Source organism: Pseudoalteromonas sp. DY56-GL79 (assembly GCF_041414765.1).
GTDB lineage: Bacteria > Pseudomonadota > Gammaproteobacteria > Enterobacterales > Alteromonadaceae > Pseudoalteromonas > Pseudoalteromonas piscicida.
The window spans coordinates 57672-115342 of sequence record NZ_JANHZS010000007.1 but is presented as its reverse complement, the minus strand read 5'-3'; the positions used below and the strand labels follow the sequence as shown (position 1 = coordinate 115342).

Annotated in this window: 56 protein-coding genes and 1 riboswitch (2 of these 57 cut by a window edge); of the genes, 40 read left to right on the top strand and 16 right to left on the bottom strand. The window is 42.7% G+C overall.

All coding sequences use genetic code 11. The annotated features are described in order from the left end of the window. Both NO992_RS06930 and NO992_RS06925 read left to right on the top strand, forming a co-directional pair. A protein-coding gene (locus tag NO992_RS06930; RefSeq protein ID WP_371375499.1) for a transposase crosses the window boundary here: on the top strand, positions 1 to 258 show its end. 714 nt of this gene lie to the left of the window's left edge; 258 of the gene's 972 nt are visible here — the last part of the coding sequence; its start codon lies off the left edge, out of view; it ends in the stop codon at positions 256 to 258. A gap of 358 nt (positions 259 to 616) precedes the next feature. Next, positions 617 to 2356 (top strand): alpha/beta hydrolase family protein, encoded by a 1740-nt coding sequence (locus NO992_RS06925; protein WP_371375496.1) that lies wholly within the window; start codon positions 617 to 619, stop codon positions 2354 to 2356. A gap of 343 nt (positions 2357 to 2699) precedes the next feature. On the opposite strand, the gene NO992_RS06920 is transcribed toward NO992_RS06925, so the two are convergent. The 4 genes from NO992_RS06920 to NO992_RS06905 form a co-directional block, all read right to left on the bottom strand. Next, entirely contained in the window at positions 2700 to 3251 is a 552-nt protein-coding gene (locus NO992_RS06920; protein ID WP_010371911.1) for a DUF4136 domain-containing protein, read from the bottom strand. A 107-nt stretch (positions 3252 to 3358) separates the two neighbouring features. Continuing rightward, entirely contained in the window at positions 3359 to 6136 is a 2778-nt protein-coding gene (locus NO992_RS06915; protein ID WP_088530842.1) for an ATPase, read from the bottom strand. Beyond that, positions 6133 to 6681 carry a hypothetical protein gene (locus NO992_RS06910; RefSeq protein ID WP_010371906.1) on the bottom strand — a complete coding sequence of 183 codons (549 nt, stop codon included), beginning with the start codon at positions 6679 to 6681 and terminating at the stop codon, positions 6133 to 6135. Before NO992_RS06910 ends, NO992_RS06915 begins: the two co-directional genes overlap by 4 nt. A gap of 4 nt (positions 6682 to 6685) precedes the next feature. Beyond that, on the bottom strand, positions 6686 to 7930 hold the full coding sequence (locus tag NO992_RS06905; RefSeq protein ID WP_010604512.1) for a hypothetical protein: 1245 nt from the start codon (positions 7928 to 7930) through the stop codon (positions 6686 to 6688). Positions 7931 to 8086: 156 nt separating this feature from the next. On the opposite strand from NO992_RS06905, the gene nhaD reads away from it, so the two are divergent. The 4 genes from nhaD (at position 8087) to NO992_RS06885 (ending at position 13143) form a co-directional block, all read left to right on the top strand. Continuing rightward, on the top strand, positions 8087 to 9334 hold the full coding sequence (gene nhaD, locus NO992_RS06900) for a sodium:proton antiporter NhaD (RefSeq protein ID WP_010371900.1): 1248 nt from the start codon (positions 8087 to 8089) through the stop codon (positions 9332 to 9334). Positions 9335 to 9479: 145 nt separating this feature from the next. Next, positions 9480 to 9650: riboswitch (Lysine riboswitch) on the top strand. Between the two features lie 88 nt (positions 9651 to 9738). Next, positions 9739 to 11085, top strand: a complete 1347-nt coding sequence (lysC, locus tag NO992_RS06895; protein ID WP_017219273.1) for a lysine-sensitive aspartokinase 3 — start codon at positions 9739 to 9741, stop codon at positions 11083 to 11085. A 122-nt stretch (positions 11086 to 11207) separates the two neighbouring features. Further along, entirely contained in the window at positions 11208 to 11738 is a 531-nt protein-coding gene (locus tag NO992_RS06890) for a DUF924 family protein (RefSeq protein WP_371375491.1), read from the top strand. Between the two features lie 79 nt (positions 11739 to 11817). Further along, a complete protein-coding gene (locus tag NO992_RS06885) occupies positions 11818 to 13143 on the top strand; it encodes a sodium-dependent transporter (protein WP_371375488.1) in 1326 nt (441 codons plus the stop codon). Positions 13144 to 13204: 61 nt separating this feature from the next. Here NO992_RS06885 and NO992_RS06880 read toward each other — a convergent pair whose 3' ends face one another. After that, on the bottom strand, positions 13205 to 14005 hold the full coding sequence (locus tag NO992_RS06880) for a DUF2989 domain-containing protein (protein ID WP_371375485.1): 801 nt from the start codon (positions 14003 to 14005) through the stop codon (positions 13205 to 13207). 188 nt (positions 14006 to 14193) lie between these two features. Between NO992_RS06880 and NO992_RS06875 the strand changes: the two genes are divergently transcribed. The 7 genes from NO992_RS06875 to NO992_RS06845 all read left to right on the top strand — a co-directional run bounded on the left by NO992_RS06875 (position 14194) and on the right by NO992_RS06845 (position 23012). Next, positions 14194 to 15639: a glyceraldehyde-3-phosphate dehydrogenase gene (locus NO992_RS06875; RefSeq protein WP_017219277.1), complete on the top strand. Its 1446-nt coding sequence runs from the start codon at positions 14194 to 14196 to the stop codon at positions 15637 to 15639. 245 nt (positions 15640 to 15884) lie between these two features. Further along, on the top strand, positions 15885 to 17012 hold the full coding sequence (locus tag NO992_RS06870; protein WP_253104571.1) for a M14-type cytosolic carboxypeptidase: 1128 nt from the start codon (positions 15885 to 15887) through the stop codon (positions 17010 to 17012). A gap of 149 nt (positions 17013 to 17161) precedes the next feature. After that, complete coding sequence (locus NO992_RS06865) at positions 17162 to 18832, top strand: sodium:alanine symporter family protein (protein ID WP_017219279.1); 1671 nt, start codon at positions 17162 to 17164, stop codon at positions 18830 to 18832. Positions 18833 to 18940: 108 nt separating this feature from the next. After that, positions 18941 to 19267 (top strand): hypothetical protein, encoded by a 327-nt coding sequence (locus NO992_RS06860; RefSeq protein WP_017219280.1) that lies wholly within the window; start codon positions 18941 to 18943, stop codon positions 19265 to 19267. Between the two features lie 2 nt (positions 19268 to 19269). Next, positions 19270 to 19551, top strand: coding sequence for a YeaC family protein (locus NO992_RS06855; RefSeq protein ID WP_010371878.1), 282 nt, complete (start codon positions 19270 to 19272; stop codon positions 19549 to 19551). Next, positions 19541 to 22225 carry a DUF349 domain-containing protein gene (locus tag NO992_RS06850; RefSeq protein ID WP_371375477.1) on the top strand — a complete coding sequence of 895 codons (2685 nt, stop codon included), beginning with the start codon at positions 19541 to 19543 and terminating at the stop codon, positions 22223 to 22225. The genes NO992_RS06855 and NO992_RS06850 overlap by 11 nt, the downstream gene beginning before the upstream one ends. Before the next feature lie 187 nt (positions 22226 to 22412). Next, complete coding sequence (locus NO992_RS06845) at positions 22413 to 23012, top strand: hypothetical protein (RefSeq protein ID WP_371375474.1); 600 nt, start codon at positions 22413 to 22415, stop codon at positions 23010 to 23012. Positions 23013 to 23055: 43 nt separating this feature from the next. Here NO992_RS06845 and NO992_RS06840 read toward each other — a convergent pair whose 3' ends face one another. Continuing rightward, positions 23056 to 23718 (bottom strand): FMN-dependent NADH-azoreductase, encoded by a 663-nt coding sequence (locus NO992_RS06840; protein ID WP_371375471.1) that lies wholly within the window; start codon positions 23716 to 23718, stop codon positions 23056 to 23058. 107 nt (positions 23719 to 23825) lie between these two features. Here NO992_RS06840 and NO992_RS06835 point away from each other — a divergent pair, with 107 nt between their 5' ends. The 3 genes from NO992_RS06835 to NO992_RS06825 all read left to right on the top strand — a co-directional run bounded on the left by NO992_RS06835 (position 23826) and on the right by NO992_RS06825 (position 27273). Next, complete coding sequence (locus NO992_RS06835; protein WP_371375468.1) at positions 23826 to 24713, top strand: LysR family transcriptional regulator; 888 nt, start codon at positions 23826 to 23828, stop codon at positions 24711 to 24713. Positions 24714 to 24824: 111 nt separating this feature from the next. Further along, the gene (locus NO992_RS06830; RefSeq protein WP_371375588.1) at positions 24825 to 25628 is read left to right on the top strand and encodes a PhnD/SsuA/transferrin family substrate-binding protein; all 804 of its coding nucleotides are present in this window, start codon (positions 24825 to 24827) and stop codon (positions 25626 to 25628) included. Between the two features lie 31 nt (positions 25629 to 25659). Further along, positions 25660 to 27273, top strand: a complete 1614-nt coding sequence (locus NO992_RS06825; RefSeq protein ID WP_371375465.1) for a sensor histidine kinase — start codon at positions 25660 to 25662, stop codon at positions 27271 to 27273. 95 nt (positions 27274 to 27368) lie between these two features. Here NO992_RS06825 and NO992_RS06820 read toward each other — a convergent pair whose 3' ends face one another. Continuing rightward, positions 27369 to 27740, bottom strand: a complete 372-nt coding sequence (locus NO992_RS06820) for a VOC family protein (RefSeq protein ID WP_253104582.1) — start codon at positions 27738 to 27740, stop codon at positions 27369 to 27371. Positions 27741 to 27970: 230 nt separating this feature from the next. On the opposite strand from NO992_RS06820, the gene NO992_RS06815 reads away from it, so the two are divergent. Then, positions 27971 to 28276: an NIPSNAP family protein gene (locus NO992_RS06815; protein ID WP_371375462.1), complete on the top strand. Its 306-nt coding sequence runs from the start codon at positions 27971 to 27973 to the stop codon at positions 28274 to 28276. Between the two features lie 27 nt (positions 28277 to 28303). Then, positions 28304 to 28819, top strand: a complete 516-nt coding sequence (locus NO992_RS06810) for a GNAT family N-acetyltransferase (RefSeq protein ID WP_371375459.1) — start codon at positions 28304 to 28306, stop codon at positions 28817 to 28819. Between the two features lie 49 nt (positions 28820 to 28868). Here the strand turns inward: NO992_RS06810 and NO992_RS06805 are convergent, their stop codons facing one another. Then, complete coding sequence (locus NO992_RS06805) at positions 28869 to 29768, bottom strand: DMT family transporter (protein ID WP_371375456.1); 900 nt, start codon at positions 29766 to 29768, stop codon at positions 28869 to 28871. 116 nt (positions 29769 to 29884) lie between these two features. Between NO992_RS06805 and NO992_RS06800 the strand changes: the two genes are divergently transcribed. From NO992_RS06800 to NO992_RS06790, 3 genes are all read left to right on the top strand, one after another. Next, positions 29885 to 30367 (top strand): MarR family winged helix-turn-helix transcriptional regulator, encoded by a 483-nt coding sequence (locus NO992_RS06800; protein ID WP_371375585.1) that lies wholly within the window; start codon positions 29885 to 29887, stop codon positions 30365 to 30367. A 1481-nt stretch (positions 30368 to 31848) separates the two neighbouring features. Next, on the top strand, positions 31849 to 32109 hold the full coding sequence (locus NO992_RS06795) for a hypothetical protein (protein ID WP_371375453.1): 261 nt from the start codon (positions 31849 to 31851) through the stop codon (positions 32107 to 32109). Then, a complete protein-coding gene (locus NO992_RS06790; protein WP_371375582.1) occupies positions 32100 to 32462 on the top strand; it encodes a DUF642 domain-containing protein in 363 nt (120 codons plus the stop codon). The genes NO992_RS06795 and NO992_RS06790 overlap by 10 nt, the downstream gene beginning before the upstream one ends. A gap of 163 nt (positions 32463 to 32625) precedes the next feature. Here NO992_RS06790 and speB read toward each other — a convergent pair whose 3' ends face one another. Further along, positions 32626 to 33546, bottom strand: coding sequence for an agmatinase (speB, locus tag NO992_RS06785; protein WP_010604538.1), 921 nt, complete (start codon positions 33544 to 33546; stop codon positions 32626 to 32628). A 3-nt stretch (positions 33547 to 33549) separates the two neighbouring features. Next, complete coding sequence (gene speA / locus NO992_RS06780) at positions 33550 to 35463, bottom strand: biosynthetic arginine decarboxylase (protein WP_371375450.1); 1914 nt, start codon at positions 35461 to 35463, stop codon at positions 33550 to 33552. A gap of 632 nt (positions 35464 to 36095) precedes the next feature. Between speA and NO992_RS06775 the strand changes: the two genes are divergently transcribed. The 7 genes from NO992_RS06775 to NO992_RS06745 all read left to right on the top strand — a co-directional run bounded on the left by NO992_RS06775 (position 36096) and on the right by NO992_RS06745 (position 42179). Next, positions 36096 to 36938: an alpha/beta fold hydrolase gene (locus NO992_RS06775; protein WP_239420802.1), complete on the top strand. Its 843-nt coding sequence runs from the start codon at positions 36096 to 36098 to the stop codon at positions 36936 to 36938. Positions 36939 to 37000: 62 nt separating this feature from the next. Continuing rightward, complete coding sequence (locus NO992_RS06770) at positions 37001 to 37390, top strand: hypothetical protein (protein WP_371375447.1); 390 nt, start codon at positions 37001 to 37003, stop codon at positions 37388 to 37390. A 3-nt stretch (positions 37391 to 37393) separates the two neighbouring features. Beyond that, entirely contained in the window at positions 37394 to 38038 is a 645-nt protein-coding gene (locus NO992_RS06765) for a DUF6058 family natural product biosynthesis protein (RefSeq protein ID WP_371375444.1), read from the top strand. Between the two features lie 121 nt (positions 38039 to 38159). Continuing rightward, on the top strand, positions 38160 to 39290 hold the full coding sequence (locus tag NO992_RS06760; protein ID WP_371375441.1) for a DJ-1/PfpI family protein: 1131 nt from the start codon (positions 38160 to 38162) through the stop codon (positions 39288 to 39290). 19 nt (positions 39291 to 39309) lie between these two features. After that, positions 39310 to 40194 carry an alpha/beta hydrolase gene (locus NO992_RS06755; protein WP_371375438.1) on the top strand — a complete coding sequence of 295 codons (885 nt, stop codon included), beginning with the start codon at positions 39310 to 39312 and terminating at the stop codon, positions 40192 to 40194. Further along, entirely contained in the window at positions 40194 to 40895 is a 702-nt protein-coding gene (locus NO992_RS06750) for a response regulator transcription factor (RefSeq protein ID WP_371375435.1), read from the top strand. Before NO992_RS06755 ends, NO992_RS06750 begins: the two co-directional genes overlap by 1 nt. Positions 40896 to 40916: 21 nt before the next feature. After that, positions 40917 to 42179 (top strand): sensor histidine kinase, encoded by a 1263-nt coding sequence (locus NO992_RS06745; protein WP_371375432.1) that lies wholly within the window; start codon positions 40917 to 40919, stop codon positions 42177 to 42179. 81 nt (positions 42180 to 42260) lie between these two features. On the opposite strand, the gene NO992_RS06740 is transcribed toward NO992_RS06745, so the two are convergent. Continuing rightward, the gene (locus NO992_RS06740) at positions 42261 to 42956 is read right to left on the bottom strand and encodes a hypothetical protein (RefSeq protein WP_371375430.1); all 696 of its coding nucleotides are present in this window, start codon (positions 42954 to 42956) and stop codon (positions 42261 to 42263) included. A gap of 241 nt (positions 42957 to 43197) precedes the next feature. Between NO992_RS06740 and NO992_RS06735 the strand changes: the two genes are divergently transcribed. Then, positions 43198 to 44049 carry a GNAT family N-acetyltransferase gene (locus NO992_RS06735; protein ID WP_371375427.1) on the top strand — a complete coding sequence of 284 codons (852 nt, stop codon included), beginning with the start codon at positions 43198 to 43200 and terminating at the stop codon, positions 44047 to 44049. A 6-nt stretch (positions 44050 to 44055) separates the two neighbouring features. Here NO992_RS06735 and NO992_RS06730 read toward each other — a convergent pair whose 3' ends face one another. After that, positions 44056 to 44952: a LysR family transcriptional regulator gene (locus NO992_RS06730; RefSeq protein WP_371375424.1), complete on the bottom strand. Its 897-nt coding sequence runs from the start codon at positions 44950 to 44952 to the stop codon at positions 44056 to 44058. A gap of 109 nt (positions 44953 to 45061) precedes the next feature. Here NO992_RS06730 and NO992_RS06725 point away from each other — a divergent pair, with 109 nt between their 5' ends. Next, entirely contained in the window at positions 45062 to 45817 is a 756-nt protein-coding gene (locus NO992_RS06725) for an SDR family oxidoreductase (RefSeq protein ID WP_371375421.1), read from the top strand. 24 nt (positions 45818 to 45841) lie between these two features. On the opposite strand, the gene NO992_RS06720 is transcribed toward NO992_RS06725, so the two are convergent. Further along, positions 45842 to 47401: an ATP-binding protein gene (locus tag NO992_RS06720; RefSeq protein ID WP_371375418.1), complete on the bottom strand. Its 1560-nt coding sequence runs from the start codon at positions 47399 to 47401 to the stop codon at positions 45842 to 45844. Between the two features lie 158 nt (positions 47402 to 47559). On the opposite strand from NO992_RS06720, the gene NO992_RS06715 reads away from it, so the two are divergent. The 6 genes from NO992_RS06715 to NO992_RS06690 all read left to right on the top strand — a co-directional run bounded on the left by NO992_RS06715 (position 47560) and on the right by NO992_RS06690 (position 53552). Then, the gene (locus NO992_RS06715; RefSeq protein WP_010371797.1) at positions 47560 to 47940 is read left to right on the top strand and encodes a BlaI/MecI/CopY family transcriptional regulator; all 381 of its coding nucleotides are present in this window, start codon (positions 47560 to 47562) and stop codon (positions 47938 to 47940) included. 3 nt (positions 47941 to 47943) lie between these two features. After that, the gene (locus NO992_RS06710) at positions 47944 to 49272 is read left to right on the top strand and encodes a peptidoglycan DD-metalloendopeptidase family protein (protein WP_371375415.1); all 1329 of its coding nucleotides are present in this window, start codon (positions 47944 to 47946) and stop codon (positions 49270 to 49272) included. A gap of 1 nt (position 49273) precedes the next feature. Then, the gene (locus NO992_RS06705) at positions 49274 to 50617 is read left to right on the top strand and encodes a peptidoglycan DD-metalloendopeptidase family protein (RefSeq protein ID WP_371375412.1); all 1344 of its coding nucleotides are present in this window, start codon (positions 49274 to 49276) and stop codon (positions 50615 to 50617) included. Beyond that, positions 50610 to 51833 (top strand): DUF418 domain-containing protein, encoded by a 1224-nt coding sequence (locus tag NO992_RS06700; RefSeq protein WP_371375410.1) that lies wholly within the window; start codon positions 50610 to 50612, stop codon positions 51831 to 51833. The genes NO992_RS06705 and NO992_RS06700 overlap by 8 nt, the downstream gene beginning before the upstream one ends. Before the next feature lie 88 nt (positions 51834 to 51921). Continuing rightward, positions 51922 to 52506 carry a GNAT family N-acetyltransferase gene (locus NO992_RS06695; protein WP_253104629.1) on the top strand — a complete coding sequence of 195 codons (585 nt, stop codon included), beginning with the start codon at positions 51922 to 51924 and terminating at the stop codon, positions 52504 to 52506. Positions 52507 to 52619: 113 nt separating this feature from the next. Further along, a complete protein-coding gene (locus NO992_RS06690; protein WP_371375406.1) occupies positions 52620 to 53552 on the top strand; it encodes a class I SAM-dependent methyltransferase in 933 nt (310 codons plus the stop codon). A 266-nt stretch (positions 53553 to 53818) separates the two neighbouring features. Here the strand turns inward: NO992_RS06690 and NO992_RS06685 are convergent, their stop codons facing one another. Together NO992_RS06685 and NO992_RS06680 are read right to left on the bottom strand one after the other, a co-directional pair. Then, the gene (locus NO992_RS06685; protein WP_371375403.1) at positions 53819 to 54568 is read right to left on the bottom strand and encodes a helix-turn-helix domain-containing protein; all 750 of its coding nucleotides are present in this window, start codon (positions 54566 to 54568) and stop codon (positions 53819 to 53821) included. Continuing rightward, positions 54546 to 55007 (bottom strand): carboxymuconolactone decarboxylase family protein, encoded by a 462-nt coding sequence (locus NO992_RS06680; protein ID WP_371375400.1) that lies wholly within the window; start codon positions 55005 to 55007, stop codon positions 54546 to 54548. The genes NO992_RS06685 and NO992_RS06680 overlap by 23 nt, the downstream gene beginning before the upstream one ends. 133 nt (positions 55008 to 55140) lie before the next feature. Between NO992_RS06680 and NO992_RS06675 the strand changes: the two genes are divergently transcribed. From NO992_RS06675 to NO992_RS06665, 3 genes are all read left to right on the top strand, one after another. Next, the gene (locus NO992_RS06675) at positions 55141 to 56148 is read left to right on the top strand and encodes a phytanoyl-CoA dioxygenase family protein (RefSeq protein ID WP_371375397.1); all 1008 of its coding nucleotides are present in this window, start codon (positions 55141 to 55143) and stop codon (positions 56146 to 56148) included. A gap of 115 nt (positions 56149 to 56263) precedes the next feature. Further along, complete coding sequence (locus tag NO992_RS06670; RefSeq protein ID WP_010371763.1) at positions 56264 to 56734, top strand: DUF3291 domain-containing protein; 471 nt, start codon at positions 56264 to 56266, stop codon at positions 56732 to 56734. Between the two features lie 118 nt (positions 56735 to 56852). Further along, a complete protein-coding gene (locus NO992_RS06665) occupies positions 56853 to 57071 on the top strand; it encodes a DUF6500 family protein (RefSeq protein ID WP_010371761.1) in 219 nt (72 codons plus the stop codon). 50 nt (positions 57072 to 57121) lie between these two features. Here NO992_RS06665 and NO992_RS06660 read toward each other — a convergent pair whose 3' ends face one another. Beyond that, the gene (locus tag NO992_RS06660) at positions 57122 to 57307 is read right to left on the bottom strand and encodes a hypothetical protein (protein ID WP_010604566.1); all 186 of its coding nucleotides are present in this window, start codon (positions 57305 to 57307) and stop codon (positions 57122 to 57124) included. A gap of 146 nt (positions 57308 to 57453) precedes the next feature. On the opposite strand from NO992_RS06660, the gene NO992_RS06655 reads away from it, so the two are divergent. Continuing rightward, a protein-coding gene (locus NO992_RS06655; protein WP_371375393.1) for a PhzF family phenazine biosynthesis protein crosses the window boundary here: on the top strand, positions 57454 to 57671 show its beginning. 580 nt of this gene lie beyond the right edge of the window; 218 of the gene's 798 nt are visible here — the first part of the coding sequence; it begins with the start codon at positions 57454 to 57456; the stop codon falls past the right edge of the window.

Sequence of the window (57671 nt, the reverse complement as noted above, 5' to 3'; positions counted from 1 at the left end):
GAACTCAAATCCTATATTGAATTAGTTGAACTCACAGGCCAATGTATTCGAGCCGACAAGCGAGGCTATATCTTTGAGTCTCAACCCATTCTTACTCGATTAAATATAGAACCGGAGAACTGGATAAAGCTTACTACGCAATTTTCTCGGGTATTTCATGGTGCAGTGGGCCGAGAACGGACAATAACCGCTTACTGTGAAACATTGCGAAAACGACGACGGACAAACCTAACAAACTGCGAGCGCTTGTTGGCTTAGCAAACTCACATTCTCAATTTTAGAATTTCTTACTTCCGTATTTACAGCGCTTTGTCGTGCGCGATAACTCAGTTTTGGTGTAGAGATATGCTTGGGCGACAAGAATTGGCCTATCTAATAACGTTTTTGTACCTAGCGATTAAAGTATTTTTATACTTTTTTACTTTACTTCCTCAGCTTGGATGCGAGTAGTGGTGCTAGTAGTGGTGGGTATCACTTGTTTTAACAACTGATTTAAACCTTTATTGAGTTACTTGCGTCTCAAGGAGCATAATTATAAAAAATTGTATTTTTTAATAGCAAGATCGATTTGCTATACAATACCACGTGCTAAATTTTGACATTAGGGACAATTTTGATGCTTACTCGTTTTTCGTACTTTTGTACCATTTTATCCATAGTTACCACCTCATTTTCGACATTAGCTTCAGATGTTTTAGATTGTGTTATTGAGAGTTATAGTCAGCCAAATAGCCCGTTTACGGGTTTACCTAATCCTGCCGAACAGGGCGAACATAAATACACAGTGATGAACTATGGCGAACGACCATTTTTATTTGCTATATCAAAACCTGATGTAATTGCTCCAAATGTGAGCTTACCTAGCTTTCTTTCCGACTATTCTCGTAACCAAGGATATGAGGACAATGCCTACCACAAATTTAAAAGTAGTAATTTACCTTTGGAGGCTAAAGTTTGGCTTCCGTTGGGAGCCCAACCACTACCGTTAGTATTATTAGTCCATGGAAATTCTGCCCCGGGGTTTGATTATCTAGGTGAATTGCTCGCCAGCCGAGGTCACTTTGTTGTGCAAGTAAATCAAACTTATTTGAATGATTTATTGGGAGAAAATGGTGCCCGTGGTTGGATACTACTTGAACATATTAAGCTGCTGCAAAAATGGAATGCTGAGCAAGGTCACGCTTTTTATAACAAAATAGATTTAGAGAATATCGCTTTAATAGGGATGTCTAGAGGAGGGGAGGCTGTTGCTTTAGCTGCATCATTTAATCAATGGAAGACCTTACCAAATAGTAGTGAATCAACAGAGTTTGGTTTTAACATTAAATCCATTGTCGCTTTAGCCCCAATGGACGGGCAATATCAACATGCTGATGGTAGAAACATCCTGAAAAATGTTAACTATTTAGTGTTACAAGGAGGTCATGATGCGGATGTTTATCAGTTTCTTGGTAGCCAACAATGGCATCGAACTCACTTCGATGATGATAAAAACTACTTAAAGCAGTCCATTTATATCTATCGTGCTAACCATATAAACTTTAATCAAGATATGTCTGATGATTTCCATTGGGGAAGCAGCAAAGATTTTTATTCTAAGCTATTAACACCCAAACAACAGGAGAATTTAACTAAAGTGTATGTTTCTGCTTTTTTGGAAGCTACATTGGCGAACGCAAAAGAGTATCGAAAAATTTTTAGACAACCTGTGGCTGGTGAGTTTGGTCTTCCTGACGATATTTATATCAGTCGCCATATGGCATCTGATTTCAAAGTTATAGAAGATTTTGAAAATGTAGCTAAAAAGGAAAGTACCGTTAAAGTCCTATCCGATAAAACGTTAACAGAAGTGCCAATCAATATAGACTCAGAGCGCCTAAGAAACGGAACTAAAACTTCTAATAATGTATTAAAGGTTCAACTTAAGAAACAAGTTGAAACACGGTTGAGCATTAAGCTTTCAGAAGCTGAGTTGTTACATAAAAATCACAAAGGAAAATCCTACCTAAGTTTCTCACTGGCTCGCGCTGATTCAGGAGAAAGCGAAGGGTGTGGAGCATACAATTTGTTATCTGATACGAGGGTAGAGCTACTTGATAAGTCTGGTGTAGTATTTAAAAAAAGTATTGGCGTATCTGGCAGTGTCTCCCCTTTATTAATTTCTGACTTCTCTGAATTGGAAAAAGGTGATATGAAATATGCGCCGACAGAGCCAGTATTGCAAACCTTTACGCTCCCTATTGAATTGAATAAGACAATCAGTGCCGAAAGCGAATTAGAGCTTGTCTTGATTTTTGCACCGAAGCGAGATGTATCTATCATCGTGGATGATATTGGGATAACTAGTTCTATATAGCCCATCAGCTTTCTTTTAAAGAAGCTAGTCATTAGCGCATTAGGAAAGTTAGTTTGCCTTAAGATGAGGCATAAAATCGTTCTTAACGGCGGCTATTGGCACTGGGTCGACATTCGGTTCTAAATTGTTTTTGTCCCAATACAAGTTGAGTGAGCATCCGTTATCGCAATTGGATTTAAGATATGAAATTGCTGTTGGACAGCTGAGTTTGGCACTTACATTTGCTTAAGCCCTAACAATCAAGCTTGACAGATAAAGTTAAGGCTTATGCATCTTAAGACTGTTCACCTTCAAAATAAAGATGAAGAATTCGGATCAAGCCAAGGCTTGATCCGGTTTTCGCTTAGTGTTGTGGCTGTGGTGGGAAGTTAGCCAGCAACTCCGAAATGGTTTTGTTAATTGACGCTGTTCTTTGGTCTGGTGATTGGTTGCTACGTAAGCGACCTTCTTTTGCTCCGCGCCAAACTAGCTGGTTAGACGCTTTGTCTATCATATCGAGTACAAGCGTGCCCACTTCATATTCACGTGTTGTGGTCTGTGTTTGCCAGCCAATACCCCAGTAATTCCAACGCGCACCATAAGTGGTGTGAAGCGAGTCAGATTCAATTTTTGTATCAACTGATGCGTGATAGTTAACCAGTAAGTCGGCCGATTGCGGATCGGTGAGGGTGAAACCTTGTTTGCTCATTTCGTTTTGAATTGCACTGCGGATCCGCTTTTCCATTAAGTCATTAACTTGGTATTCACGACCATTATTTTTTAGGTCCGCTTCGGGTGACCAAGCATAGGTTTTATAGTTAGCGAATTGTACAGACTTATCATAATCCCAATCAGGGGTTTTGGCGCAGGCCGCTAACATCAGCACCAAAGTGGCGATAACAATATTCTTAAACATGTGTCTTTACTCCTTAGTCGGATGTTTGCTCTACCTTAACGTGTTAAGGCGTTAAATGGTAGAGACAAGCATCCTTTAATAATTGTGTCTAAGACATTAACTTGGGATTAATGTTCCACTTCTATCCAGTCTTTTTCATCCACCCAGTTTTGGCTACCTTGTGCAACACTACGGATCGGCACCAAGTAGTCACAGCTGATCTGTGGTTTCACCGATGCAAAAATTGGCACAAACCCAAAGCTTAGTGCGGTTTCGATAATAGCCTTTTGGTTTTGTGGGTCGATATCCGCGGCTTCATCGATGTAAATTGGGATACGATACATTGCTTGCTCTTGATCAGATAGCAGATAGCGAATAAATAGCATGCCACATAAAAGCTTGATGGTGATCCGCGTACCGTTTGAACCGGCCGAGTCAATTTTATCAAAGTGCTCAGTGTCACCTGCGCGGTTGACCACTTCAAAGCGAATATCAAAGAGATCGGTTAACGTCAATCCCGCTTTGTCACTTGCTAGTTTGATGATGTGATCTTTCGCCTCATTAACAGATTTCTCTGAGCTAGGCTGCTCGCTGAGTAGGTCTAAACTTTCGCCTTTTTCATATAAATCTGAAGTGCTAATAATGGTATCTATGCTATCAACTAGCATCTTACGAGGGATGACATTGATTTTGAATGCCTGCAAGTTAGAGATACGATGCTGGCTTATGCCTTTGTTAAAACTGTTCATCTCTCGGCGTAAGCGGTCTAAGTCTTGACGCAGTCCTTTAATGGTTGCGGCCACTTCGGTGAGCGCCACTCGCGCTTGTTTATCGACGGCATCTCGTTCGTTATCTAAGTTATGATACGCACTGATCAGCTTTTGGTACTTAATAGTAACGTCTGACTCGTTTTCAAACTTAGTGATCCCAGCATTGTAGATATGCAAGTAGGTATTACGCACATTAACGTCTAAGTTTCTAAGCTCATTACAATCTTTATTAAACTGGTGGATCACTTCAGAGAGGTTATCAAAATCTAGGTTAATTTCGATTTCGTACGGTGCCAGCTTACCCGAGTATAGGTCTAGTGTGTGGTCGATACGTTCTGACTTCACTTGCTTTAGGCGGTCGGCTTGGCGCACCAATAAGTCTTGCTTGCTTTTAATGATAGAGCGGCGGTCTGAAATCGAACCAGCATTACGTTGAATATCATGCAAATATTCATCAACTTGCTCTCGTTCCATCTCCAGTTGCTCTTTTAGTGCTTGTTGAGCATCAACAGATTGCAACATGGTTTGATATTGCTCAAAGCGCTTCATGGCCGCTTCGGTAGCCATGAGTTCATCATAAAGCGCATCACGCTCTTTTTGCTTTTCAGCGACGTTAGCTGCTACTTCACGCTGCTGCTTTAAGTCGCTAAGTGATTGTTGTAGTGACTCCAGCTGTGCTTGCAGTTGGGCTTTGTTCTCACCGCTTTGCATTTGCACGGGACTTAGTTTTTTCAACTTAACGGTAGCGCCTGGTACTTTAAGCTCACCACCTTGAACTGACTTAGATAACGACTCCAAAAATGCGCCAAAGGCATCTTCGTCGGTGATATCAATTTCACCTTGAGAAGTGGTTGAAAACGATAACAAATCTGGATTCAAGATCCGTGAGATCTCTTCCACTTCTTTTAAAGAAAGATCTTCACGCATACGAGTAAACAGGTTGAACTCAAGGTTCTTGAGTTGCAGTTTTAAACTCTTAATCTGCTTTTGTGTTTCGTTGATGCGAAAATCAAGGGTATGGAGACTTTGCCCCTGTGCACTATTAATAGAGAAGGAAAGTTGCTCATATTCCTTTTTCAATAGCGTTAAATTGGTTTTAAGCGTTGCATGATTAGTCAGTTCAAATTCACGTTTTAACGCGTGGAAATCAGTAAACCATTGCTCGATTTGGGTTTGCTTACGCTCGATATCGCGAGACTGTTGGACGTACAGCTGCTGCTTAGACTCAAATTCGCGCTTTTCGGCTTCTATGTCTTCTAGCTGTGTTGCTAATTCCGCAATTTGCTCGTTGTGATAGTTATCATATTCAACCAAAGCTAAATCGAGTTTCGGGGCGTAAGCCGCTAATTTACCTTTTAATACTGCCTCATTTTCAAGCATTTTCTCAAGGGCTGAAATTGGCTCTTGCATCGATTCCAGCGCATTCAGCTCACGGCGTGCACGGTTTACCTTATCAAAAGCGCGACGCCAGACTTCATAAAAGTCGACTTTCGAGTTCGACATATGGCGTTCGAACACCTTGAGCATAAAGCGCTTTACGTCTTGCGCGCCGAGTTTATGCAGATTCAGAATACGACGGAATATTTCTTTGTATACAGGCGCATCTTGGACATTATTCAGTGGGATCATCTTCAGGTTGATATCACCATCAAATGGTGTGGCGCCGCCTGTGAGTAGGGCATTAAGCTCTTGTGCTTTTAGCTCTACAGGTTTGAGTTGCTTTTCCTGTAAGTGATTAAATAGCTTAGTGTACTTGATGATACTTTTACCTTGGGTGTAATCATCAAGATTCAGTTTGCCTTGATAGCAAAAAAACTGGTGTGCGTAACCGGCGATTTTACCCAGTCCTGCAACGCCAATGACCACATCGCCGTGGGGGAGGTTGGCTTCCAGCAAAATATAGGATTGATCAGAAGAGAAGTAGAACTTACGCGTTTCTTCTAAATCGTGACCATCCCATTCAGTCAGTCTTAAATCGTTGATAAGTGGAAATTGCAGCGCATTGATCACCGAGCTTTTACCAGTGTTATTTGGAGCGCAGATAGACGCGCTTTTATCCAGAGGAATGACACACTTAGCGTATCCGGCGGTGTTTAATAATGCTAGTTTACTTAAGCCGTACAACTGCTCGCTCATAGCTCGTCCTCAATATCATATTGTTCTTCGTTTACTTCCATTAGCGCGTCAATGTAGCGATAAATCGGTGCAAGTAGCATAAAGCCTTGCTCAACCTCACGGGCTAGACCCAGTCTCACCATACGTAAAAACACGTCTTTTCTGAGATCTGAGCCCGAAAAAATCTCTAGCTGGTCAAAAAGATGCTTATTGAGCTGCACTATGGTTTGCATTAGCTCTAGATCGCAGCTTTCATCAAATAGTACGCGAAGCGGATCTTTACCTTGGTTGGCATAGTGTTCAATCAAAATATAAATAGTTAGGGCAATCGCACGGGAAATTTTCCCCATATTTGGCGTGCTTTCATCGCTTGCCAAATAATAAAAGCCACGGGCATCGTGCTGTAAATCATGGCCTAAGGCTGAAAATAGTGCTTGATAGCTATCAATTTGCTGATCTAATTCTTGCCAAAGGGTAGTGTCTTGCTCACTGATATGATACCCGCTCACCAATTTTTTATTAATGGCTTGGAGTTCATTGAGCATGTCTAAGTTAATTGTCGTCATAATGCTAATCTTGTTTTGCTTTGGCACTAAATGGATATAAAGAGAAGGTATGCGATGCGATAGTGATCTTACTCTTTTGTTGTTCTTGGCTAAGTGCCAAGTCAGATTCGTTGATCAGCTTTTGATAAAGAAACAGCATTTCGTCTGCTTCAAGATCTGGGTAGCTATCGCTTAAAAAGCCCAATAGTGCCTGGCGCTTTTTACCGGTTTGTTGAAATCTCGTTTTTACCGAGTTGTAATCTGGAATGTTAGGACTTTGATAAGCAGGCACATCGTCGTGATCGGGCAGCTGATATTCTTCATGCTCAAACTCAACGAGACTTGCCATATAAGCGACCATGTGACGCTTTTGTCCGAGGTTAAAACGTTGAATGTCTGACACAAATTCTGGTTGAACTGGTGAGAGTAAGCGGTCAACGCCGCGCTTTCTAATTTGTCCAAGGACTTTGGAGGCTTGGCGTGTAATGAGTGTATTACGGCGTAGCTCTTCTCTTAACGGCATTAGGAGATCGGCACTGCGGCTTAAACTTTCTCTACCAATGAGGTGCATATCTAAAATACGTGTTCTGAGCTGCTCCAGCATACGTTTGTCTGCAGCGCCACGGCCTAATTGTTCAATCTCGTCAATTTGCTCACTGACCTGAAGCTCTATTTGATCAAAGCAGCGTTGGAAAGGGCCATGAATATCGACCATTTCCAGCATCGGTTCGATATATTCGTCAAACGCTTCCAATACGGCTTTATATCTCATGCCAAGAGAAAGCGTTGAGGTGTCAGATTTGGCTTGTTCAACCAAGTTCATGATAGCGCTTTCGTTATGTTCGAACAGCTTAACAATTTTACGAACGCGTTCGTCCATAATGCGGCTAAAACGGCGTAGCTCAGAGTAGTCAGCCTCTTCACCAGCTTGTGCGATGCGATTACCTAATCTTTCTAAGTCTTTTACCAGCACAGTGATCTCTTCTGCTAAACCAAGGCTCTCTTCTTGTAAAAGAAAGCTGGCGAAGTCAGCGATTGCACGGTTGATTTCTAACTGTGAAGATTTAGCTAAAGGGATAATAATTTCTTGTTGGAGTAATCGATTGGTTTCTTTATAAATTCGTTCACTCGACCAGCTAGGGTTTTTCTGTTTTAGGATGTTTTGTACATCTTTTAGACTGAAATCTGCGAGCTTAAATCGTTTAAAAAGTAGCTCGAGTACGCTCCAGTGTTCATTTATCGTATTTAATAATTTTTTTGCTGGGATCATAACTTTCCAGTGTGTAGTAGTTAAGTTACATCACTACTTCATCAATTTGTCACAAAATGTTTATCGTACGTAGCATGGGGACTGTGATGGTGCTAGAATCCGCCGCGAAAACGAACCCACCCCTTGTTACATTTAATTACAGGTTGTTTACGCATTATGGTCACGCCCATTATTCTAACCCTGATCGCCATCGCTTTTATACTCATCGTTATAGAAGATATTATTCACGTAAACAAGGCCAAAACAACGCTTTTTTTTGGTACTTTATGTTGGATTATCGCCTTTATCTCTCCAATTCATGGTCAAAGCCCAGAAATTGTACAAATTGAGCTAGACCATAACATTTTGGAAATCGCGACGCTTTGGTTGTTCTTAATGGCTGCAATGACATTTGTTGCCTACTTGAACTCAAAAGGGTTTATCCAAAATATTGTTCACCGGATCATGCCAACCCATATTAGCGAACGCAAGCTAATGTTTTTGGTCGGTGCGTTTGCATTCGTATTTTCGTCAATATCGGATAACATCACCGCGACGCTTATTTCATTAGCTGTAGTCATGTCTTTGAAATTAGACCCGAAAAAGCTAATTAGATATGCGACGTTAATCATCTTTAGTGTTAACTCCGGTGGGGTATCATTGATCACCGGTGATGTAACCACCTTGATGATATTTCTAGCCGATAAAGTGACTATCCCTGATCTGCTTTTACTAATCGCTCCCTCTATTTTTAGCGTATTTATCTTAGCTGCGATGCTGTCAATCGGCATGAATGATAAGATCACCTTTGAAAAGGCTGAATTACGCAGAATTGAAAAGACCGATATCACCATTGCGCTCATCTTCTTATCAACCATTTTTGCCACGTTATTCTTAAGCGTGCAATACCATGTACCGCCGATGTTAACCTTCTTATTTGGCTTGTCTTTGATGTTCTTAATGGCGCAATTCTTGATGCGCAAGAAGGACGTAAATAAGAAAATCATCGACTATATCCGTGAAATTGAATACGACACTTTATTGTTCTTTGTGGGTGTGCTGTTATTAGTTGGTGCGTTGAAAGAAGTCGGTGTATTGTCTAAGTTTACCGATTTATATCTGCATCTTGCGCCGGAATACGCAAACTACTTGGTCGGTTTAATGAGTGCGGCGGTAGATAACGTGCCTTTGACGGCTGCGCTATTAAAAGCAGACATTACGATGACTCCAGCGCAATGGCTAACCTTTACTTATGCGACTGGCGTTGGTGGCTCTATGCTCATTATTGGCTCTGCAGCGGGGATCATTGCAATGAGTAAGGTTAAAGCTTTAACCTTCTCAAGCTATCTTAAAATGAGTATCTACCTGCTTATCGCATATACCATTGGATATAGTGGCGCGTATTTCGCGGGTCAGCTTATTTAAGACCAATGGATTTAATTTTTTACCGCTTTGGGATAAGTTTTTCATAAATAACTTGACACCTAGACGGCTAAAAGATAATTTTCTTACATCGCCCGCATTTATTGCGGGCTTTTATTTTGCTTTTATTCAGATTAACAAAGGCAAAATAAACAGAAGAGGCGCGATGCTTAGGTAGTTAGTGTGAGGTGACGAGACCAATGATCACTAGTGAGGGAAGTATTCGCCGAGGAGAAAAGTTGCTCGTCGCAACGATTCTTCGGTTTACGAGGCTGAATCCTCGGAACTGTCACCGTATTGGTGGAGAGCTTCTGGCAAAGGTCATTTCAAGCGTTCGTCTTTCTAGAAATCCCATGCCGAGTTCTCCTTATAAAATTTGACTGTGCCAACAGTCGAGAGGAGAGAAAATGAATTCGCAGTATGTTGTAGCCAAATTTGGCGGTACCAGTGTCGCTGACTTTGAAGCTATGTCTCGTTGTGCTCACATTGTTCGTGACAACCCAAATGTTCGAGTGGTCGTTGTTAGTGCATGTGCTGGCGTAACCAATCACCTTGTAACGCTAACCCAACAAAAGGAAGATGAAGCCGGGCGCAAAGCAGTTGTTGCAGCGGTTGAAAACATACAGCAAGCGATTATCGACCAAGTGTCTTTGGATGCTGATCTTGCTGAGGGTTACAAGCAAACGTTCAGTGAATTTGAAAGCCTTGCGAGTTTACCTGCACTTAGCAGACAGCAATGCGATGAAATGCTGAGCTTTGGCGAACGTTTTTCTTCTTATTTGTTTACCCAAATATTACGTAATAACCAGGTTCAGGCGTCGCGCTTTGATGTACGTAAAGTGCTTAAAACAGATAATCAATTTGGTAAAGCGAATCCAAATGTCGCAGCTACGCGTGAAGCTGCGCAAACTAATTTGGTCGCGCTACTTGGCGACACAGTACAGGTGACACAAGGGTTTATTGGTAGTGACCAATACGGCCAGACGACTACGCTTGGTCGTGGTGGTTCTGACTATAGTGCTGCATTGTTAGCTGAGGCAATTGACGCGTCAAGTGTGCATATTTGGACCGATGTCGTTGGTATTTTCAGTACCGATCCGCGTTTGTGTGTAAAGGCTAGACCAATTCCTCGTTTGAGTTTTGATGAAGCGGCAGAAATGGCGACATTTGGTGCCAAGGTGTTACATCCCGCAACCATATTGCCAGCGAGTCGTAAAGGTATTTCAGTATTTGTTGGTTCAAGTCGTGATCCGCAAGCGGGTGGCACTTGGATTGAAAAAGAGAAAACGGCGCAAGCAGGCATTCGTGCAGTGACACAACGTAAAAACCAAATACTATTGACGTTAAAGAGCCCTGAAATGCTTCTTGCTAGCGGCTTTTTGGCTCGTATCTTCACCATTTTAAGCAATTACAATATATCGGTTGACTTGGTAACGACTTCGGAAATTAGTGTTGCGCTTACGCTGGATAATGCGCCGAATGCTTCTCGACCAGAGTTAGAACAAGCTTGTTTGGATGAACTTGGCGAGTTTTGTCATGTGACCGTTGAAAATAATCTTACTTTGGTGGCCATGATAGGTTCTGAGATCCAATTGAAGAAGTGCCAACTTAACCTGATGGATGTGTTGTCAGAGTTTAATATTCGATTGATATGCCATGGTGCGAGCAAGCACAATCTGTGCTTTTTAGTTGAGCAGCAGGAGTCAGATCAGGTTGTGCAATCAATTCATGCTAAATTACTAGAGGTTGCGTAAGTGAATTTATTGTTTTTTAGTAACTAATAAAAAAGTTGCATTATTGAATAATGGATGGCACTTTGTTTATAACGGTTAGGGTCTGCTGACCATCAAGTTTGTTTTTCCCTAGGAGTGCCATCATGAATTATAAAGACGTCTACGAATTCTGGTTTGTTGAATGCACTGAATCAGACTGGTGGAAGAAGTCTGCGGACTTTGATCGCATTATAAAAAATCGCTTCGGTATTTTGCACCAAATGGCGCACCAAGGTGAGCTTTCGAGTTGGAGAGCAACACCACTTGGCGCGCTGTGCGAAATCATTATATTAGATCAGTTTTCACGCAATATATTCAGAGACACTCCAGAGGCGTTTGCCTGTGATCCTTTGGCGCTAAGCCTCACCCAACACGCTATCGAAAAAGACTATCACCGCCAGCTCAATGATACTGAATTGATGTTTTTATACCTACCCATGATGCATAGCGAAAGTCGCATCATCCACCGTGCCGCTGACCATTATTTTCGCGACCTGCCTAATTATGATTTTGAAGTCGCGCATAAAAAAATTATCGATAGATTTGGCCGTTATCCCCATCGAAACGAAATACTCAATCGCGATTCAACAGAAGAGGAAATGGACTTTCTAGAGACGCCCAACTCGAGTTTCTGAGGCACGGCTAGAACCTCTCGCATTTTCAGCGGAAGTACGTATAATCGGCCGTCTACAAAAATAATGATTGATTACAGACATGGCTCATACGCGCGATGGATTTCAAAGCCGACTTGGCTTTGTGTTAGCAGCAGCTGGTGCGGCTGTTGGACTTGGTAATATTTGGGGATTTCCCACACAAGCTGCAAACCACGGTGGCGGTGCATTTTTACTGGTTTATTTTGCGGTGATTTTTTTACTCGCATTACCTGCACTTTACACAGAATTGTATTTAGGCCATCAGGCACAAGCAAACCCAGTTAAAGCACTTAAGACAGCTTGGCGTGAAGGTAATCCGAAAATAGGAGCCGCTGCGGGGTATGTCGGCCTTGCTGGTGCTATTGTGATGCTCAGCTTTTACTCCATTGTGGCTGGGTGGATGCTGTCTCATGCACTTGATCCTCTTGCGCAAATGGCTGAACTAGATGCTGCACATCAGTTTCTTAGCGGTGACTCGATGCTGAGAAACTTTATCTTTACGCCACTGATGTTAATTTTGACTGCGAGCATTATTCTCAAAGGCGTAAAATCAGGCATAGAAGCTTGGTCGCGCCGACTTATGCCTTTGTTACTGGTATTACTGCTTTGCCTTATTGGCTATATGGCAACATTAGACGGCGCAGCAGAAGGATTTAGAACGTATTTAGTTCCAGACTTTTCAAAAATTAGCGATCCTGACTTGATCATCGCGGCGATGGGGCAGGCGTTCTTTTCGTTGTCGTTAGGTGTGGGCTGCATGATGATTTATGGCTCGTACTTAAAACCGAACGAAAATCTACCTAAGCTTACGTTTAGTGTTGCAATGCTAGACACCAGTGTCGCATTTTTGGCCGGTTTACTTATTATCCCTGCAATATTCGTTGCGCAGCAAAATGGTGTTCAAGTATTTCAAGACGGCAAATTAATCGGTGAAGGCCGGCTGATTTTTGCCATTTTACCTGAGCTATTTGCCAATATGGGGGAAATGGGATTATTAGTTAGCCTGACTTTCTTTGTGCTTATGTCTATTGCGTCGGTAACTTCTACCATTTCTTCAACAGAAATTCCGGTATCTTTCTTGGTGGAAAATCACGGCTTTAAACGTAAACAAGCGACTTGGTTGGTTACGCTAGTTATTTTATTAGCATCGAGCACGATTATTCTAAACTTTGAATGGTTGTTCGAACTGGTGATCAGTCTATTCACGCAATATCAGCTACCATTGATGGGACTGTTCTACTTTATTACTGTTGGCTGGGTTTGGAAGCGCGGTAATCAGCTCCACTTAGAATCCCGTGGTGTACATTACTGGTTTGCTCAGTACGTTAGATTTGTTTGCCCAGTCTTGATGACAGCAGTGTTTATTAACGTAGCACTGGCAAAGTAGTGATCATTTATTTTCAAAACTGGGAAGCATAGGCTTCCCGGTTTTATTTTGATAACAAGGCTCAGAAATCACGTGGGGAAACAAACTCCCCAGCTTGAATGCTCTCGTAAGTTCGTTGCGCCAATGAATCTAAGTTGGCTAAGTCTTTTCCCATTGCAGCCAGTTGGTTTGTCACTGGCATAATATCGATATCTTCAACCCCAGAAAGTTGAGCCACTCTGGCAAAAGTATACGCGTGCTTATACTTTTCGTGTTTGTAGAAGATGCTGACTAAAGATGAATAGACTTCTGGGTTAGGAGTATGACCACTTTTATTTAGTTCTAGTACACGGTAGAGAATATCAACGGTTTTATCATCATCTACTTTGGCGTAAAACTCTGCAAGGAAAAGCTGAATTTCGGGATCGTTTTGAACTCTAGGGTCATCCTGCATGTTCAGTAGTTTGTTCATTGCTGTGCGATCATTGTTACGAGACCAATGATAGTAAAGCAGGCCTGGATGGTTAGTGCCTTTTGTTTCATTGTAAATACGTGTCATTTCTTTTAATGCAGTGAGATGACCTTCCACTCGTGAAGTGGTTTTTTCCTTTAACTTGATGTGCTCAATTTTGGCGGCGCGAGAAACACATTGGTTGTAGCTTTCTAAATTCTGCAACAAGTCATATTTGTTTTCGTCCGTCGGTGACTTGTATTCGTAGTAGCGCGCATAGATAAGCGACGCACGTTCGTCTTTACAGTGACTGTCTTTATTTAAGTCTTCACAAAAACCAGGCGTTTCACTACACACTTGGTTCAAGGTTAGGGTGTCGTCGCAACCAGCAAGTAGTAACGCTGCAAAAACTAGCGACTTTTTAAACGCCATAGTTTGACCTCAATGATTTTTTATAATTATAGGGGGTTACGCCCGAATAAACAGGGTAGAGCTAATAGTTTACTAGTTTAACGCAATGAATTGTTCGGTAACAGTGGAGAATCACGGCAGTTTAAATTAGAATAGCCGTGCCCATTCGGGCTATCCGTTCAAAGAAAATTGTTTATTAGGCAGAAAAAATGACCTTATCTCACGAGCAAGAATATCAAAACAGCTGGCAAGAGCGTCAAGATTATGCAGAAAGCATGCAACCCCTAATCGGTCGTCTATACCGTAACAAAGGCGTTGAAATCTCTGTATACGGTCGTCCTCTTGTAAGCGCAAGCACCATTGATGTTATCAAAGCACACAAAACAGTAGCACGCTTTGAAGAGCGCAAACTACGTCTTCGTGAAAGCTTTCCATTCTTAGAAGTGATCAGCAAAATGGAATTAGCACCAGGTCGTGTTGACCTTGGTAAGCTAGCTTATGCCTACATTTATAAAAATGCAGGTGAAGGCCGCTCAATCGAAGAGTTTTTAAATGCAGAACTTGCAGAATTACTAAACCAAGGCGCACGTCCAGAACCACGTGACGTTGTTCTTTATGGTTTTGGTCGCATTGGCCGTTTATTAGCACGCCTACTTATCGAACGTGGCGGCTCTCACGCTGATTTACGCCTACGTGCAATCGTTGTTCGCGGTGGCCGCGATGGTGATCTTGAGAAACGTGCAAGTTTATTGCGCCGTGACTCAATTCATGGTCCTTTCAATGGTTCAATCACAGTAGACCATGAAAAAGGTGCGATTAAAGCAAACGGTAACTACATTCAAGTTATCTACGCAAACTCACCTGAAGAAGTGGATTACACAAAATACGGTATTGAAAACGCACTTATCGTAGATAATACAGGTGTTTGGAAAGACGAAGATGGCTTAGGTAAACACCTTAAGTCAATTGGTGCGTCTAAAGTGCTACTTACAGCACCTGCTAAAGGCGACATCAAAAACATCGTTTATGGTGTTAACAACTCAGACATTCAATCTGAAGACAAGATTGTTTCTGCAGCAAGCTGTACAACTAACGCAATCACCCCAGTATTAAAAGCACTTAACGACAAGTTTGGTATTAAAAACGGTCACGTTGAAACGGTTCACTCTTACACCAATGACCAAAACTTGATCGACAACTACCACAAAGCTGAGCGTCGTGGTCGTAGTGCAGCATTGAACATGGTTATTACTTCAACAGGTGCTGCGAAAGCGGTTGCTAAAGCACTGCCAGAGCTTGCTGGTAAACTAACTGGTAACGCAATCCGTGTACCAACACCAAACGTATCAATGGCAATTCTTAACCTAAATCTAGGTAAAGAAACAACTGCTGAAGAGCTAAATGAATTCCTTCGTGAGTCTTCACTTTACTCTGAACTGCGTGACCAGATTGACTACACCGCATCAACAGAAATCGTGTCTACTGACCTTGTTGGTAGCCGTTATGCCGGTGTGGTTGACTCAAAAGCAACCATCGTTGATGGCGACCGTGTAGTACTTTACGTATGGTACGATAACGAGTTTGGTTACAGCTGTCAGGTTGTACGTGTAATGCAAGACATGGCGGAAGTAAAATTCCCGAGCCTACCTCGCTAACACGAAATTTACGATAAAAAGCCAGCACCAGCTGGCTTTTTTAGTTTTTGAAATAAGTTCGTTGTGGTAGGCTTGCAAAGATAGGTCAGCTACAATTAGCTAACAAAAAGTTACACCTCAACTTTGTGCAAAGGCAGGCACAGTATTACCTCTCTTTGAGGTTTAATATAATTCTCGACTGAAGCATAGTTGAGTATGGTAACAGTGTATTTACACAGCAGTTTTTAACTTATTTAGGGAAACCTATGCGCATTACGAGTAATTTCGATAGTGGTAATATCAAGGTGGTAAAAGCAGAATCACCTGCAGATATTCAACTAGAAATCAATAAAGACAATGAGTCTGACTTTTTTCAATGGTTTCACTTTAGACTTGAGTCTACGCCTTTTTTAGAGCACAAAATTCATATCAACCAACTACTAAACTCAGCCTACCCAGAAGGTTGGGATGATTATCATGCGGTTGCATCTTATGATCGTCAAACTTGGTTCCGTGTGCCAACCCGTTATGAGAATGGTACATTAACTATCGATTTTGAGCCTGAATGTGCTCACACCTACTTTGCTTATTTTGCGCCTTATAGTTATGAGCGCCATTTAGACCTAGTCTACTGGGCTCAAGCCCATGATGCGTGCGTTGTAGAGACGCTAGGTCAAACGCTTGATGGCCGTGATATGAGCTTACTCACTATTGGTGAGCCGTCAGATGAGAAGAAAAAGATTTGGATCACGGCGCGCCAGCACCCTGGTGAAACGATGGCAGAATGGTTTGTTGAAGGTCTACTTCACAAACTATTGGATGACGAAGATCCACATGCCGCTGCACTGTTATCGAAAGCGGTATTTTATGTCGTGCCAAATATGAATCCGGACGGCAGCGTTCGTGGTCATCTGCGTACAAATGCAAAAGGCGTTAACCTTAACCGTGAATGGCAAACGCCAACACTTGAGAACTCACCTGAAGTTTATTATGTATTAAATAAAATGCATGAAACTGGGCTGGATATGTACCTCGATATTCATGGTGATGAAGCACTACCGTATAACTTCGTTGCGGGTAGTGAAGGTATTCCGAGCTATGATGAGCGTCTACAGCGTTTGGAAGACTCTTTCAAGGCGGCACTGTTAACTATCACACCTGAGTTCCAAGATGAATTTGGTTACGATAAAGATGCACCGGGTGAAGCAAACCTCACCGTTGCTTCGTGTGCTGTCGGTGAAGCGTTCAAAGCGTTGGCTTATACCGTTGAAATGCCGTTTAAGGACAATGCAAATTTGCCAGATCCTTACTTCGGTTGGTCAGACCGACGTTCATATCAGTTTGGTCAAGACACCTTAGCTGCAATCTTAAATGTGGTTGATGACTTAAGATAAGCTTAAAGACGGGTAATCACCATATTGATTACCCGTTTATTTTTGTGCGTTTAAAAGAACAACAAAATAATATTTAAAGCAAATTAATATTAAAAAATAAGGTAGAACACCTCAACAGGGTGTAATAACAACAATAAAGGGGAATATTCGTGGATGCGTTAGGCAGCTTATTAGATAGCTTAGATGGAATGTTAGGTGGTTCACCTTGGTTCCCGTATGTTCTGTTAGGGGTAGGTTTGTTTTTTACAATCTACTTGAAATTTCCACAGATCAGATATTTCAAACATGCGTGTAAAGTCGTTACTGGTAAATATGATAAAAAAGGCCTAGAAGGCGATACCACACACTTCCAAGCACTCGCAACGGCACTTTCTGGCACAGTTGGTACTGGTAATATTGGTGGGGTGGCGCTGGCAATTTCAATCGGTGGGCCAGCAGCATTATTTTGGATGTGGATGACTGCCTTTTTTGGTATGACAACCAAGTTTGTGGAAGTCACACTATCGCATAAATACCGTGTACAAACAGATGATGGCACCATGGCCGGTGGTCCAATGTACTATATGGATCGTCGCCTAAACATGAAATGGTTAGCGGTATTATTTGCAATTGCTACTGTGATTAGCTCATTTGGTACAGGTAGCTTGCCGCAGATCAACAACATTGCTCAAGGCATGGAAGCGACCTTTGGTTTTGCACCGATGGCAACCGGTGCTGTGCTTTCAGTTTTGCTTGCGCTTGTAATACTTGGTGGTATTAAGCGCATTGCTGCTATCACTTCTCGCGTCGTGCCATTAATGGCTGCGATTTATATTCTTGGTTCTTTTGCCGTTATCTTCTACAACGTTGAGAATATCGTTCCTTCTTTCCTTTCTGTATTTACAGATGCTTTCACGGGTTCTGCGGCAGCGGGTGGTTTCTTAGGGGCTTCTTTTGCTTATGCATTTAACCGTGGGGTGAACCGAGGTCTGTTTTCTAACGAAGCGGGTCAAGGTTCAGCACCAATCGCGCACGCCTCGGCAAAAGCCGATGAACCAGTGTCTGAAGGTATGGTTTCCATTCTTGAACCGTTTATTGACACAATCATTATCTGTACCTTGACGGGATTGGTTATTTTGTCATCGGGTGTGTGGACCGAAAAGTTCGAAACCCATTTTGAGCGCTCATCTATGGTTATCTTAGACGGTAAATATGACGAATCGAATCAACAAGACCGAGATGCATTGTACGCCTACTTGAATGGTAAAAAAGAGCATACTGTCAAACCTTTCAATGGTGAGATTGAAGTCGTACAGGGTAAAGCGGTAACAGAAAACTTTACCGTGATCCATTCGCGTTCTATTGGTGAGCAAGTACGTTTTGGTATTACAGAGCGTCACAAGTACACGGGTACCGTCGAAGTGAAAGACGGCTTGCCAACAGACAATAGCATCAGCGTGATTGGTTACTCTTTAGTGCATTCGGCGGAGCTGACGACCAAAGCGTTTACCCGAGGTTATTTAGGTGAAAATGGTAAATACATCGTTTCGATTGGTTTGTTGTTATTCGCGTTTTCTACGGCAATTGCATGGTCATACTATGGCGACCGAGCGATGATTTATCTTCTTGGTAGTCGTTCGGTCATGCCGTATCGCGTATTCTATGTTGCAGGTTTCTTCTGGGCGTCGTTTGCTGATACGACACTGGTGTGGAAGTTGGCTGCAGTGGCCATCGTGGTGATGACGTTACCTAACTTATTTGGTATTTTACTACTCAGAAAAGAAATGAAATCTTCGGTTAAAGAATACTGGGAAGATTTCAACAAAGAACACAAACAGTGAGCGAATTTTAATTAAAATTATCTTGTCATTTAAGGACAAGAGTTCGCAAAGGTAGTAGAATAGGGCGCCTCACAGGTGCCCTTTTTTGTATTATGGAGAAGTAACACGATGGCAATAGCACAGTGCCCAAGCTGCGGTAAATCTATTTCCTCCAAACATAAGTCCTGCCCGCATTGTGAAACCAATTTAGCAGACTTTTCTCAAGAAGACAGAGAGAGAGCGGCCTCTAGAAATCGTGTAAAACGTCAGCAATCTGTAATGAATTACTCGTTTATTGCACTGATCCTAGTACTAGGTGGATTCTTATATATCTATTGGCAGCAGCCTGACCCTAACTCGTTTGAAATGATCGCAAGCAAAAGCGCTATAGGCATTGGTGCGGTTTGGTACTTAATTAATCGAGTCATCCTCGTTATTTTGAAAAAGAAAAAGTAGTAATGAATGTAGATAGCTTAGTTCAAAATATTACCCCAGAAGTATTCGAGCGTTTGCAATACGGTGCGTCAACCGGAAAGTGGCCTGATGGTACGCCACTAAGTGATGCGCAAAAAGAGCAAACCGTGCAGTTGGTCATGCTATATCAAGCAAAAGTAGCTAAGTCCAATGAGCAGTTCACCATCAACGAAAAAGGTGAAATGGTGCAAAAATCCAAACGCGAATTACAACAAGAATTCAAAGCCGACAATGAAATAGCTAGGTTCAGTGAAAATGATCTTTAAACACCTTTTTACACCGAAATGGAAACACCCTAAGGTTGACGTTCGCTCACAAGCAGTGGACAAGTTAGATTTAAGCAAAGACGCAACTTTACTACATACGCTAGCACTTGAGGACGAGTCTGCGCAGATCAGAAAAAAGGTACTTACTAAGGTAAATGACCTTGGTCTTTGGTGGAAAGTTTATAAGCAAGATAGCGAGTTAAAAGAGCTTGCTGAGCAGAAAATTTCGAGTGCGGTCATTAATCAAGACACCACACTGCAGAGCAACATTCGTGAAGAATACATTGAACGCTATGCGCCAGCTAAAACGCTTGAGAAAGTTGCATTAATTGAAACCGATTTAACGAACAAAGTTAAACTGCTTAAGCGCCTTGCGAATGCCACGTTAATCGAAAAATCCTTCAAAGAAGGTGATGAAGCACTTCAGATCGCTATGTTGGAACTGATTGCACAGCATTCACTTGAAAAAAGTGTCCTAAAAGCCGCTAAAGGTGAAGCGCTGACTTCTCTTAATGGATCACTGGAGCAGCAGCGATTAGCAAAAGAAATGCCTACTCAAGTTGCTGAGCAAACGCGAGTTGTGCTTGCCAAGTTAAACGCGCTAAGAGATAAGCAAAACTATGAAACGGTGAACGCGCAAGCACAGCAGTTATTTGCACAGTGGCAAAGCATTGAGCTTAAGTGGTTAGATGCTGAAACAGTAACTGCACTAGATGCAAAGTATCAACAAGTAGCAGATAAATTAAACCGTCATCTCAATGAGTTACAAGTTAAACATCAAGCGCAGCAAGCTGAGTTAATGCAAAAGCAAAATGAAGCCCTAGAGGTCGCTGAATTAACTGCTGAACTTGAGGCTATTGAAAAATCGGTCGAAGTTGCATGTAAAACACTAGACTTAGCCCCACACGATGCACTAGTTAAGCGTAGTGAAGTATTAAAAGGCAAAGTGTCTGCACCTCAATATGTCACTGTTGAAGCGCTTGGCGAGTTCACAAGAAAACTGCGAAATATTGAGCGTGATCTTGCCGATTTACCCGCACTTATTGCTGCAAGTGAAACCTTCAATAATGCCTTAGCAGAGTTGAAGGCAGTTGAAGTACCAACTTCATTAGAAGCGCTTGATACCCAAGTGCAAGCACAAAAAGACCGCTATGTTACAGCGCGTAAAGCGTTAGATTCACTGCCTAAGGTATTGCATAAATCAGCAAAAGCTGAGCTATCAGATGCAAGCCAAGCGTTTATGACAGCTATCGAGCCGCTGAAAAATGAGCAAGAAAAGGCACTCAAAATCGCGAAGAAGAAAGCACGCGATGTTCAACGATTAATTGATCAGGGTCGATTTAACGTGGCATTTGGTGTTTTTAATGGCTTTATTGAGCAGTTTGAGTTGCTTACGCCAAGCTACAAAAAGCAGCTTGAAAACCAGCATGAAAGCTTGTCTCAAGCATTAAAAGATCTTAAAGATTGGCAAAAGTATGCAGCTACACCTAAACGTGAAGAATTGCTTACGGAGCTTGATATCAAACTGGCAGAGGAGTCGGTTGACCCTGTTAAGCGTGCTGAGGAAGTAAAATTACTTAGAACACGTTGGAACGAACTTGGTCATGTTGAAACGGAACAGGAAAAAGCGCAAGCAGCTCAATTTGATGAAAAAATCGAATTATTGTTTGTACCTTGTCGCGCTTACTTTGCGGAGCAAGAAGTACAGCGTGAGCAGGCAAAAATAGCGCGTGAAGCGGTGATTGAAGAAGTGAAAGCACTTGTTAGTACTTTGGATAAAGAGGGTATTGATTGGCGAGAAGTGGAAGCACAATTTAACCGCCTAGCCAAAGTGTGGAAAAATGCTGGCAATGTGGATGCCAAAGTCTATCAAAAGCTGAATTCGATTTACCGTGAGCACCATCAAGCGGTTTACGAGAAACTTAAAGCCTTCCATCAAGCCAATGCCGTTGAAAAGGCTAAGTTAGTTGAGACTGCACAGCAGCAGCTAGAAGCTGAAGATTTAGCTGCAGCTTGTGACTTACTGAAATCATTGCAAAAACAGTGGCAGCAAATTGGTTTTGCTGGTGCCAAACAAGAACATACTCTGTGGAAAGCATTTCGTGCCCATAATGATGCCGTGTTTGAAAAGCGCAGCGCACAATATGCCGAGCAAAAAGCACAGGAGAAGTCGCAGGAAGCCGAGCAGCGTCAGTTGCTTGCAGAGTTCGACAACAAGGTCATTGAAGCGGTCACTCAAAATGAACTGGCTGCCATTCGCGATGAACTCAATACGTTTATTGTAGTGCCAGGACTGAAGCAAGAAAAGAATCGTTTATTGTCACAAGTGAAGTCGAAATTAGATGATCTATTTTCTTCACAGCGTCGTGAAAAGTTCAATGAACTGGTGGAAGCGGTAGACACTGACGGTGATATTCCTAGCTCTTGGCAAGGTAATAATAAAACCTCGCTAAACGCCGCCCAGTTGCTATTGAGACTTGAGATTTTGACGAATCAGTCATCACCGGAAGCATTGCAAAGCGAGAGAATGTCTGAGCAAGTTGCGATGCTAGATGCAAAACTGCAAGGTGAAGAAAGTAGTCTTGAGACTTACCTTATCAGTTATCTAGCTGAGGCTGACAAAGCTGATTTAGCGACGTCAAAAGGCAGGCTACTTGCGGTTTTGAACGCTTAGCCATGCACTTTGAGCCTACTCAGGATACTCTGAGTAGGCTTCCATCGATGTAAACTCTATCCGCCTCTAACATCTTGAGCTCGGTTTGAATGCTAAAGTTAAGTGAAATCTGCTTAGTGGCTCTAGGTAGTTACACCACTTTGTCTTAATACTTTGCTCTAGTAACCAATAATAAGAAGAAAAAATAATGACCAACAAACGTTATCAGTACCCACTCGCGCTTGCGTTTACTTTAAACTTAGTCGGATGCTCTGTGGGTAACCTCAACGCCACTCATGGTGAAGACTTAAGCCATTTTGCTGGAAATATTGATGTGGCAAGTGGTCAAAAAGCTGGGAACTTATCCCTACAAAATGGCAATATTACGCTAGCTGAAGGGGCCAAAGTCAAATCTGCAGAAGTGACTAACGGTAATATTCAGCTTGATAAGTATAGTGAAGCACAGTCGGTTAATGTTGAGAATGGCAACATTATGCTGATGGAAAAAGCGCGCGTGTATGGGAGCATTCAAGTTACCAATGGTAATATTGAGGTTGGTGAGTCGGTGCTAATTGAAGGAAATGTCATCAACGCGAGCGGAGATATTACAGTTGCCAGCGGCGCTACCATTTTAGGTGATGTGATTTATCGTCAGGCAGGATATATTGCTTCTAAGCTTGGGAATGACATACCAACGCTTACAATTAGTGATGGTGCAAAGATTGTTGGCACTATCCAGCTTTATCGTCCTATTCATATTGAACCTAAACATCTACAAAGTCAGATCACTTATCACTATAAACAGTAAGCTGCGTGAGAGTAGGGAGAGCGCAATACGCTCACTTATGCTCTTACTTAGCACTAAGTATTTGTGCTAGTTTGTGCACATCATCAATAGCACGTTGTTTTGAGTGCTTATGCCTGTCGTCGCCAAATTCTTGATACTCAGATGCGATTTCATAAAATGCTTCAGCACCTAAATATGGAGCCAACTGCTCGATATGGCTACTTAGGTGATTCAAATGATATTGTGACTCACCTTTTTTAAATGCAAATTCTCCCCAAGATGCCAGTAATACGAGAGTTTTACCCGATAAAATTGGCTCAAGTGGTTTATCACCTCGCGCTAAATCAAAGCTGAAGGTTTTATTTACTCGGATCACCATATCAAACCATGCCTTTAGCACAGCAGGCATGCCGTAGTTATACATAGGGCTTGCGATCACGATAATATCCGCATTAGTCACTTCTTTGATAATGTCGTCAGACTCAGCGAGTACTAAGCGTTGCTCTTCGCTCAACACGCCTTTTGCAAATGCAGCCGCTATAAATGCTTCATCGATGAATGCAGGTTGTTTCACGGAGAGGTCGCGATGGGTGATTTCCACTTCATGTATGCAGCTGCTAAATTTTGTCAAAAATTGCTCACCTAACATCCGACTAATTGACTGATGTTGCGAACTTGTCTCACTATACTTTCTTGCGCTACTACTTATATATAAAATGTTTTTCATGGTTTTTCTCCAGTTATGTCCTGTGTTTTATTCTGTGCTTACGTAAGCAATGTGACAACTGAGAAGAATCCACTTATAGATGAGATATACTAACTTATAGGTTTGTTATGTTCACACATTTACCGTCTTTGAATAATATAAAAACCTTTGCGGTTGCCGCGCACTACTTAAGTTTTAAAGATGCGGCGCGAGTACTTAATGTTACGCCTACGGCAGTGTCGCATCAGATAAAGTCGCTGGAATCACAGCTAAGGGTTCAGCTTTTTGAGCGCAAAACGCGAGCAGTGCAATTAACATTACAAGGACAGGCACTCGCAAAGGTGTGTATCGACTCACTCAATATGCTCGATAATGCGTTTATTGAGTTTACTGAGCAAAAGAATGATTTGCTTATTTCATGTTGTAATTCATTTGCTGCACTTTGGCTTGCTCCAAATATGACTGCCATTAATCGCGCTTTTCCAAATCAAACCGTCACAATATGCGCGAGCGATCAACTCATTGATTTAAATAAAGAGAAGCATATTGATATCGCCCTGCGTTATGGCAAAGCGGAACCTAACTCCAATGAAATTCATTTTATTACCGAGAAAATTGGGCTTTATGCTAGCCCAAATTATCGGGTGCCAGACCAAGGTAAACCTGTACTATTTTTCACCCATTGGCAAGACGAAACGGGACTTGAAAATATTCCTTGGCGAGCGCACATTGACGAAAGTCATTATGACTTGCGTTATTTTGAGCAAGAACATTTTGTCATGCAGGCGGCTGTGGCCGGGCAAGGGCTGGCACTACTGAGCGATGTATTGGCAGAGTCTGCAGTAATACAGGGGTGGTTAAGTAAAAGCACGACAATGGAGGAATTTTCAGGCTATGGCTATTGGCTCAGGCAAACGACTTATCGCAAGAGTTCGGCGATTGTTCACCAGTTTACCATTTGGCTGGCAAGCGCGTTACAAAATATCAAGGCCAACAAAGATAAGGACATAAGATAAAGGACAGGCACTTTTATCAATGAGCAAATAAGCCGTTTTTCAATATTGATCTATACTTTTGTGGAACTTAAGTCCTTATTCGAAAAGTGTTTAATGCTAGGTGGTGATGTGATGATAAAAGTCCTGCTGATGAGTCTCATTTTATTTCCCGCTTTATGTTTGAGTGGTGATTATACCTTCGCCTTTGTGCCGCAGCAGTCTGCAAATAAGTTAGCCAAAAATTGGCAGCCTATTCTCGATTATCTCAGTGATAAAACCGGAGATAACTACACGTTTAAAACCGCTAAAGATATACCGACCTTTGAAGCCCGCGTGCTGCAGCAAGAGTATGATGTGGCATACATGAATCCCTATCACTTTGTTGTATTTAATGAGCGGGCAGGTTATCAAGCTATCGCCAAGCAAAGAGATAAAATGATAAAAGGGATCATCGTGGTTAAAAAGGGAACGGGTATTACTGACTTATTGCAGTTGCGAGGAGAGACACTTGCTTTTCCGGCTCCTGCTGCATTCGCTGCGAGCATTTTGCCCCGAGATGAATTGGCGAAGCAAGGTATTGAATTTACGCCAAGATATGTATCTTCCCATGACTCCGTTTATCTCAACGTGTCGAGAGGATTTGTCAAAGCGGGGGGCGGTGTCATGCGCACTTTCAACAACGCCGATCCTAAAATTAAATCACAACTCGACATTCTCTGGACGACAAAAGGTTATACACCACATGCATTTGCTGTAAAAAGAGCAATGCCAGAAGATGCAAGGCAAAGATTAGTAGCGGCGTTGACCTCTCTTGAACTGAGTGAAGAGGGAATCAGGCTACTCGAAGCGGTGAATTTCAAAGGCATTATGGCAGCGTCGAACGAGGACTGGCAAGACGTAAAAACATTAGAATTAGAAACCTTGGTTGGCAAATAGTACTCGGATGATTAAGAAGCGCCACGACTGAATGAAAAGGTTATCGATAAGACTCAAAACCATGATTGGCACCGCTATTATTGAAGCGGTGCTGTTGAGTGCACTCATATTTGTGGTGATTGATTTTATGATGGAGTCTGCAAATGACGCAATGAATAAACGCGCAACCACGACAGCTCGTTTGTTTGCTAGCGCGACCAAAGATGCTGTGCTGTCGTACGATTTAGCCACGCTAGATGCTTTTACCAATGAGTTATTAAGTAACCCAGATATCCTTTACGTTAAAGTGATCGATGGAGAAAACCAAACTCTTTCCTTTGCGGGAAACGAGCGCTTTAAGTCGCACACATTTGAAGATGATACGTTAGTTGCGAAAGTCACCGACGGCATTTTTGATATTCATGCTGATATTGTTGAGGGAGGGACACTGTTTGGCACCATTCAGATAGGCATTGATATTGGTACGATAAATCGAACGATGTCTGAAGTAAAACGCTGGACGGTTTCTATCGCGCTGTTTGAAATGGCGTTAGTTGCTATTTTCTCTTATTTTTTGGGGATATATCTCACAACCAACCTGTATATATTGAAGAGCCAAGCTAAATTTATCGCTCGTAATGTCAAAAACGGCGTGTTTGATTTCAAATGGAAACCAATACAAAGTAAAGATGAGTTACAAGAACTCTCCTTAGCGTTTGATGAACTATCACAAACTTTAGCTGAAGAGCATGAGCGTCGAGAGCGATATAAGTATGATTTGATTGAGCTAAATAAACATCTAGAAGAACTGGTGGCGCAAAGAACTGAAAAGCTGAATCAGAAAAATCAGCAGCTTGAGGCCACTAACAAAGACCTTGAAGCCGCGCAGCAACAACTTGTTCACTCAGAGAAAATGGCCTCTGTGGGTCAATTGGCCGCCGGTGTTGCCCATGAAATAAATAATCCGCTCGGTTTTGTGATGAGTAACCTTGATGTGATGCGTCACTATCATGGCGATTATGCCGAACTTGCAAAGCGTGCAGTTCAGCTTGGGCTTGAACCCAGTACACTCGCAGCGTTTAATGAGTTTGTTCAAGACAAAGACTTTGCTTTTATTAATAGCGATTGTACTGAACTGATTGATGAGTCGATGACAGGGCTACAAAGAGTTTCTGCAATTGTGAACGATCTCAAGCAGTTTTCAAGAGCTGATACTATTCAATTGCAACCTTGCGATATTAATGCCTGTATAAAGACAACGTTAAACCTGGTTGAGAGTAAGCTCAAATATCATGCTAACGTGATCACACAGTTAAGTGAAGTCCCTCAAGTGCTGGGGAACCAAGGTAAGCTAATTCAAGTAATGACAAACTTACTCATCAATGCAGCGCAGGCGTTGGAGAGTGAAGGAGAGATTAAGGTAACAACGCATTTGGAAAATGGCAGTGTTGCGATCAGTGTACAAGACAGTGGCGTAGGGATCCCCAAGGAGATCATTGATAAGATATTTGACCCCTTTTTTACTACTAAGCCTGTCGGTAAAGGCACAGGACTTGGGCTCTCCATTAGCTACGATATAATCAAAGAGCATGGTGGAGAGTTATTGGTTGAGAGTGAAGAGGGCATTGGGACATGTTTTACTATTTTATTGCCGCCATTCAAGTAAGAAGTTGGGTGATATTATTTGGAGGGTAAGCTGCGTGTTATTATGGGTTTGTTAAGACAAGTTACACCTTGAAGCGCTAGCAGCTTTTGCCAAATTTATTCATTTCCGACAAACACGCGAATACGATGTTTATCTGGGTCTAATACGACAAAACTAGCGCCATATACCTCAGCTTGCGGGACCTGAGCAAACTTAATATCTAGTAACTTCCATGTATCGTATAAAGCAAAAAACGCCTCTTGGCTTGGTTGTACAATAGAGATTTCAGTACCGCCCCCGGTAATGCGACTTGGTGGTGTAAGGGCTGTGTTTTGTTTAAGTGCAATGGAGATGTTGTTTGCACACTTCATAGAAACAAAAGTTGGAGAAAGTTGCGCTGCCTCACATTGGAATAGCTGTCTATAAAACGCTTCGCTAAGCTTGATATCGCTTACATATAACACCAAAGAATCAACGGTGACCATCATGTAATTCCATCATTTTTTAAAAAGTTGCAGCTACGATACTCTCTCAGTGTGTCAGTTACTGTCAGTAGCTTTGCGCTGAGTTCAAAACAGGTGTTTGAGCATTTAATCGAGACAGATAGTCCCATATCACTTTAACTTCATGCTATTAACGCTTAAAGTAATCTCACACACAGTCTACCGCTGTGTAGAGCAATGTGAAACTGGTGTTTTTAACAAAAAGGAAAGGTTGTATGGTTACTTGCTACTTAAAATATGTTGTTGATCCGGCAAAAATTGCTGACTTTAAGGAGTATGCCAAAATGTGGATCCCACTCGTCAATCACTTTGGTGGGCAGCATAATGGCTACTTTTTACCATCGGAAGGTGCAAGTAATATTGCTTTGGCATTATTCACCTTTCCCAGTTTGGCGGCCTATGAAACGTATCGTAATGAGTCGTTTCAAGATGCACAGTGTCAGGCTGCAATTAAATTTGCAGAAGATACCGGTTGCATAATCAGCTATGAACGCAGCTTCTTTAGACCTGTATTTGAATAGAGGTGAGTAAATGGAGCTGAACATCCCGTGCAACTAGATATTTCTGCCAATCTCAAACTACAAAACCTTGCTGTGACGCATGCAAAACCATTATTTGATTGCGTACAAAGCAGTCGCGCAAGTTTACAAAATGTGCTGCCGTGGGTTGCGACATTACATACCGAGGCTGATGCAGAGCGATATATCGACACACGTATAAACAACCAAGTCGGCGGACTTTGGTCTGCTATTGAATTTAATTGCGAGTTTTGTGGTGTGTTTGGGATCAAATATATGGACGCGCAAACGCAAACCGCTGAGATCGGCTATTGGCTTGGCGAAAAGGCAAGAGGTCACGGCTTAATCGGTCTAGTGCTTGAACAGGTTATTGCCAAGCTTCGAGAGGTAAGTGATATTAAAGCTGTGGAGTTTCAATGTTTACAGTCAAATATTGCGAGCCAGCGGATCATTGAAAAAATAGGCGGCCAGTTTGTTGAGTCCTGTGTCAATGATCTGGGCGTAGCAAGTGACGAGTCGCTATATATCTATCGACTCACACTTTAATTTCGTCTATTTAAGTGAGTGAGCGCATAGTTGCTATGCGCTCAACTGATTAGTTTACCTCACACTTAGCAGGCATAGCTCTGCTTCGTAGGGTAGTGACGATAATTTGCGGTAATAGCGGCATTACAATCATGCCAACCATCAAGCTATATTGAAGCGGCGTGAACGTCTCGCCCAGTAGCACCAACCCCGTCAAAATACCCGCTATCGGATTTGCGATACCACCAAAGGTAAAGTCCACCACAGACATACGTTGTAGTAACCACTCGTACAAGCTATAACCCAGCGCGGTGTTCAGGAGCACAACCCATAATATGCCGCTGAGATTGGTCATCGATAAATTGTTAAGAGCCGCAATATACTTAGCTGGTGCGATTACACCGTGAACGGTTGATGCGAATGTGAGAATAACACCACCAATTATGAGCTGCCAAGTTAACACCGTCCACCAATGCATGCGATCACCAAGAGACTTAGTGATTGAGCTGCCGATCACGATACAGGTTATTGCCGCAAGTATTGCCGCTAAACCAAGAGGGTTTAAATTCAGTGAACTCGGATCAAATAGCAACCAGGCCAACACAATAAGCGCCGCGCCGCATAACGCTTGCACCAATCCTGGACGTTGCTTGTTGACTAACCAATGGTAAAGCATGGCGAATACCGGCACAGACACCATGCCTACGCTCGATATAGCAGATGGTAGCGTTAACGACATCACGAAGATCATGCTAAAAAAGGCCGCGATATTAATCGCCCCAAGGCCGCATAGTATTTTCCAGTCTGCTTTTTTTGGCAAACTCGGCTTAACAGCCAGCAAAATAAGCCCAGCCGGCAGCGCTCTAATAGCGCCAAGTAAAAGAGGCGGCCAGTCCGCAAGGGTGTATTGTGTCACCGCATATGTGGTACCCCATAAAAAAGCAGGGATCATCGCGAGGAGTATATTCACATTAACTATCTTTATATTGAGATACTTTGCGGTAAGGTATTACTAAAAACACTTTTTGTAAAGTATCTTTATGTTAAGATATTTCTTTATAAAGTTTGTTGTCGGGGCAAATATTGATGGATGCGATTGATAGAGTACAAGAGCAATGGGCTCGTGAAAAACCACAGTTAGAAACAACGCCCATGGCGATAATGGGTCGCTTAGTGCGCATAGCTAAACATATGGAAGCCGAAGTTGAAAAACTGCACAAGCAATACGGATTAAATTTGGGCGAATTTGATGTGTTAGCTACCTTGCGCCGCAGCGGCAAACCATTTCGCTTAACCCCATCAGAGCTATTTAAAACCATGCTACTCACCTCTGGCGCGATGACCAATCGTTTAGATAAGCTAGCGGCAAAAGGCCTTATCAAACGTGAGCATTGTAAAGAAGACCGCCGCAGTGTAACAGTTGAATTGACAACCGAAGGCCTCGCCCTGATTGAAAAGCTGATTGAACCGCATATTGCCATTCAAGCCCAATTGGTTGAAGGAATGAGTAAAGAGCAGCAAACCTTGTTAAATAGTGTTTTAAAAGAGTGGTTAACGCAATTTGAGTGAGGGTGTAAACAGTCTTGTAGGCGGTTCACCCGCCGAGAAGTTATTTTTTCGAGCTATTGTTGATGATGAGTTTGCGGGTGACCACTTCGAGTTGACTGATGAGTAGAGCCCTCCTTGGCTAATATCAAAGCGCATCCATGCGCTTCTCGTTCATTCTTTTGAAACGACGCGATCGAGCGAACCAAGAAAACGTCGCCCCGACATCACACTTAATCCTCAAATCCTAAGCCGATATAGTGCAACCGTCTTGTAAGGCACGTCCATGATGCCAGACAAGACTTGGCCGACATCCTGTCGGCACATTGCATATCAGCTTATACTTTTCGGGTGTGATGGAGGGGGGAATAAGTCGCCTGTTAGCTGTTCACAAAGCCATTAGCAACATAGTTGTTTGCAAGCACCACAAGAATCTATCAGCACCTTGTATCTCCCTCATCACACCCGAAAGTAAATTGCCAATGAGTCATTTCAGCGCATGGATGCGTGAAAAGCTGTGACAGGGCCAAGGATGGCCCTTACACAGCGGTGACGTTCATATTGGCGATTTACTTGAGGAGTCAGTGTGATGTTGGGAGTGCCCTTTCTTTTGCATACTTGTTCTTTGGGCATCAAAGAAAAGTATGTCGTAGCCCATGGATGGGCGTCGAAACCTGTCAGGATGACGGGCTGACTTTACGATAAATTTCGAGCTACCAGCCGTTAGCAAAATAAATCTCCATGTTTAATATCAAAGCGCATCCATGCACTTTTCGTTCATTCTTTTGAAACGACGCGATCGAGCGAACCAAGAAAACGTCGCCCTAGCATCACACTTAATCCTCAAACCCTAAGCCGATATAGTGCAACCGTCTTGTAAGGCACGTCCCTGTGCCAGACAAGACTTGGCCGACATCCTGTCGGCACATTGCATATCGGATTATGATTTTCGGGTGTGATGGAGGGGGAATAAGTTGCTTGTATGATCTTCTATAGTTTTAGCAATTAAGCTGTTAGCACAGTATGTCTCCAAATTCGCAGTATAAATATTTTTGTGGGAGGTGGTTTACCCGCCGAGAAGTTATGTTTTCGAGCTATTGTTGATGATGAATTTGCAGGCGACCACTTCGAGTTGACTGATGAGTACACCAAAAAATTCCAAATGTTGCCCAAGAGTTTTATTACACGCCTAACTATCTGTTTACTTTGAAATTGTTCTATGGGAATCTTAGAGCGATTATTATGGCCCGAAGTGATGATTTTTATTCATACATTTTTGTGGGAATAAATTATTAGTTGCTACGTCTCTAGAGAAGCGCACTTTACGCTGATCTATGATCGAATAGCACCTTTGCAATTACTGGGTATAGCGAATGAAGCAGCTCAAACACCTGGCAGGGATGAAAACTTTCGGGATTTGGTGTTATTTGGCCGATAACTAGCCAAAGTATGCAGTGGCTAGTTCTTCGTTAATTAATAGTCTTAATCTATAGGAAGGAGAAATAATGAAAAATATAATAAGTAGTATCGTAATATCAGCCTTAAGTGTAATAAGTAGCAGTTCATATGCTGATTGTGATAGTGGAAATCTGCTGATAAATGGGAGTTTTGAAAAAGGTTCTCTCTTGCCATCAACATGGGAAACTATTCCCGGAGGTGATAGCAATTCTATAACTGGGTGGACTACTGAGGGAGCTGGTGTTGAATGGTTTAAGTTTACAGCAGAGACTGGAAGCATGCCTAACGGAACTACGCTATCGATTTAAATAACCATTATTCAACAAATGGTGGGGGAATACAGCAAACTTTTGCCACTGAAGTTGGAAACAAATATTTAGTTAAATTTTATGCATCCACATATAAAAAACACGGTAGAACAGGGCAATCAAAATTAGAAATAAAAATAGGAGATGAACACTATATTTATAATTTAAATAATTCGGGTTCAACTATAGACTGGACTTATTTCAATTTTACCTTCAGAGCAACATCAACATCGACAACACTTAAACTCTCTACCGATACTAATTCTTTGCAAAGCTTTACATTTGTTGACGACGTTTCTGTTATTAAATTGGATGGTCCAAAAGCTATTTTGATAAATCAATTTTTTACATAAATGGGTAGGTAAATTGTTAATTTTTTGGGGGAGTTACAACTTCATTCTGATTATTAGCCGCCCTGTTTGTTCACTTTCTTAGGGTGTTAATCATCATTCAACGACAAGACCCCAAACAAAAAAGCCACCTGGTTAAGGTGGCTTAGTCCAAACCCGTATCCGGTTATTTATGCTTTACAGCCCACAGATGCAGTAGTTCGTGTGCAATGGTGGCGGCGGCGATTGCGGTGAGCTCGCTTTGGTCGTAGGAAGGGGAGACTTCTACTACGTCCATGCCTATCATGTTTAGCCCTTGCAGTGCGCGTAAAATCTTGAGTACTTTGTCGCTGGTTAGACCGCCGCACACTGGGGTGCCGGTGCCAGGTGCGAAAGCTGGGTCTAGACAGTCGATATCAAAGGTTAAGTACACCGGCAAATCGCCGACGCGTGCTTTGATTTGTGCTGCTATTTCTTCAGCGCTTAAGTCGTTTGCTGCCATAGCGTCAATCACGCCAAACTCGTGACCTTGCTCTGTGTACTCGGTTCTGATGCCAATTTGCATTGAATGCTCTGGGCTTATTAAGCCTTCAATGGGAGCATGATAGAACATAGTCCCGTGGTCATAGCGTGAACCTTGGCTGTATGTGTCTGTGTGCGCATCAAAATGTACGAGCGCCATTTTGCCGTGAATTTGCTGGTGAGCACGCAGCAGTGGCAGGGTCACAAAGTGATCGCCGCCTAGGCTTAATAGCGTTTTACCTTGCTGCAAAATTTGCAGAGCAGCTAGCTCGAGTTGCGCAGTGAAATATTCAGGATCGCCAACTGGGTAAGTGAAATCGCCAGCGTCCTGAAGTTTAATTTTGTCCCACAATGCAAATGACCAAGGGTATTTTTTACTTTCCCAAGCTAAGTGCACGGATGCGCGACGGATTGCATCTGGACCCAAGCGTGCGCCTGGGCGTCCAGAGGTTGCCAAGTCAAATGGCAAGCCAAGTACCACAACGTCTGCATCAATATCTGTGATATTGCGTACCATTGGCTGACGTAAAAACGTCATGCCGTTGGAGTACAGAGAATGATCAGTGTGATCGAATAAGTGGCTCATGGGTTAAAAATCTTCCAAATAAGTATAGCCGTCAAGGCCGGTTTCAAGCTCTGCTAGGCAGGTAGCTCGTTCTTCAAGCGGTAGTTTGCTTTCAACTAGGTTGGCAAAATTACGCTTAAACTGTTCAACATCAAGGTGTACATAACGCATCATATCGGCAACGGTGTCACCCGCATCCACATTACCAAGCGATAATTCGCCTTGGTCATCTAATGTGGCTACAACGGTGTGGGTGTCGCCAAATAGGTTGTGCATGTCACCTAAAATCTCTTGGTATGCTCCCACCAAGAAAAATCCCAATAAATAGGGTTTATCTTTGCAAAACTCTGGTACTGGTAGCGTGGCTTCAATACCTTGACCATCCACATAATGCTCCACTGTACCGTCAGAATCACAGGTAATATCCAGCAATACCGCGCGGCGCTTTGGTGCTTCTGTTAACCCGCTGAGTGGCAGTACAGGGAATACCTGTTCAATACCCCAAGCGTCTGGCAAAGATTGAAATAGCGAGAAATTCACAAAGAATTTATCCGCAAGCTTAGCACTGAGTTCGTCAATAATTGGGCGATGGAAACGGTTTTTGTTGTCCATACGCCTGTTTAGCTCATAACATACACGCAGGTTTACTTGCTCCGCCCATGCTCTTTGCTCAAGGCTTAATAGGCCCATTGCAAATTGGCTGTGTACTTCTGCCAAATCGCCCTGCGTATCATGAAAAATTTCAATCAACGCGCGGTCATCACTCTGCTCGTTGAGCGCCTGCCAAGACGTCCACATATTGTGCAGTAGTCTTGGGGCGTCACTTACCGGTGCAGTTATCTCTTCTACTTGATAGCTCTCTGTGCCAATCACATCGGTGATTAATACCGCGTGATGCGCCGTTAACGCACGACCCGACTCAGAGATGATCTTTGGCATTGGCTGATTGTATTGCTTACAGGTATCGCCTACTGTGTAAACGATGTTGTTTGCATATTCAGCTAAGCTGTAGTTCATCGAGTTGGACGATTGACTACGCGTACCGTCGTAATCCACTGCAAGTCCGCCACCTACGTCTAAATTCAACAGGTTTGCACCTAAACGGCGTAACTCGCAGTAGAATCTAGCGGCTTCACCCACACCAACGCGCACGTCACGAATATTGGCCATTTGCGAGCCTAAGTGAAAGTGCACCAGTTGCAGCGCGTCTAGCATGTCAGCTTGCTTTAATTGGTTAACAACCGTAAGAACTTGCGATGCAGACAGACCAAATTTGGACTTTTCGCCGCCGCTTGCTTGCCATTTACCTTTACCTTGTGATGCCAAACGTACGCGTAACCCTAAACGTGGTTTAACGTTGAGTGCTTTGGCTTCTGCCATCACGATGTCGAGCTCAGAACGCTTTTCTAAAACGATATAAACCTGATGGCCTAATTTTTCACCGATAAGCGCAAGACGGACGTATTCTCTGTCTTTGTAGCCATTACACACGATCACTGCGCTGGTTTTCTCACTGAGCGCCAATACGGTAAGTAATTCAGCTTTACTGCCAGCTTCTAAGCCAAGCTGTTTTTTATCGCTGGCCGTTTGGCTTGCGATAAGCCCCTCAATGACTTCTTTTTGTTGGTTTACTTTAATTGGGTAAACCAATAAATAATCTTCTGGGTAGCTGTAATCAGTAATCGCCTGATTAAACGCACCAACAATATTATGTACGCGCTGTTCAAGGATTTGTGGAAAACGCACTAGCGCAGGTAGGGTATAACCCTCAGATTTAATTTGTTGTGCAATGTTTGTCAGAGTTACGGCGTGCTGTGGCTGCTGTTGGTTCGGCATCGCAGTAACCTCTCCCTGATCATTAATACCAAAGAAGCCTTGGCTCCAGTGGCGCACGTTGTAGCATTCACGTGCTTGCTCAGAAGAGGTAAATTTGGTCATTCAAGTTCCTTAACGTAAGTTAGAGTTCAGCCTGCAGTGCGCCATCAATGGCGGCTACTCACTGAGTGATAGGTAGAATTAACCTGAACTCAGCATAACAACTTATTCTCTGGCAGCTGTTATCCCTTACTACAGCGTTAAATTTGTTTGCAATAGGCCAGCTATTGACGCACAAATTTGCCTTGTATTAAGAAATAACATCTGGCCAGAGCGATATTACGCTTTTGAGCATGGATATTTTAGTTGGTTAACTAACTTTTTATCCCGAGTTCAGGTTAATTAATTTTCGCGCATTAGACACAAATAGAAAGTCTCAGTCTAATGAGTTATTTTGCTCGTCAAGAGTGACAAATCTTTCCCTTAGTTTAGTTGCGCTATAACGTGAATTAAGTGAGTGTAAACAAGGAGTAGTAAATTCTACTCTCGTGGTTTTTTAAGCTAATGTTCCATCAAAGCGCAAGGTTTGCATCGATGATAATCAATATTATTTATATCGTTTTGCTCGGTGTGCCTTTGCTTATTTCATCTATACGTTAAGTTAATAAAGTTTCAGAAGTTTCTGAAACTTTGTTGCGTTTATCGAGTAGACTAATTAGTATGTTATTGGGAAAACTTAAAAATGAGAAAGGACAATGAAAACAATAACATCAGCAGTACTCGGACTCGTCGCTTATAGTTCAGTGGCCAGCGCCAACCAATCAGTTCATGAACACGATTATCAATATGTGGAAATAAACGGCAATAAACTTGCTTATGCTTGTAAAGGAGAGGGCGAAACAACGGCACTTTTACTTGCTGGAATGGGCCTTGATGCTCATGAAACCTACAAAAACACCATTCATAACATAAATCCAAAAGGCTATCGCTTATGTTTTTATGATAGAGCGGGCACCGGAAAAAGCACTTTTGCGAAGCCTCGAGTACGGACTATGTTGGAGCTTACACAAGAGCTTGAGGCATTCACTCAAGCCACTAAAATGGATAATTTGGTACTTGTACCTCACTCTTTTGGTGGTTTTGTTGCAAGAGCCTATGCCAACCGAAACCCTGAAAAAGTAAAAGGTATGGTGCTTATCGATATCGCTCATGAGTCTTGGTATCACGATATGAAAAGTAAGATGTCCAAAGAAGCATGGAAGATAATGGAATGGATCATTAACTGGGAGCGAGATACTCATTCACTAGAAGATTTTGAAGAAGCTTCTGCCCATACAGAGATGTACAAAATCAACCAGAAAATGCCAGTTACTATACTGTCACGTGGGATCCCTTATGTGACTATCCGCTCTACTGGTATGAGTTATGCCGATGTTGATGTTTATACTCAAACTTCAAAAGACTCCCAAATAAAGCTGCAAGAAATTGGCGATAATGTTACGCCCATTACCATGAAATATGCATCTCACCTGTTTGATGAAACAGATCCATTTATTGCCATCAAATATATTGAAGAAATGGTGAAAAAGGTACAATAATATTTTTTACGCAAAGGGTTAGCGGTTATACTGCTGCTAACCCAACTAATAATAATAAAGCAATGTTCTCTCATCACATAATCAGTTCAAAAATCACGACTTTCTTAGTAGCTGCAGCCGGCTTTGCAGGGGTGGTATTGTCAGTACTGGGTGTAATTAACCATCCGGAATTGACGTTAATCCTCGACTTTACAGCAAGCTTTTTATGCTTGATGGTCGCGTTTAAGTTATATCAAAAGCAACTCAGGGCCTTAAATTGGGCAGCGGTGCTCGGCGCGCTTATGTCCATTGGTGTCGTCGTTGATGATACGCTAATCCAATTTTCATCAGGACTACTATTAACGGTTCAGTTGAACCTAGAAACCATAGCCGTAAACATCAACTTGCTTGGCTTGATTATCATCGCGACTGCGCTCACGGCAAAAATAAAGCTAACTAATTCAAAGGAATAATCAATGGAGCTACTTACCTATCTGCAGACGCATTTTATTACCAAAGAGACTTTGCTACTCGAGTCGCAGTTATCCCATCTTGAATTGGCTATGTTAATTGAAAAGCGTTTGATGCCAAAAGCCGCCTATAAGTTAGCATTAAAGCTTGAATGTGATTCTTTCTTTGGCGAGCACAGTGATGAAAGCTGCCTAGAATTTTATCCGCAAGGCGCTTTAGTGTGGCTTGGTGCTGTATCACAAGTAACGGATGAAGCACAAGCCTTTACACTCTTTAGTAAACGTTATAGAAACCAACTGCATAGATTAAAAGCGCAAGGCCTTAATCCGCGAGATGCAAAACTGAATAAAAACATCGACGCGCACTTAGAAAGTGAGTGGCAACACTTCCTTGGCGGTATTTACGGACTTTGTACTAAAACGGGTTTACCTGAAGATATTGCAAATAAAGAAGCCGCTATCGTTATCATCAATGAGTATTTGGCACGAGATGAACGCTTGAGCCCAGATGAACTAACCAACCTTCACCAAGTGGTTGATTTATTGGATGAGGCCAGTGCATTATTTGCGCCTCATGAGCGTGAACGTAGCTCACGCAAGCGTTTAATCGACGACGTAAGAGCAAAATTTCCAAAGCCTTTGACATCATAATTAACTGTTTTTCGCTTTTGAATCATGTGAATTGACTTCACTTCACATCCATTTCACACCTGTCCGCATAAAGTGTCTGTAACAAAACAACACAAGGGTCTACAGGCCCGAGGACAGGATGATGAACAAATCACTACTAACCTTATCTCTCGTTGCTGCGGTGTCAGCAACTTCAATCAATGCGGTTGCGCAAGATAAAAATACACCTCATGTGCTCATGGTGCTCAGTAGTTATGGCGAAATGAGTGCTGATGGCACCTTAAGCCAACCAGGATTTGAATTTGACGAGCTCACTAAAGCGTATGCCGTGTTCAAACAAAATGGCGTAAAAGTCACCTTAGCCTCGCCAAAGGGCGGTGAACCATTGGCTGATAAGTTCGATAAGAACAAATCCTACAATCAAGCATACAGTAACGATACGACAGCGATGGCGCAGCTTAAAAACACTAAAAGACTGAGAGAGTTAAAGCCTGCGCAATTCGATGCTGTGTTTGTGGTTGGGGGCAAAGGCCCGATGTTCGACTTGCATGACTCCAAGCCATTACAGGCAATTATTCGCGATATCTACGTTAACAACGGTGTAATTGGCGCGGTGTGCCATGGTCCAGCGGCATTGGTGGATGTAAAGCTTGAAAATGGAGAGTACTTAATAGCTGGCAAGCGAGTAAATGGCTTTACTAACGAAGAAGAAGCAGCGTTTGGTAAAAAGTGGACCAAACAGTTTCCATTCCTACTTGAAGATAAACTCATTGAACGTGGTGCATCGTTTGTGCAAGACGGGTTGATGTTGAATCAGGTAAGTATTGACGGTCAATTGATCACAGGGCAAAACCCTTTTTCTACAGTAGATACCGCTAAAGCGATGGTTGCAGCACTTGGTCTGACGGTAAGTGAGTTACCGCGATTCAAAGACGATGAAAGTATTTTGTTGGTAGAGCAATTCTTTTCAGATAGCAGCAAAGCGAAGGCGCGTTATTTAGCGGATAAGTCATCATTTGACCCTATGTTGCTCGGGATCTCTGGTTTATATCAAGCGCAGCATGCGCAAACTGCCCATCAACTTGCCGTGGCCGTTGAGTTGATGGAATTAACCCTCGCAGATATCGATCACCCTATGCTGTACGAAGCGCTAGTAAATGCACAGCTCAAACTAAATGATATGTCTGGCGCAAAATCCACTTTAGAAACAGCGCTTAAAAAGCACGGTACGGCTGAGAATCTGATAGCACTAAAAGAGAAAGTTTATGGTTAAGCAAAGCTGGAGAAAAACAATGTTAGTAGTGACTGGAATTATTGCAGGCGTTGCCGCTGTTTGGTACGCAGTATTTGGATTAAAGCCATATAGCGTTACTACAGAGGAATTAACGCAAATATATAGCTATGAGCAAAAAGCGGTGGAGGTAAAGCTATCGCCATTAAAAACCAATCACTTTGCGCTTGAGTACACGACGTTTGATGGCGATAAAGTCAATGGTCATATTCTCTACCCAAGTAATTACGACGCGACTAAACCAATGCCCGTTATGGTGGGTGTCCACGGTATGGGCCGAAGTGATGTACGCTGGATACAAGAGAGCTTTAAAGGACGTGACACATACGAGCAAACGGATGAACTAACCAAAATGGCGCTAGCAAACGGGTATGCTGTGATTGCCATTGATTCAAGAAATCATGGTAAGCGTAAAAATCTTGATCATAATATTATTGAAGTTATGCATGATTTAGATTGGTGGGGTAAGCGTGAGCCCTACGAAAACATGGTTATTGATTCGGTAAAGGATCACAGGGTTCTGCTTGATTGGATTGCAACCCAACCGCAATTTGATCAAAACCAAATCAGCGTTGCAGGATACAGCATGGGAGGTCAAATCAGTTTAATTTTAGCTGCACTGGATAAACGAGTAGATAATGTGTTATCAATTGTGCCGCCTTACCTGACTAACGCGGTGGCTCGAGTGGCGATTAAAAACTTTGCGACTGCCGTTGACTCTCCTAAGGTGTGGTTGGTCTCGGCAGATGACGATGAATACGCCAGCGAGCGTGAAAATGAAGCGTTATTCGAGGCCATTGCGAGTGTTAAAAAACATCACGTGGTCGTAGAAGGTGAGCATATCTTGCCTGAAGGCTACTATAAAAAACTACAAGGCTGGTATTAATGAAAACAAGCTCACAACTCAATATTTTAGTGATTGAGGACAACCCCGCGATTGCAAGTAATATAGCCGATTACTTTGATATGCAGGGACATAGTTTGGACTTTGCCTATGCGGGAGAGCAGGGTTGTGAGCTTGCTTTAACGCAATATTTTGACTGTATTATTTTGGATATTATGCTGCCAGATATTGAAGGACTTGAGGTCTGTCAGCGATTAAGACTTCAAGCCGACAGGCATATTCCCATCATAATGTTAACTGCTCGAGATACTTTGGACGATAAATTAGCAGGATTTGCGCAGGGTGCGGATGATTACCTCACCAAACCTTTCTCGCTAGAGGAGCTAGCTGCTCGAGTCAGCGCATTAACTTGCCGATTAAATCCCACACCTGCTGCAAGAACACTCAGTGTAGGGGACGCAGATAAACAGGTTACGCTCAACTATCAAAATCAAACGGTAACACGAGGTGAAACTGTACTCGTGCTACCGCCCATATTGTTCAATATTCTTAAAATTTTGATGGAAAGTTACCCTCGAGCGGTATCAAAGAGTGAGCTCGTTGAGCGTATTTGGGGCGAGGAGGGCAGTGACTCGGACTCTTTACGGTCACACATCTACCAATTACGTAAAGCGGTAGATAAGCCATTTCCAACTGCCATTATTAAAACCATTCACAGCGTTGGCTTAGTGCTGGATTTATAGCTGAAATTGCAACTGAGAAAAATGAAAACAAAACAACTAAGAAACCGCATCATCACTTATTTTGTCTCTATCGTCGTGTTGCTCAGTGTATTATTTTCACTGATCACTTTGCTTTTTAGCTACATCATAGAAGACAGTTTTTTTTATCAAATTTTAGAGGATGAAAGAAAGCAGATAGCGCTTCAAATCGTCAATAACGAGACACCAAAAGCACATTTTGACTTCGTCACATTTCATCCTACAACCGACACTTTACCCGCGGTGGTAAGAACGCTACTCGCTGAGGAACCAAACCGTAAAGAGTTTAGCGCTGAGGCGGGTAAACATTATCATATCGCCTTTCTAAACAAGGATGACCGTGGACAAGGTTTATTGCTTGCTGAAGTAAGTGGCCATCTTGTGGTGCGCGAACTTCGAGGCTTAATGCTTGGTTTTTCACTGACCTTATTGGTGATTGGATTAGTAATAGCGCTATTGCTAGCACTCGGTACGGTCAAGCTGGCAAAAAAATTACTTAAACCTTTGGATGAGCTTATGGTTATTGTAGAGGCGAGTCCCGTTGAAAACCTCCCGACCAATTTTGCATCTCAGTTTTCGCAAAATGAAATTGGTAAATTCGCACAAACGCTAGAATCAGCCCTTGCTCGCATTCGAGCATTCGTTGAGCGTGAACGGCAATTTACTAGAGATATTTCCCATGAATTGAGAACACCTGTCACCATTTCTCAAGGGGCGGTCAGTTTACTCAACCACACAGAGTTAAATAGTAAACAGCAAGAGCTGGTGGCAAGAATAGTGGAGTCTGACCAGCAGATGCAGCTAACATTAGAAGCGCTACTAGCCCTTGCCCGGGAAAAAGCCGATACACCGGAGCAGACTAATCTACAATCCGTGATTGAAGCTTGCATTATCAATAACCAAGCGCTGTTTGAGCATAAAGTTCTGAGTATCGACTTACCCGGCAATGTATTTGTTCCTATGGCCGCGCAGGAGCTAAGATTGGTAGTGCAAAACCTGTTACAGAACGCTGTACACCATAGCCAAGGTGAGCAAATCCATATTCATTACAGAGATAATACACTAACGATTGCAGATAATGGTCAAGGGTTACCACAGACCTTTACGGCAAACGAGCAAGCCTTTGAGTCTGGAATGCGGGGTCCCAATAGTTTAGGTACTGGCATTGGGCTATCGCTAGTAAAGCGTCTTTGTGAGAAGTTTTCTGTAGAGGTGATGATGGAAAGTAGCGAAACGGGTGTATCGGTTCACTTAAAGTTTGCTTAGGGTCGTTGTTGACCCGACCCAACAGAGGATGAAAAGGCACGGCGACTTCCGTTATCGTGCCTTGAGAGAGTTTAATTGAACTTAAGAAAACTCGGCGATAACCAATACTCTCTTGTGCTTAGCACTATAAAAAACAATCCCTTCACCACCGCCCTCAAAATAAGTGGAGAAGCAGAAGGTGCCAAGGTACGCAAAATCTACGTCATGTTCTTCATCAAAAAAGCCAATTTCACGAGTGGAGTAGTGGCTGTAATTCTCTCCGCTTTGCTCATCCATAGCGTCAAAATAGCGCGTTTCATCATCACCTTCTTCATCCCACAAATAGGCATCCCAATTGCAACCGAGTATGGGTTGGCCGCCGAATTCAAATAGCGGAACGCTTTCATCATTTTCGTCAAGAGAGTAGTTAAGTCGTTGATGTTTAGCGTAGAAGCTGGCTGCTTGCTGATAGTATTCGCTATAGTCTTCGAAATCCTCCTTCTCTTCACTTAGGTTGTCAACATTGTGAGCGTCAACTTGCCACCCAATGTCTGTCAGTGAGTAGGAGATATAAGGAAGGTCACCATCAAAAATCTCCATAGAAATCGGTAATGCGATAAGTACATTATCATCGCTGTTTGCGTCTAACTTTGAATAGGCAAGTAGTCCAACTGGTAATAGCTGAGTGTCATTAAACACGACATCTTTGCTGCTTGGGAATGGCTTGTAAAAATCAGTCGCTTGTAACACTTTTGTCGCAGGGCATGCGAGTGCAGAATCTTTAATGTAGAGGGCCATAAAACAACTCCTTTTTATGATTTATTTTTTTGTAATTAATACGTTAGACTTGTATTTGGTGCACACCATATAGCGATGCGTGTGGAAAATCAATCAGTGATAATAACTATTCGGGCGTTAGCGTGCCTGTCCTTTATATTTTCTCCAAATTTGTGGCTTATCATGCCTATGATAGGGCCATTGCAGTGCTGGATTGTCCGCTATAATACAAACTACATCAGGTGAGAAAAGTAGATACGCCATGGAAAATAGAACATTTAAAATAAAAGTAATGGATCTAACTGAATTAGAAATTGCTGCAAAGTGGGCCCTGCAAGAAGGGTGGAACCCTGGGCTTAGCGACGCACAGTGCTACTATCAAGCCGATCCAAATGGCTTTTTAATTGGCTATCTAGGCGATGAACCTATCGCTTCGATTTCGGTGGTTAAGTACGATGATTCATTTGGTTTTTTAGGCTTTTATATCGTTAAGCGTGAGTATCGAGGTCAGGGTTATGGGATGCAGATTTGGCAGGCAGGACTTCAATATTTAGCTGGTTGTAACGTCGCACTGGATGGAGTGGTCGCGCAGCAAGAGAATTACAAAAAATCGGGTTTTAAGCTCGCCTATCGTAATATTCGCTACGAAGGAGTGGGTGGCGGCGAAACGCCTGATTGCACAAACTTAGTGGCACTTGAAAAATTACCGATAGAAGAGGTCATTGCTTATGACAGTGCATTTTTCCCAACAAAAAGAGTAGCCTTTGTTGATGCTTGGATTAACCAGCCAAACTGCCACGCTTTAGGTATTAAACAGGATGACACACTTGTAGCTATAGGTGTGATCCGCCCTTGTCACGTCGGCTATAAAATAGGTCCTCTTTACGCTGATAGCGTAGAACTTGCAGAAACACTCTTCTTAGCACTTAGGTCCAAGGTATCAGCAACTGAGGCCATTTACTTGGATGTGCCAGAAGTAAATGCCGCTGCTGTTACGCTTGCACAAAAGTACAATATGTCGCTTTCTTTTGAAACCGCGAGAATGTACACCGCTGAACGCCCCGATTTGCCATTAACGCGAGTGTTCGGTGTAACTTCGTTTGAAATTGGTTAGTTTGATTCAATCGAAGCGGTATTGCTGATAGGTTGAAGTCAATAGCTCAACAAACTCCCGTACCTTTGCGGGAGTATATTGCTTCGACAAGTACAGCGCGTGAATAGGATAGCTTTCATCGTGTAGTTCAGGTAGTAGCTGTACACAACTGCCTATAGCTAATTCATCTTTAAATGCCCATAGCGGCCCGTAATGCACACCAAGGCCAGCATTTACCCAATTTTTTAGCACTGCAACACTGTTGGCGATGAGTTTACCACTTACCGCGACGGCTTCACGGTGCAGGCCTTTACCGAGAATGAGCTGATCACCAAGTTTAGGTTTATTGTAAAAGATAAAGTCCAGTTTGCTTAAATCGCTAAAGCGTTGTGGTTGTCCCATGCGTTCAATATACGATTTAGAGGCCACCAAGACCCGTGGTACATGGCCTAGTTGTCGGCAAATCAAGGAGGAATCATCCAGTTTGCCAATCCTAATTGCAATATCGATTTGTTTAGCCTTGAGATCTTCAAAATGACTGCCGAGCAGTAACTCGATATTGAGGTCTGGATAGGTGGTTATCATGGTTTGTACCACAGGAGCAATGAAGCGCTCGGCGAAGTCGTGTGGAGCTGCAACCCTCAATGTCCCAGAAGGCAGTGCTGAGGTGCCTGAGATCGACTCTTCTAATTCCCTTTTTTCATCTAGTAATTGCTTTACGCCTTTATAGTACTCAAGCCCAACCTCAGTTGCAGCTGTTTGCTTAGTGGAGCGCTGTAAAAGTTTTACTCCTAATCGACTTTCTAAGTTTGCGAGCTTTCGGCTTACCGAGGAGGGATCGGTACCTATCACTTCAGCCGCAGATTTGAGGCTGCCAGATTCAACGGTAAGAACAAACAAATCTTCTTCAGTAATCGATTTCATAGCGGATGTAAAAAATGCAATTAGTAAATGACTAAAATCACTATACCTGTATCCCTTTCACCTAGCTACACTAAAAGTCGATTGAATATTTCAAGTAGGAGAAATAGGTATGTCTAAGCAATTAACAGGTAGGGTTGCGTTTATCACCGGGTCAGCCAAAAATATGGGGAAGGATTTTGCCATTGCGCTGGCAAAGCAAGGTGCTGATCTTGTCATTCACTATCATAGTGCGCATTCTAAACCACAAGCACTTGAAACCCAGAAGGAAGTTGAAGCACTGGGTGTTAGGACGACGTTAGTACACGGAGATGTCAGTAATAAAGCACAGGTAATGAATATATTTGAGCATATTATTAGTGAGTTTGGAGGCATAGATATCGTTATCAATAATGCCGGTACAATCAGCAAAAAACCGTTTGATGAATATAGCGAAGAAGATTTTGACAGGTTATTTGGGATCAACTGTAAAGGGGCATTTTTTGTGATGCAAGAAGCAGCAAAACATATGCGTGATAACGGTCGGATCATTAATATGGGCACTTCGCTGTTGGCAGCATTTACTGGAAATTATGCGCTCTACGCTGGCTCAAAAGCACCACTTGAGCATTTCACTCGTGCGCTGGCAAAGGAAATAGGGCATCGAGGGGTGACCGTCAATACTATTGCACCAGGTCCAATTGACACTGACTTTTTCCATGGCGAAGAAAACGAGCAAACCGTTAATTATTTGCAGTCTGCAAGTGTAATGAACCGACTGGGGCAAGTGGATGATATTACCCCTGCGGTGCTTTATCTTGCGTCGGAGCAATCACGCTGGACGACTGGGCAAACCTTGTTTGTTAACGGAGGCTTTGTCACTCGTTAAGTATGCTATGAGGGCACAAGTTGGTTAGGCGGTTTGTGCCAACGTTTTGTTCGCCAACAAGATGGTAAACGTTGTGCCATTTCCGGCTTTGGAATTGACTTTTAAGTCACCTTCTAAATGTTTTTTGACGAGATTATAGGTGACGGAAAGTCCAAGCCCGGCATGACCATGTTGGCGAGCTGTGGTGTAAAAGGGCTCAAAGATCCGGTTTAGGACCTCATTACTCATACCGACGCCTTCGTCTTTGACTCGAATAAATATTTTATTGTCAGTGATCTCTAAACGAACAGCGGCAAACGGCTGGGTGTCGCTATCATTACTAAAACCATGCACTCGGGCATTCTCAAGCAGCTGCAACAAAATTTGCTGTAGCGCCTTAACGTTGATTTTGACCAGTTGTTCCAGTTTTCCTGTAGCGCTAAATTCAACGCGCATCTTTAACTGAAAACGGGCCGTTTGTTCGCAATAATCGCGAATAACGGCTTCTAGGTCGACAAGTTGCTCGACGTCAGTTTCTTGCTCTGCGGAGATATTCTTGAACTCTTGTACTAGCTTTGCCGTTTTGCCGAGATTTCGCTCTGCGATAGACAACCCAGAATCCAATGCTGCCATAATTTCTAAAAACTCAGCGTGCGACAAACGCTGCGCTTTCATGCCGGTTTCCATCACATCCACTTGCTCTTGGCAGGATGACACTGCGGTAATCGAGACGCCAAGTGGGGTATTTACCTCGTGAGCCAATCCCGAAACTAAACTACCTAGGCTCGATAATTTTTCCGCCTCTACCAGTTGTTGGTGGATCACATGAATGTGGCTAAGGAGCTGATTGATGGCAAGGCTAACATCAGTCAGTTCATTGTGGTTATCAATGTCGATACGTTTTTCGAGACTCGAGCTCTCAATAATGTGATTGATTTGCGAGCGAATATGATTGATTGGATGTTGAATAGAGCGATATAAAGCTAAGCCAACGGCGATTAAGCTCACCAATACAATCACAGAAAAAATAATGAGCAACAACTTTAGTTGGCTAAATTGTTGCTCGGTTTGCTCCACAATACTGAGTGCGACGTCATTTTGTACCTCGGTGAGTGCTTGTAGTGACGAAGTTAACGGATCGAACTTTTCATAGAGTGCAGTAACAAACTGATTTTGTGGAATCGTTAAAAATGTCCCTTGATTTATCGCGCTTTGGAGCGTGGCAATATGCGTAAATACGGCCTGCAGTTGGAACTCAATGAGTTCAACTTTGACTTGCTCCGCCGTCACCAAATATGTGTTTAGATAGCTTTGCCACGCGTCGTTCATGACCCGAGTAGCATCTGCTATTTGCATCAACACCTCGTCTTTGGAGACCAGCCCTGCACGATACTTATGAAGTATGTCGACAATCTGAATCGCACCGTGATCTGATACTTTTTTTATTTGAATAAGCGGCACAACACGATCGGCGTATAGAGATTCTACTTCTGACTCAAGGTGAACGTAACGGTTAAAAGCATATCCAAGCAGTAAGGCAAGCGCAATGACGGGAAACACAATTAGCAGCCATAATTTATGGCGAATATTAATTAGCTCTAGCACTACAGATAACTCATTTTTTGCATATCAACTTGAAGTATAAGTGCTGTTGATAATGTCGCCATTTTTCGTGGTGAAAATTAAAAAAGCACGATGTGCGACTTGTGTCGCACTTTTTTGTTTGTTAATGTGTGACGTATGTCGCAGTTGTGAGAAAAACAATGAAACCTAACTCAACCGAACTAATCGTTTTAAAAATCCTTTGGCGTGAACAGCCAAGAACGGGTAAAGAAATTCACACAGAAATAGGATCAAAGCTCAGCTGGAGCTACTCATCAACTCGAAAAACTCTTGAGAGAATGTGTGAAAAGGGTTATCTCGCCGAGCAAATGCAAGGCAATAAAAAAATATACTCAGCTGTCCTTGCTAAGGTACCGACTCTCGCACTTTATGCCCAAGAGTTTGCAAAGCAAATCATGGAGTTGGATGAGCCTCTGCCAATCGCTATGTTTTCAGATAGTAAGTTAATTGCAGCGGATGAATTAGATGAATTAGAAGCCATGTTAGATGAGTTAGCTAAGACGCAAGGTGATAAAGAGTAAGGTATGGAACTAATATTACTTTCGGTCTTGCTGTGGGTGGCGCTTAGTGGCTTAACGTACGCACTAGGTGTGAAATTTTCCGCTCGGTATGTACAGAATAAAGGACTTTGGTGGGGCGTGCTGGCAGTGACTTTTGTGCCTTGGATCCCACTTGAGCACATGGAACAACACAACGCCATTCCAGCCGTATTGTTTAATGCCAATTTACAACAATTTGCAGAGCCGCTACTGGCAATGACGAAGCGCACTCAAGTTGGGTCGGATTGGCTAAACCTGACGCTTATGGCTGTATTTATAGTTTATTGCGTTGGGCTAATCGCTCATCTTTTGGTACTTGGGCGACAGTATTGGCGAGTAAAACGCCTCTGTAGCACCGCCTCAAAAATAAAGCTCGGTGCACGGAGTTGCTATCAATTGCCAATTACTTGCTCTCCTTTTGTGTTCGGACTGTGGCAACCTAAAGTGTATTTGCCAGTGGAATTTGACACGCTACCAGAGGCAGAGCAGCAAGCACTTATTCTGCATGAGTTAACCCACATAAATAAAGGCGATCACATTGCCGTCGTAATTTGGCGAATACTCGCGACGCTTGCTTGGTTTAACCCGTTTATTGTAAAAATGGAACTGGGCTTTATTCGAGCGATGGAATATCGCTGTGATGAGGTGACGATAGCGAAGCACAGTCTTCAGCCTTTGGTTTATAGCAAAGCATTAATGAACTCTTTAAAACGGGCTGCTGCGCAGCCGAAAACGATGAATATGACTGCAAGTTTCGCGTCTAATTCACTGACTTTAGATGACTATAAAAAGCGTTTTAGCGTTATTCTTAAATCTAAAAAGAAGCCAAATAACCTTGTGTTGATAGGGTTTTTTGTGTTGCTTAGTTCAGGTTTAGCCTATGGCAATATTCAATGGACAATGGGAACGGCAATGGTCAGTAAAACATGGACATACCCAGTCGCCACACCTGAAATAACATCAAGGTTTGGGCATGTATCGAATTTTCGTCACAACAAAGCACATCAAGGACTGGACTTAGCTGGCGGCGTTGGTGAACCTGCGATGGCGGTTGCCAGCGGTACGGTCACGATTGCTGATGATAAAACCTTGCCTGAGAATTACGGTAAAGTGGTGTTGATCCATCATGACAATGGCTATCAAAGTCTCTACGCACACCTTGATAGCATTGATGTTGAAGTGGGTGATCAAGTATCACAAGGAGAAGTGATCGGTACCATAGGTGAAACCGGTCGAGTCACTGGTCCACATCTACATCTAGAAGCTCTGCATAACAACATGCGTATTGATCCGCTGACCTTATTGGAAAATTAACATGATAAAAAAGCTTTCTATCGCCATTGCAATGATGGCAACTTTTGGCTGCTCGAAACAACCCGAGCAGACTCATTCGGTCAATAAAGCGCAAGAGAACACCTTTGTGTCGGCGCAAGCAGATCAAGAGCAAGCTGTTGTACATAATGGATCCGCTGAAGACTCAGTCGCGGCCCAAATCACCCAGGAGCTAAAGCCAGTTCAAGATATTCGTTTACTTGAACTTAAATCGGGTGAGAGTTTAGCGAATCTTTTAAGTGAGTTTGCATTCAGTGATCGCGATAGTTGGCTGGTGGAACAAGCCGTGAGTACGTGGACATCACTGACTAAGCTCAAGGCTGGACAGTTAATAGAAGCAGAGCTTGTAGACGGACAAGTACAGCAGATCCGCTTTGAATATGCATTTGCACAGGTTATTGAGATTAAAAGAGTGGATGAGCAGTGGCATGCATCGCTAAGTGAGCTTGAAACCGTCACGCAAACAAAGCGTTTATCGACAAGCATAGATTCTAGCTTTTTTGTGGACGCCAGCAAAATCGGGGTGCCTAACGACATTATCAATCAAAGTATTGTGGCCTTATCTCACCTTGTCGATTTTCAAAGAGAAGTATATGCCGGCGATCAAATTGATTTTGTATTTCAAGAACAGCAGCTTGTGGCAGCCGAAAAGTTACTCAAGCAAATCTCCAAACCTATAGAATTACAACATGTTGCGCTACTTTCAGGAAAAGAAAAATACCGCTTATACCGGTTTACTGATAATGGTGGAACGACCGCTTTTTACCACTCAGATGGTACCCTCGCGCAAAGTTTTTTAATGAAAACGCCGCTTAACGGTGCTCGATTATCGTCAAACTTCGGTAAACGTCATCACCCAGTGTTGGGCTATAACCGAATGCACAAAGGGATCGATTTTGGTGCACCTGTTGGTACGCCCATTATGGCTGCGGGTTCTGGAAAAGTACTCAAAGCTGGGTGGGGCGGCAGCTTTGGTAATCGTATAGTGTTAGACCACGGTAAAGGCTATCAAACACTGTATGCTCACTTAAATGGCTTTGCGAACGGTCTCAAGGCTGGGACGCGAGTAAAGCAAGGCGATGTGATTGGTTATCTTGGTAATACCGGCCTGTCGCAGGCGCGTCACTTACATTATGAGGTGCATAAAGACGGAAAAGCCATCAATCCACTCACCCTAAAACAACCAAAAAACACCAAGCTAAGTGACACGCAATTTGATGAATTTAGCGCGCAGGTTGCACAAATTACCACACTGCTCAATAGCGAAAACACAAAGCTTGCTCACCATGATGGACAGTCGGGCCGCATAGGTAATGCCGATGACTAGTCCTGAAAGAAATCGCATTAACAGCCTCGACTTTATTCGCGGGGTAGCAATCCTATGTATTTTACTTATCAACATCGAAAGCTTTGCCTATCCCAATCCATGGGGCAGTTACCAATATGGCTTTATGACGGATATAGACAGTGAGGTAAGGTACTGGGTTTATGTATTTGCTCAGGGCAAATTTTACGGACTGCTGGCGATGTTATTTGGCGCAGGTCTCACCATTATTCTTCAAAAAAAGCCATTTGAATTTGCTATTAAATTAAGTGCGGCTAGGCTAGTGGCTTTATTTATACTCGGCCTTGTTCATGCTTATTGTATTTGGAGTGGCGACATTCTTTATCACTATGCCGTGATAGGAATGATTGCCACCACCGTCATATTACTTGGCACCCGGGCCATCAAAGTCAGCATAGTAATTTGTTTGGCGTTTATGTTAGTTGCAGGTTTTGGCAGAGCAGAGCGCACCATCGCCCAATACGATGCTTACCAAGCAGCACTCAATGTGGACGAAGCGTCTCGCACACGAGACCAGCAAAAAGCGATTAATCGGTGGCAGAATAAAACCGAACCACGGACACCCATCCATCGTACTTTGGAAGAAACGCCAAGCTTAACTGAGTATTGGCAGGAAAACTTTGACAGCCCGCAAGTCCACAAAGGTAAGCTGTTTTATTCAAGTATTTTTTGGTCCACGCTAATGATGATGCTGATAGGCTCGCAGCTGTTTCAATGGGGATTGTTCTCAAAGACTAAACTTAGCCCATTTGCGGTAGTGGCACTGCTTTGCTTGATTGCGGTGTCATGTTATGCCACTCAAGCTCGCTATTTTCATTGGCTACAAAGTTCACATATCCCAGTGTTATCTTACGCTAAACAAATGATCATTGTACTTAACCGGGAGCTGCAAGCGATTGTTTACTTGGTTTTGTTATCTTTACTATATAACCGTTGGTTGCATCGGTTCAAACCCCTTGAGGCGATAAATCAAGTGGGTCGATTTGCGCTGAGCAATTACATTGGACAGTCACTGTTATTGGTGGTGATATTTTATGGCTTTGGATTACATAATACGCTAAGTCGCAGTGAGCTCTTGCTCTTATGGCTTGTTATTATGGCAGTGCAGCTGCTATTAAATGTGATTTACGGGCGATTCTTTAAGGTGGGTCCCGTTGAACGTGTATGGCGCAAACTAACAATTAAGTTACATGCATAATCGACTCGAATTTTTTACAAATTCGAACTTCATACCTAAGCTAATTTTGACCTAATATTGAAGTCGACACGTTCGCTTGAGGTAAAGTATGGAAATAGAAATAACACAAGGATGGGACATTGAGCATGCGCAAGCGGCTGCTGAGCTTTATGTTGACGCGTTTGGTAGTAAATTCAAAGCCGCAGTGCCGGATCGTAATAAGCTGATCACTATTATTGCGAAGAGCTTCATCTCAGAATACTCCTTTGCTGCCTTTGCAAACGGTAAGTTAGTGGGGGTTGCGGGCTTTCAATATGGCAAAAGCGGTTTTACATCGAATATGGGCTTTACTGGACTCATTGACGAATTAGGCTTGCTAGGCGGGGTTAAAGCCGCAGCGGTGTTTACCCTATTTGAGCGAAAGCCTGCGCCCAATGAAGTGGTGATGGACGGCATTGCTGTTGCAGAATCGGTTAGAGGACAAGGTGTTGGTACTGCGCTTTTAGTGGCACTGCAGCGCTATACCAAACAAAGCGGGTTTCACGCTTTACGACTTGATGTCATTGACTCTAACCCTCAAGCAAAAAAGCTTTATATGAGAATGGGCTTTGTTGCCTCCCATCACGAAGATTTTTCTTATCTCAATTGGTTAATCGGTTTTAGCGGGGCAACAACGATGTTGTGGCGTCCATAAGACCGGTTTCTTTACTGCAAAACAAACGTGAAAGATAAGCAGGCCTTAACCATTTGCTTTTGCTATGAAGTAACAAGTAAAATGCCGAACTTTACGCATAACCAGACACCGACATGACAGCAATAAACCCTGTATCGACCCTCCTTAATCATCTGCAAACCCAAGCAGTACCAAGCGAGCTTAGGCGTCTATTTCATGGACGTGGTCGTTGCTATGAAGGGCTTGAACAAATCACAGTAGATTGGTTACAAGGTCAGCTCTTAGTCTCTTTATTCAAGGTGCATGACGTTGACTTGATAGCGTCGTTAAAGCAGGCATTATTATCACTTGTGGAGACCGAAGCGTTTAATGGAAAACTCTCTGCTATTTTGCTGCAACATCGTTATTTGCCTGACTCAGATCTCGAGGTCTTATATGGTGAATTAACCGCTATGCCTATTGTAGAAGAAAATGGACTTAAATATGGCTTAAAGCTCGGTGTAAAGCAGAACATGGGACTGTTTTTAGATATGCGTTTGGGTCGTGAGTTTGTTAAAGCTCAGTCTGCGGGGGCTCGGGTACTTAATCTGTTTTCTTATACTTGTGGGTTTTCTGTCGCGGCGATTGCGGGCGGTGCTGCCCATGTTGTGAATCTGGATATGGCAAAAGCGGCGCTCAAGCAAGGCCGAGTCAACCACCAACTCAATGAACACGACCTCAGCAAGGTGTCTTTTTTAGGCCATGATTTGTTTAAATCTTGGGGAAAAGTACGTAAATATGGGCCGTACGACCTAATCGTAATTGATCCGCCAAGCTTTCAAAAAGGCAGCTTTGCACTGACCAAAGACTATCAACGTATTTTAAGAAAGCTTCCTGAGTTACTTACGCCAAATGCCCAAGTGTTGGCGTGTGTGAATTCTCCCGATGTTTCAAGTCAATTCCTCATTGATGAAATGACCAGAGAGGCACCAGCGCTTACGTTTGTTGAACGTTTGCAAAACCCACCTGAATTTAAAGACATTGATGAGCAAAGCAGCCTCAAGTGTTTACGGTTTAAAGCAAGTTAATCTATTTTTTAGCACTTTTACTGGATGTAAAAGTGTGGACTAATACAGATAACCATTTAGTATTGAAAAGCGACCATTCAGCAATATTCAGAGTGCTTTTCGACGTTAAATGCGTACCATGAACGTATTCAGTCATTATTTGTGTTAATTATTTGCTCAAACCGTATAGCACTGAACGCTTAGCGTTGGCGCTATCAAGAGTCAATCATGTTATCGCGACAGGATTAGCCGCTACTTTAACGAGTCAGGTGGTGGGGAAAACCTCACTAATTGATGTTTGCAGCTTTTAGTTGCTTTGTGTATTTTGCCGGTGTGATCTGAAAGATAGTTTTAAACTCGCGAATAAGATGAGATTGATCAGCGTAGCCGCAATCTAGTGCGAGTTGAGCGATGTTAATGTCAGGCGTTTCTCTCAGTTTTTGTTTAGCCAATCGAACTCTATAAATGCGAGCTAAATGTTTAGGGGTAATCCCACAATGTGTTTTAACTTGTCTCTCTAATTGCCGTTTTCCGATGGGAGTTTGAGCATATGCTTGCTCTAAAGGGGTCATTGAAACAATATGCTCAAGGAGTATTTGGGTATGTAGGATAGAATTCTGTCGAGGAATTGGCATATTCAATATCGGCTGTAGTAGTCGAAGTAATGCAGTCAGGCTGGCACTAGTTTGCAGCGTGTTCAACAAGGGCAATATATTATTGGGATTTGCTATAGGGTGTTGCAGCGTTTTCAGAAATGCCAGTCCCGCGGGTTTAAAGCGGATCCCGAAAAAACATGCCTGTTCAGAATAGCTGACTTTGCTAGACTGAATGGCAATTGGTTGTAGATAAAAGGGGGCTGTGAGCTGATTGTCGTTGAAGCCAACGAGCCCACGAAGAGGGAAAATAAACCCAGTTGCCCCGTCGCTTGGAAGCCAAGTCTCTCCGCGCTTATGTGATTGTGCAAACCAGATAGCTTGCACATAGTTAGCGATTTCACCTGTTGGGTTTACCAATTCAAGCGTTAGTTCTGTGCTCATTGAACTCTACATTCGGCTTAAACATTTTCACGATCCGATTCCAGCTGTTGATGGCATTAATAGCGACAGTTAAGGTAGCCAAAGCTTTATCATCAAATTCTACATTGAGTGATTGATAAAAAGCGTCGTCAATCATTTGTGCGTTTGTCAGCTTTTCACAAAGCGCTAATGCCAGTTTTTCTTTATTGGAGTATAGCGGCATGTCTTGCCATGCACTTAATCCAATAATACGATTAGTGGTTTCACCATACTCTAGTGCCTGTTTAGTGTGCATTGCAATACAAAAAGCGCATTGATTGATTTGTGATGCTCTTAGTTTAACGAGCTCCCAGATTGTGACTCCAAAAGTTGCATGGGCCTGCTGTTTTAATAATTCCTCTTGTCCTAATAAGTGCTGAATAAGCTCAGGTGCCTGATTGAAGTAGTCTGCTCTTTTCATTTCTGAATCCTCATGTTTAGTGATACGTATAGTGTAATGAGGTGTAAGCGGTAAAAATTGAAAAAAAACGTCTTTGTAATAAAATTTTAAGGAGGGAACACACAACTCTACTTTAAAGGATGGTTGTAAAATAATGTGCGATGTAAATCTTGCTTTAGCGCTTTATCATTTATCCATACTCAAAAAAATCTGGCTTCAAGCCAACAACACTTTCACAAATAGACAGCAACAAGGAGAGTCTGTCGAGTTCGAATTATATAAAACGACTTTCGATATACTAGGTCTTAGCCTATCTCAAGCACATCAGTTACAGTTTCAATATGCTCATGATTACGATAGCTTTATTGATGCAATTGTAACAATTGCTCAGCCGAGTAGTGAAAAAATAGCATTGTTAAAACATGTCACCTGTCATATGCCTTGCCCCGACAGTTATCAAGAGAAAATAGCTGCTGTTCAGAATATGCCGAATGTACTCACTGAGGATGACCTGAAATGCTGGCAGGACAACGGCTATGTCATCGTTAAAAATGCAGTGAGCGCTGAAGGTTGTGCTAATGCGAGAAACGCCATCCAAAACTATTTGGAGATTGAGTTAGCAGATCCAAAGACTTGGTATAAGGTTAACCACGAAAAATTGAGTCGCAGTATGGTGCATTTGGTACAACATAAAGCACTGGAAGACAATCGGAATTCAATGAGAATTCATAAGGCCTTTAGCCAGTTATGGCAAAGCGAACAACTGATAGTTTCAGCCGATCAGTGTGGTTTCAACCCGCCTGAAACTGCGCAATCTAGCTTTCAGGGTCCTGATCTACATTGGGATTTAGATTTCTCTAAGCAACTCAAGTTTGGCACGCAAGGGATTTTGTATCTATCAGACACTGAAGAAAAACAGGGTGCAACAACTATTGTACCAGGATTTCATACAAAGCTAGAGTCATGGCTTGCAACGGCTCCATGGGATCCATGTATACCAAACACCGAGTACTTACATCAACTAGGTTCCAAAGCAATTGCAGCCAATGCCGGAGATATGGTGATTTGGCACCAGTTTTTACCCCATGGTGGCAGCGCGAATACAGCAAACACACCTCGTATAGTGCAATACATTAATATGCATCCATTCCCCGAAATGTAGAAGGTGAAAAAATCTCTATTTGGTTAATTTTTGTCTTAACTTGGCGGCGAGTAAACAGTAGTATGATTGTGAAGTTTGGGAGAATGTAGCAACTCACCACAAGGAAAAGCCGTCGATGCAATTAGCACAACTCAATATAGCCACCGCTAAATACCAAATGGATGCGCCAGAAATTCAATACTTTGTAGAAAGTTTAGACCGCATTAATTTACTCGCAGAGCAAAGCCCTGGCTTTATTTGGCGCTTAAAAGATGAAACCGGTAATGCAACAGAGATTAAGGCGTTTGATGATCCAAATATTATCGTCAACATGTCTGTATGGCAGTCGGAGCAAGCGCTCAAAGATTTTATGTTTAAAACCGCACATAAGGAATTTTTGGCTCGAAAAAAGGAATGGTTTCACCGCGCTGAACAGGAAACCTACGTGTTGTGGTGGGTTGAAGAAGGCCATATCCCGACACTGGATGAGGCCAAAGAAAGGCTTGATTACCTGCGTCGCTTTGGAGATTCGGCTTATGCCTTTACGTTTAGAAATAGTTTCACCGAACTAGACCTAAGGGAGAGGGAAGCTTGTGAAGAAGATTAATCGTGTGCATCGATGAAATGATAGTCAACCCTAAGGGGGAGAGCCGCGTGGAGTGGTGAATACCGATGATGTTGGTGATACACTTACCGGAGATCATGATGTATGGATTTAACGAAAAATGCGCGCGGCACTAAGAAGCAAGATAATAGAAGTATGTGATAAAAAAATCGCACAAAAAGGGGATAACGTTGGCGTATCATTTTACGCTTTTTTTGCCAATAAAAACACGGACCCTGCATTACTTATGGAAGCGGCAACTTGGTGGATACAAACTCACGAACTAGACCACTTCGAAAAGGCGTTAAAGATAAAAGCAATGGTTGAAAGTGGAAAGTAGGCCCAAAGGACATGATCATGGGCCATCAACCGAGATGACCCAACTGGCAGTTACAGCGTGTAAAACGACACAAAAAATACGGCAACAGATGCAAGTGCAAACATAGTGTACTCAGTGATGGTTTGTTTGCGTTTCTCATCATCAGTTTTAGGGGCTGTCGCTATCATTAGCAGGCTAGTGACAAACATTGCTAATGAATATAAACATAAAATTGATAAGGTAGCATCTGTAAACATATAAGCCTCGACTTGGTTCTACTCATTTTAATTACGTGTATCATGGCCACACAGATCAACCTCAATACACGTTTATTTAAGTTGTATTCGCTTCTAATTACAGTAAATTATACTGTGTTTTTAGGTGTTTCTGAAAGGAGTAAAAGATGCAAGTTGAGTATTTTGTGGTTGACGCATTTACGCGTAAACGTTTCGGTGGTAACAACGCTGCAATCGTTGAGCTTGAAAATTGGCTTAGCGACGGCTTAATGCAGCTGATAGCCATCGAAAATAACCTTTCCGAAACCGCCTTTTTGAAGCCAATTGGTAACAATCATTATGAGATCCGGTGGTTTTCTCCAATTACTGAAATTGACTTTTGTGG

Coding starts and splice junctions, on each gene's coding strand:
- speA (WP_371375450.1), bottom strand. CDS start 35,463: ATGACCAAATTTACCTCTTCTGAGCAAGCACGTGAATGCTACAACGTG.
- NO992_RS06680 (WP_371375400.1), bottom strand. CDS start 55,007: ATGAAAAGAGCAGACTACTTCAATCAGGCACCTGAGCTTATTCAGCAC.
- NO992_RS06675 (WP_371375397.1), top strand. CDS start 55,141: ATGTGCGATGTAAATCTTGCTTTAGCGCTTTATCATTTATCCATACTC.
- NO992_RS06685 (WP_371375403.1), bottom strand. CDS start 54,568: ATGAGCACAGAACTAACGCTTGAATTGGTAAACCCAACAGGTGAAATC.
- NO992_RS06910 (WP_010371906.1), bottom strand. CDS start 6,681: ATGACGACAATTAACTTAGACATGCTCAATGAACTCCAAGCCATTAAT.
- NO992_RS06850 (WP_371375477.1), top strand. CDS start 19,541: ATGATCTTTAAACACCTTTTTACACCGAAATGGAAACACCCTAAGGTT.
- NO992_RS06670 (WP_010371763.1), top strand. CDS start 56,264: ATGCAATTAGCACAACTCAATATAGCCACCGCTAAATACCAAATGGAT.
- NO992_RS06835 (WP_371375468.1), top strand. CDS start 23,826: ATGTTCACACATTTACCGTCTTTGAATAATATAAAAACCTTTGCGGTT.
- NO992_RS06665 (WP_010371761.1), top strand. CDS start 56,853: ATGCGCGCGGCACTAAGAAGCAAGATAATAGAAGTATGTGATAAAAAA.
- NO992_RS06905 (WP_010604512.1), bottom strand. CDS start 7,930: ATGATCCCAGCAAAAAAATTATTAAATACGATAAATGAACACTGGAGC.
- speB (WP_010604538.1), bottom strand. CDS start 33,546: ATGAGCCACTTATTCGATCACACTGATCATTCTCTGTACTCCAACGGC.
- NO992_RS06760 (WP_371375441.1), top strand. CDS start 38,160: ATGAACAAATCACTACTAACCTTATCTCTCGTTGCTGCGGTGTCAGCA.
- NO992_RS06925 (WP_371375496.1), top strand. CDS start 617: ATGCTTACTCGTTTTTCGTACTTTTGTACCATTTTATCCATAGTTACC.
- NO992_RS06750 (WP_371375435.1), top strand. CDS start 40,194: ATGAAAACAAGCTCACAACTCAATATTTTAGTGATTGAGGACAACCCC.
- NO992_RS06885 (WP_371375488.1), top strand. CDS start 11,818: ATGGCTCATACGCGCGATGGATTTCAAAGCCGACTTGGCTTTGTGTTA.
- NO992_RS06840 (WP_371375471.1), bottom strand. CDS start 23,718: ATGAAAAACATTTTATATATAAGTAGTAGCGCAAGAAAGTATAGTGAG.
- NO992_RS06700 (WP_371375410.1), top strand. CDS start 50,610: ATGACTAGTCCTGAAAGAAATCGCATTAACAGCCTCGACTTTATTCGC.
- NO992_RS06755 (WP_371375438.1), top strand. CDS start 39,310: ATGTTAGTAGTGACTGGAATTATTGCAGGCGTTGCCGCTGTTTGGTAC.
- NO992_RS06730 (WP_371375424.1), bottom strand. CDS start 44,952: ATGAAATCGATTACTGAAGAAGATTTGTTTGTTCTTACCGTTGAATCT.
- NO992_RS06660 (WP_010604566.1), bottom strand. CDS start 57,307: ATGTTTACAGATGCTACCTTATCAATTTTATGTTTATATTCATTAGCA.
- NO992_RS06875 (WP_017219277.1), top strand. CDS start 14,194: ATGACCTTATCTCACGAGCAAGAATATCAAAACAGCTGGCAAGAGCGT.
- NO992_RS06830 (WP_371375588.1), top strand. CDS start 24,825: ATGATAAAAGTCCTGCTGATGAGTCTCATTTTATTTCCCGCTTTATGT.
- NO992_RS06690 (WP_371375406.1), top strand. CDS start 52,620: ATGACAGCAATAAACCCTGTATCGACCCTCCTTAATCATCTGCAAACC.
- NO992_RS06890 (WP_371375491.1), top strand. CDS start 11,208: ATGAATTATAAAGACGTCTACGAATTCTGGTTTGTTGAATGCACTGAA.
- NO992_RS06825 (WP_371375465.1), top strand. CDS start 25,660: ATGAAAAGGTTATCGATAAGACTCAAAACCATGATTGGCACCGCTATT.
- NO992_RS06705 (WP_371375412.1), top strand. CDS start 49,274: ATGATAAAAAAGCTTTCTATCGCCATTGCAATGATGGCAACTTTTGGC.
- NO992_RS06880 (WP_371375485.1), bottom strand. CDS start 14,005: ATGGCGTTTAAAAAGTCGCTAGTTTTTGCAGCGTTACTACTTGCTGGT.
- NO992_RS06775 (WP_239420802.1), top strand. CDS start 36,096: ATGAAAACAATAACATCAGCAGTACTCGGACTCGTCGCTTATAGTTCA.
- NO992_RS06855 (WP_010371878.1), top strand. CDS start 19,270: ATGAATGTAGATAGCTTAGTTCAAAATATTACCCCAGAAGTATTCGAG.
- NO992_RS06735 (WP_371375427.1), top strand. CDS start 43,198: ATGGAAAATAGAACATTTAAAATAAAAGTAATGGATCTAACTGAATTA.
- NO992_RS06915 (WP_088530842.1), bottom strand. CDS start 6,136: ATGAGCGAGCAGTTGTACGGCTTAAGTAAACTAGCATTATTAAACACC.
- NO992_RS06820 (WP_253104582.1), bottom strand. CDS start 27,740: ATGATGGTCACCGTTGATTCTTTGGTGTTATATGTAAGCGATATCAAG.
- NO992_RS06725 (WP_371375421.1), top strand. CDS start 45,062: ATGTCTAAGCAATTAACAGGTAGGGTTGCGTTTATCACCGGGTCAGCC.
- NO992_RS06800 (WP_371375585.1), top strand. CDS start 29,885: ATGGATGCGATTGATAGAGTACAAGAGCAATGGGCTCGTGAAAAACCA.
- NO992_RS06860 (WP_017219280.1), top strand. CDS start 18,941: ATGGCAATAGCACAGTGCCCAAGCTGCGGTAAATCTATTTCCTCCAAA.
- NO992_RS06795 (WP_371375453.1), top strand. CDS start 31,849: ATGAAAAATATAATAAGTAGTATCGTAATATCAGCCTTAAGTGTAATA.
- NO992_RS06695 (WP_253104629.1), top strand. CDS start 51,922: ATGGAAATAGAAATAACACAAGGATGGGACATTGAGCATGCGCAAGCG.
- NO992_RS06815 (WP_371375462.1), top strand. CDS start 27,971: ATGGTTACTTGCTACTTAAAATATGTTGTTGATCCGGCAAAAATTGCT.
- NO992_RS06920 (WP_010371911.1), bottom strand. CDS start 3,251: ATGTTTAAGAATATTGTTATCGCCACTTTGGTGCTGATGTTAGCGGCC.
- NO992_RS06870 (WP_253104571.1), top strand. CDS start 15,885: ATGCGCATTACGAGTAATTTCGATAGTGGTAATATCAAGGTGGTAAAA.
- NO992_RS06770 (WP_371375447.1), top strand. CDS start 37,001: ATGTTCTCTCATCACATAATCAGTTCAAAAATCACGACTTTCTTAGTA.
- NO992_RS06765 (WP_371375444.1), top strand. CDS start 37,394: ATGGAGCTACTTACCTATCTGCAGACGCATTTTATTACCAAAGAGACT.
- NO992_RS06745 (WP_371375432.1), top strand. CDS start 40,917: ATGAAAACAAAACAACTAAGAAACCGCATCATCACTTATTTTGTCTCT.
- NO992_RS06845 (WP_371375474.1), top strand. CDS start 22,413: ATGACCAACAAACGTTATCAGTACCCACTCGCGCTTGCGTTTACTTTA.
- NO992_RS06710 (WP_371375415.1), top strand. CDS start 47,944: ATGGAACTAATATTACTTTCGGTCTTGCTGTGGGTGGCGCTTAGTGGC.
- NO992_RS06715 (WP_010371797.1), top strand. CDS start 47,560: ATGAAACCTAACTCAACCGAACTAATCGTTTTAAAAATCCTTTGGCGT.
- lysC (WP_017219273.1), top strand. CDS start 9,739: ATGAATTCGCAGTATGTTGTAGCCAAATTTGGCGGTACCAGTGTCGCT.
- nhaD (WP_010371900.1), top strand. CDS start 8,087: ATGGTCACGCCCATTATTCTAACCCTGATCGCCATCGCTTTTATACTC.
- NO992_RS06740 (WP_371375430.1), bottom strand. CDS start 42,956: ATGGCCCTCTACATTAAAGATTCTGCACTCGCATGCCCTGCGACAAAA.